General features: G+C 64.1%; 56 protein-coding genes (1 of these 56 running past the window's edge). 27 read left to right on the top strand and 29 right to left on the bottom strand.

The features are described 5' to 3' along the window. The 11 genes from VGR99_RS38205 to VGR99_RS38155 form a co-directional block, all read right to left on the bottom strand. Positions 1–81: the start of a hypothetical protein gene (locus tag VGR99_RS38205; protein ID WP_326905107.1), read on the bottom strand. Its footprint begins 1,572 nt before the window's first position; only the first 81 of its 1,653 coding nucleotides appear in the window; it begins with the start codon at positions 79–81; the stop codon falls past the left edge of the window. Next, on the bottom strand, positions 78–761 hold the full coding sequence (locus VGR99_RS38200; RefSeq protein WP_326905106.1) for a hypothetical protein: 684 nt from the start codon (positions 759–761) through the stop codon (positions 78–80). The genes VGR99_RS38205 and VGR99_RS38200 overlap by 4 nt, the downstream gene beginning before the upstream one ends. After that, positions 761–1,456, bottom strand: a complete 696-nt coding sequence (locus tag VGR99_RS38195; RefSeq protein ID WP_326905105.1) for a hypothetical protein — start codon at positions 1,454–1,456, stop codon at positions 761–763. Before VGR99_RS38195 ends, VGR99_RS38200 begins: the two co-directional genes overlap by 1 nt. Before the next feature lie 63 nt (positions 1,457–1,519). Then, a complete protein-coding gene (locus VGR99_RS38190) occupies positions 1,520–2,035 on the bottom strand; it encodes a hypothetical protein (protein ID WP_326905104.1) in 516 nt (171 codons plus the stop codon). 57 nt (positions 2,036–2,092) lie between these two features. Beyond that, entirely contained in the window at positions 2,093–3,115 is a 1,023-nt protein-coding gene (locus tag VGR99_RS38185; protein ID WP_326905103.1) for a phage major capsid protein, read from the bottom strand. A 12-nt stretch (positions 3,116–3,127) separates the two neighbouring features. Further along, positions 3,128–4,285 carry a hypothetical protein gene (locus VGR99_RS38180; RefSeq protein WP_326905102.1) on the bottom strand — a complete coding sequence of 386 codons (1,158 nt, stop codon included), beginning with the start codon at positions 4,283–4,285 and terminating at the stop codon, positions 3,128–3,130. Between the two features lie 27 nt (positions 4,286–4,312). Next, positions 4,313–4,633 carry a hypothetical protein gene (locus tag VGR99_RS38175; RefSeq protein ID WP_326905101.1) on the bottom strand — a complete coding sequence of 107 codons (321 nt, stop codon included), beginning with the start codon at positions 4,631–4,633 and terminating at the stop codon, positions 4,313–4,315. Beyond that, on the bottom strand, positions 4,633–6,975 hold the full coding sequence (locus VGR99_RS38170) for a hypothetical protein (protein WP_326905100.1): 2,343 nt from the start codon (positions 6,973–6,975) through the stop codon (positions 4,633–4,635). The genes VGR99_RS38175 and VGR99_RS38170 overlap by 1 nt, the downstream gene beginning before the upstream one ends. Next, positions 6,972–8,327 carry a hypothetical protein gene (locus tag VGR99_RS38165; RefSeq protein WP_326905099.1) on the bottom strand — a complete coding sequence of 452 codons (1,356 nt, stop codon included), beginning with the start codon at positions 8,325–8,327 and terminating at the stop codon, positions 6,972–6,974. Before VGR99_RS38165 ends, VGR99_RS38170 begins: the two co-directional genes overlap by 4 nt. Then, on the bottom strand, positions 8,317–8,607 hold the full coding sequence (locus VGR99_RS38160; protein ID WP_326905098.1) for a hypothetical protein: 291 nt from the start codon (positions 8,605–8,607) through the stop codon (positions 8,317–8,319). The genes VGR99_RS38165 and VGR99_RS38160 overlap by 11 nt, the downstream gene beginning before the upstream one ends. Before the next feature lie 33 nt (positions 8,608–8,640). Next, complete coding sequence (locus VGR99_RS38155) at positions 8,641–8,802, bottom strand: hypothetical protein (RefSeq protein WP_326905097.1); 162 nt, start codon at positions 8,800–8,802, stop codon at positions 8,641–8,643. Between the two features lie 1,248 nt (positions 8,803–10,050). Here VGR99_RS38155 and VGR99_RS38150 point away from each other — a divergent pair. Then, on the top strand, positions 10,051–10,344 hold the full coding sequence (locus tag VGR99_RS38150) for a hypothetical protein (protein WP_326905096.1): 294 nt from the start codon (positions 10,051–10,053) through the stop codon (positions 10,342–10,344). A 36-nt stretch (positions 10,345–10,380) separates the two neighbouring features. Continuing rightward, the gene (locus VGR99_RS38145; protein ID WP_326905095.1) at positions 10,381–11,235 is read left to right on the top strand and encodes an arylamine N-acetyltransferase; all 855 of its coding nucleotides are present in this window, start codon (positions 10,381–10,383) and stop codon (positions 11,233–11,235) included. A gap of 127 nt (positions 11,236–11,362) precedes the next feature. On the opposite strand, the gene VGR99_RS38140 is transcribed toward VGR99_RS38145, so the two are convergent. The 3 genes from VGR99_RS38140 to VGR99_RS38130 form a co-directional block, all read right to left on the bottom strand. Further along, positions 11,363–11,992 (bottom strand): CPBP family intramembrane glutamic endopeptidase, encoded by a 630-nt coding sequence (locus tag VGR99_RS38140; RefSeq protein WP_326905094.1) that lies wholly within the window; start codon positions 11,990–11,992, stop codon positions 11,363–11,365. Between the two features lie 145 nt (positions 11,993–12,137). Beyond that, positions 12,138–12,362: a hypothetical protein gene (locus VGR99_RS38135; protein ID WP_326905093.1), complete on the bottom strand. Its 225-nt coding sequence runs from the start codon at positions 12,360–12,362 to the stop codon at positions 12,138–12,140. A 50-nt stretch (positions 12,363–12,412) separates the two neighbouring features. Then, positions 12,413–12,673, bottom strand: a complete 261-nt coding sequence (locus tag VGR99_RS38130; protein ID WP_326905092.1) for a hypothetical protein — start codon at positions 12,671–12,673, stop codon at positions 12,413–12,415. Positions 12,674–12,777: 104 nt separating this feature from the next. On the opposite strand from VGR99_RS38130, the gene VGR99_RS38125 reads away from it, so the two are divergent. Next, on the top strand, positions 12,778–12,948 hold the full coding sequence (locus VGR99_RS38125; protein ID WP_326905091.1) for an RNA polymerase sigma factor region1.1 domain-containing protein: 171 nt from the start codon (positions 12,778–12,780) through the stop codon (positions 12,946–12,948). A gap of 332 nt (positions 12,949–13,280) precedes the next feature. Here the strand turns inward: VGR99_RS38125 and VGR99_RS38120 are convergent, their stop codons facing one another. After that, on the bottom strand, positions 13,281–13,958 hold the full coding sequence (locus VGR99_RS38120; protein ID WP_326905090.1) for a hypothetical protein: 678 nt from the start codon (positions 13,956–13,958) through the stop codon (positions 13,281–13,283). 146 nt (positions 13,959–14,104) lie between these two features. Then, positions 14,105–15,004: a LysR family transcriptional regulator gene (locus VGR99_RS38115; RefSeq protein ID WP_326905089.1), complete on the bottom strand. Its 900-nt coding sequence runs from the start codon at positions 15,002–15,004 to the stop codon at positions 14,105–14,107. A gap of 200 nt (positions 15,005–15,204) precedes the next feature. Between VGR99_RS38115 and VGR99_RS38110 the strand changes: the two genes are divergently transcribed. The 4 genes from VGR99_RS38110 to VGR99_RS38095 all read left to right on the top strand — a co-directional run bounded on the left by VGR99_RS38110 (position 15,205) and on the right by VGR99_RS38095 (position 18,523). Next, positions 15,205–16,410, top strand: a complete 1,206-nt coding sequence (locus VGR99_RS38110; RefSeq protein ID WP_326905088.1) for an arabinose transporter — start codon at positions 15,205–15,207, stop codon at positions 16,408–16,410. Then, on the top strand, positions 16,407–17,192 hold the full coding sequence (locus VGR99_RS38105; protein ID WP_326905087.1) for a carboxymuconolactone decarboxylase family protein: 786 nt from the start codon (positions 16,407–16,409) through the stop codon (positions 17,190–17,192). The genes VGR99_RS38110 and VGR99_RS38105 overlap by 4 nt, the downstream gene beginning before the upstream one ends. Positions 17,193–17,305: 113 nt before the next feature. Then, positions 17,306–17,701 carry a (R)-mandelonitrile lyase gene (locus tag VGR99_RS38100; protein WP_326905138.1) on the top strand — a complete coding sequence of 132 codons (396 nt, stop codon included), beginning with the start codon at positions 17,306–17,308 and terminating at the stop codon, positions 17,699–17,701. A gap of 48 nt (positions 17,702–17,749) precedes the next feature. Next, positions 17,750–18,523: an SDR family NAD(P)-dependent oxidoreductase gene (locus VGR99_RS38095; RefSeq protein ID WP_326905086.1), complete on the top strand. Its 774-nt coding sequence runs from the start codon at positions 17,750–17,752 to the stop codon at positions 18,521–18,523. 4 nt (positions 18,524–18,527) lie between these two features. Here VGR99_RS38095 and greA read toward each other — a convergent pair whose 3' ends face one another. The 3 genes from greA to VGR99_RS38080 form a co-directional block, all read right to left on the bottom strand. Continuing rightward, positions 18,528–19,010 (bottom strand): transcription elongation factor GreA, encoded by a 483-nt coding sequence (gene greA / locus VGR99_RS38090; protein ID WP_326905085.1) that lies wholly within the window; start codon positions 19,008–19,010, stop codon positions 18,528–18,530. 101 nt (positions 19,011–19,111) lie between these two features. Then, the gene (locus tag VGR99_RS38085) at positions 19,112–19,594 is read right to left on the bottom strand and encodes a hypothetical protein (protein WP_326905084.1); all 483 of its coding nucleotides are present in this window, start codon (positions 19,592–19,594) and stop codon (positions 19,112–19,114) included. 144 nt (positions 19,595–19,738) lie between these two features. Beyond that, positions 19,739–20,107: a hypothetical protein gene (locus VGR99_RS38080; protein WP_326905083.1), complete on the bottom strand. Its 369-nt coding sequence runs from the start codon at positions 20,105–20,107 to the stop codon at positions 19,739–19,741. A 288-nt stretch (positions 20,108–20,395) separates the two neighbouring features. Here VGR99_RS38080 and VGR99_RS38075 point away from each other — a divergent pair, with 288 nt between their 5' ends. Both VGR99_RS38075 and VGR99_RS38070 read left to right on the top strand, forming a co-directional pair. After that, a complete protein-coding gene (locus VGR99_RS38075) occupies positions 20,396–20,629 on the top strand; it encodes a DUF3551 domain-containing protein (protein ID WP_326905082.1) in 234 nt (77 codons plus the stop codon). Positions 20,630–20,966: 337 nt separating this feature from the next. Continuing rightward, on the top strand, positions 20,967–22,502 hold the full coding sequence (locus VGR99_RS38070) for a heme peroxidase family protein (protein WP_326905081.1): 1,536 nt from the start codon (positions 20,967–20,969) through the stop codon (positions 22,500–22,502). 53 nt (positions 22,503–22,555) lie between these two features. On the opposite strand, the gene VGR99_RS38065 is transcribed toward VGR99_RS38070, so the two are convergent. Then, the gene (locus VGR99_RS38065; RefSeq protein WP_326905080.1) at positions 22,556–23,074 is read right to left on the bottom strand and encodes a hypothetical protein; all 519 of its coding nucleotides are present in this window, start codon (positions 23,072–23,074) and stop codon (positions 22,556–22,558) included. A gap of 111 nt (positions 23,075–23,185) precedes the next feature. Further along, positions 23,186–24,733 (bottom strand): acetolactate synthase large subunit, encoded by a 1,548-nt coding sequence (locus VGR99_RS38060; protein ID WP_326905079.1) that lies wholly within the window; start codon positions 24,731–24,733, stop codon positions 23,186–23,188. A gap of 366 nt (positions 24,734–25,099) precedes the next feature. Between VGR99_RS38060 and VGR99_RS38055 the strand changes: the two genes are divergently transcribed. The 3 genes from VGR99_RS38055 (at position 25,100) to VGR99_RS38045 (ending at position 27,601) form a co-directional block, all read left to right on the top strand. Further along, entirely contained in the window at positions 25,100–25,678 is a 579-nt protein-coding gene (locus VGR99_RS38055; RefSeq protein WP_326905078.1) for a L,D-transpeptidase, read from the top strand. A gap of 255 nt (positions 25,679–25,933) precedes the next feature. Beyond that, positions 25,934–26,749: a DUF2927 domain-containing protein gene (locus VGR99_RS38050; RefSeq protein WP_326905077.1), complete on the top strand. Its 816-nt coding sequence runs from the start codon at positions 25,934–25,936 to the stop codon at positions 26,747–26,749. A 192-nt stretch (positions 26,750–26,941) separates the two neighbouring features. Further along, positions 26,942–27,601: a peroxiredoxin gene (locus tag VGR99_RS38045; RefSeq protein WP_326905076.1), complete on the top strand. Its 660-nt coding sequence runs from the start codon at positions 26,942–26,944 to the stop codon at positions 27,599–27,601. A 170-nt stretch (positions 27,602–27,771) separates the two neighbouring features. Here VGR99_RS38045 and VGR99_RS38040 read toward each other — a convergent pair whose 3' ends face one another. After that, positions 27,772–28,899 (bottom strand): threonine synthase, encoded by a 1,128-nt coding sequence (locus VGR99_RS38040; protein WP_326905075.1) that lies wholly within the window; start codon positions 28,897–28,899, stop codon positions 27,772–27,774. A gap of 312 nt (positions 28,900–29,211) precedes the next feature. On the opposite strand from VGR99_RS38040, the gene VGR99_RS38035 reads away from it, so the two are divergent. The 6 genes from VGR99_RS38035 (at position 29,212) to VGR99_RS38010 (ending at position 36,475) form a co-directional block, all read left to right on the top strand. Continuing rightward, positions 29,212–30,468, top strand: coding sequence for a GTP cyclohydrolase II (locus VGR99_RS38035; RefSeq protein WP_326905074.1), 1,257 nt, complete (start codon positions 29,212–29,214; stop codon positions 30,466–30,468). A gap of 7 nt (positions 30,469–30,475) precedes the next feature. Beyond that, positions 30,476–31,714, top strand: coding sequence for a URC4/urg3 family protein (locus tag VGR99_RS38030; protein WP_326905073.1), 1,239 nt, complete (start codon positions 30,476–30,478; stop codon positions 31,712–31,714). 167 nt (positions 31,715–31,881) lie between these two features. After that, positions 31,882–32,511, top strand: a complete 630-nt coding sequence (upp, locus tag VGR99_RS38025) for a uracil phosphoribosyltransferase (RefSeq protein WP_326905072.1) — start codon at positions 31,882–31,884, stop codon at positions 32,509–32,511. A 138-nt stretch (positions 32,512–32,649) separates the two neighbouring features. Further along, on the top strand, positions 32,650–34,503 hold the full coding sequence (locus tag VGR99_RS38020; protein WP_326905071.1) for an adenylate/guanylate cyclase domain-containing protein: 1,854 nt from the start codon (positions 32,650–32,652) through the stop codon (positions 34,501–34,503). A 41-nt stretch (positions 34,504–34,544) separates the two neighbouring features. After that, positions 34,545–35,447, top strand: coding sequence for a hypothetical protein (locus tag VGR99_RS38015; RefSeq protein WP_326905070.1), 903 nt, complete (start codon positions 34,545–34,547; stop codon positions 35,445–35,447). Between the two features lie 194 nt (positions 35,448–35,641). Beyond that, positions 35,642–36,475 (top strand): G1 family glutamic endopeptidase, encoded by an 834-nt coding sequence (locus tag VGR99_RS38010; protein ID WP_414645221.1) that lies wholly within the window; start codon positions 35,642–35,644, stop codon positions 36,473–36,475. Positions 36,476–36,538: 63 nt separating this feature from the next. Here the strand turns inward: VGR99_RS38010 and VGR99_RS38005 are convergent, their stop codons facing one another. Continuing rightward, a complete protein-coding gene (locus VGR99_RS38005) occupies positions 36,539–37,648 on the bottom strand; it encodes a M48 family metallopeptidase (protein WP_326905068.1) in 1,110 nt (369 codons plus the stop codon). A 3-nt stretch (positions 37,649–37,651) separates the two neighbouring features. Further along, the gene (locus VGR99_RS38000; RefSeq protein WP_326905067.1) at positions 37,652–38,794 is read right to left on the bottom strand and encodes a YjgN family protein; all 1,143 of its coding nucleotides are present in this window, start codon (positions 38,792–38,794) and stop codon (positions 37,652–37,654) included. Between the two features lie 364 nt (positions 38,795–39,158). Between VGR99_RS38000 and VGR99_RS37995 the strand changes: the two genes are divergently transcribed. After that, positions 39,159–40,424, top strand: a complete 1,266-nt coding sequence (locus VGR99_RS37995) for a cytochrome P450 (RefSeq protein WP_326905066.1) — start codon at positions 39,159–39,161, stop codon at positions 40,422–40,424. A gap of 83 nt (positions 40,425–40,507) precedes the next feature. Further along, positions 40,508–41,782, top strand: coding sequence for a cytochrome P450 (locus VGR99_RS37990; RefSeq protein WP_326905065.1), 1,275 nt, complete (start codon positions 40,508–40,510; stop codon positions 41,780–41,782). A 241-nt stretch (positions 41,783–42,023) separates the two neighbouring features. Here VGR99_RS37990 and VGR99_RS37985 read toward each other — a convergent pair whose 3' ends face one another. Continuing rightward, entirely contained in the window at positions 42,024–42,944 is a 921-nt protein-coding gene (locus VGR99_RS37985; RefSeq protein WP_326905064.1) for a LysR substrate-binding domain-containing protein, read from the bottom strand. A gap of 125 nt (positions 42,945–43,069) precedes the next feature. On the opposite strand from VGR99_RS37985, the gene VGR99_RS37980 reads away from it, so the two are divergent. The 4 genes from VGR99_RS37980 to mdlC all read left to right on the top strand — a co-directional run bounded on the left by VGR99_RS37980 (position 43,070) and on the right by mdlC (position 48,022). Continuing rightward, positions 43,070–44,239 carry an acyl-CoA dehydrogenase family protein gene (locus VGR99_RS37980; RefSeq protein WP_326905063.1) on the top strand — a complete coding sequence of 390 codons (1,170 nt, stop codon included), beginning with the start codon at positions 43,070–43,072 and terminating at the stop codon, positions 44,237–44,239. A gap of 10 nt (positions 44,240–44,249) precedes the next feature. Beyond that, positions 44,250–45,353 carry a CaiB/BaiF CoA-transferase family protein gene (locus VGR99_RS37975; RefSeq protein WP_326905062.1) on the top strand — a complete coding sequence of 368 codons (1,104 nt, stop codon included), beginning with the start codon at positions 44,250–44,252 and terminating at the stop codon, positions 45,351–45,353. A gap of 15 nt (positions 45,354–45,368) precedes the next feature. Continuing rightward, positions 45,369–46,220: an FAS1-like dehydratase domain-containing protein gene (locus VGR99_RS37970; RefSeq protein ID WP_326905061.1), complete on the top strand. Its 852-nt coding sequence runs from the start codon at positions 45,369–45,371 to the stop codon at positions 46,218–46,220. Between the two features lie 179 nt (positions 46,221–46,399). After that, positions 46,400–48,022 (top strand): benzoylformate decarboxylase, encoded by a 1,623-nt coding sequence (mdlC, locus tag VGR99_RS37965; protein WP_326905060.1) that lies wholly within the window; start codon positions 46,400–46,402, stop codon positions 48,020–48,022. Positions 48,023–48,109: 87 nt separating this feature from the next. On the opposite strand, the gene VGR99_RS37960 is transcribed toward mdlC, so the two are convergent. Beyond that, positions 48,110–48,886, bottom strand: coding sequence for a glucose 1-dehydrogenase (locus tag VGR99_RS37960; protein ID WP_326905059.1), 777 nt, complete (start codon positions 48,884–48,886; stop codon positions 48,110–48,112). A gap of 77 nt (positions 48,887–48,963) precedes the next feature. On the opposite strand from VGR99_RS37960, the gene VGR99_RS37955 reads away from it, so the two are divergent. After that, positions 48,964–49,425 carry a MarR family winged helix-turn-helix transcriptional regulator gene (locus tag VGR99_RS37955; RefSeq protein ID WP_326905058.1) on the top strand — a complete coding sequence of 154 codons (462 nt, stop codon included), beginning with the start codon at positions 48,964–48,966 and terminating at the stop codon, positions 49,423–49,425. Between the two features lie 122 nt (positions 49,426–49,547). Here VGR99_RS37955 and VGR99_RS37950 read toward each other — a convergent pair whose 3' ends face one another. Both VGR99_RS37950 and trhA read right to left on the bottom strand, forming a co-directional pair. Next, positions 49,548–50,342, bottom strand: coding sequence for an SDR family oxidoreductase (locus tag VGR99_RS37950; RefSeq protein ID WP_326905057.1), 795 nt, complete (start codon positions 50,340–50,342; stop codon positions 49,548–49,550). Between the two features lie 72 nt (positions 50,343–50,414). Continuing rightward, on the bottom strand, positions 50,415–51,110 hold the full coding sequence (trhA, locus tag VGR99_RS37945) for a PAQR family membrane homeostasis protein TrhA (protein ID WP_326905056.1): 696 nt from the start codon (positions 51,108–51,110) through the stop codon (positions 50,415–50,417). Between the two features lie 183 nt (positions 51,111–51,293). On the opposite strand from trhA, the gene VGR99_RS37940 reads away from it, so the two are divergent. After that, positions 51,294–52,763 carry a YcjX family protein gene (locus VGR99_RS37940; RefSeq protein WP_326905055.1) on the top strand — a complete coding sequence of 490 codons (1,470 nt, stop codon included), beginning with the start codon at positions 51,294–51,296 and terminating at the stop codon, positions 52,761–52,763. After that, positions 52,760–53,788: a TIGR01620 family protein gene (locus VGR99_RS37935; RefSeq protein ID WP_326905054.1), complete on the top strand. Its 1,029-nt coding sequence runs from the start codon at positions 52,760–52,762 to the stop codon at positions 53,786–53,788. Before VGR99_RS37940 ends, VGR99_RS37935 begins: the two co-directional genes overlap by 4 nt. Here the strand turns inward: VGR99_RS37935 and VGR99_RS37930 are convergent. Beyond that, positions 53,697–55,364, bottom strand: coding sequence for a glycosyltransferase family 39 protein (locus VGR99_RS37930; protein ID WP_326905137.1), 1,668 nt, complete (start codon positions 55,362–55,364; stop codon positions 53,697–53,699). The two genes, VGR99_RS37935 and VGR99_RS37930, sit on opposite strands and share 92 nt — an antisense overlap. Between the last annotated feature and the right edge of the window lie 303 nt (positions 55,365–55,667).

Below are 55,667 nucleotides of genomic sequence, written 5' to 3'. Positions count from 1 at the left end.
CTTGATCCAGCCCCCGACAGGCGCCGGAAAGCTCTGCATCTTGGCAATACGCGGCTTTACGCGCGCAGCGGGCTGCCTCATGGGCCGAGCGGACCTGGGTAGGAGTTCTTGACGTTGTACGGCACACGCTGGCGTCCGGCCACGAGAACGCGGCTTCCCTTATCGGTCGCCGACTCTTCGCCGAACGCGATCTCGAAATTCTGCATGTCCTCGGCGTATTCCAGACGCTTGGATGCACGCCAGCGCCAGATGATCGAGAGCGTCAGCAGCCGCTCAGGAAGGACGAAGGTGTCCGTGTCGGCCGTAAAGGCTGGTTTGTCGCCAGACACCGCGTTCTTGCTAATGTAGTAGTACGAATGAACTACACCGATGGCCGGGGCCGGCCGGACCTGCAACTGGCCGCCGAGAACGATCCAGTAGCCCGGCACTGTCGTGCTCATGTGGTTCAGGAAATAGTCCCACTGATCAAGGTCTTTGGCCTTCACCAGATCAATGTTCGAAGCGCTGCTAGCAAGGTTGGTCTTCGCGGCCATCCGGTCATAGTCGGAAGGCAGATCAAAGCTCATGTCCGAGCCATCTCCGGTGATCGTGGCCCGCTTGGTCAGGATCTGCCAGTCGTACCGCTTCATGATCGCGACGGCGGACTTGTTCGCCTGAACACGCAGTTCCTTGGCGAACCTGTCCGTCGTCGAGAAAAGCGTCGTCGGCTCCGTCTGGCTCAGTTCGATTGCTGCTTCCTGACAGGCCGAAAGAACAGTCATCAGGCCGCCTCATCCGCAAGGCCGATGGCGACTTCCTCGGCGCGCTTCACCAGCGTCGCATGCGACGGGTTCCCCTTGGGACGTTCGCCGATCTTCTCCTCAATCCAGTCTTTGATCTGGTCGGCTGACCAAGATGCGAATTGCGAGTCGGGCGAGGCCTTGTCGGCCCGTAGCTCGGCGACAGTGCGGCGCAGCTCCTCGATCTCCGCTGCCATCTTCATGACATTGGCCGAGCCAGAGGCGTTGTCGAGGTAGGCCTGCGCCTGGTTCTTCAGATCGCGGCCACCCTGCCCGAGGTTCTTGAGCGGCTGTCCGTCGAGCGCAGCGAGAGCTTCCGCCGTGTAGATGCTGAGCGCCTTCAGCTCGGAGCGCTTGGCCTGCGTCAGGAACGGCAGCTCGTCCACCGGCGTCCCCTCAGCGACCTGATGCTCCTTCGCCTTGAAGCGCTTGTATTGATCGCTCCAGCGCTCGGCATAGGTGATCTTGAGGGTATCGCCGTGCTCGTCCTGCGCTTCGCCGCAGATAGCATGCGCTGGGAAAATGCTGATCTTATTGCGGTCGCCGGCGAAGCGCACTTCCACGATCTCCATGTCGTCATAGATCGGCCGGCCGGCCTCACGGCTCTTGGCCTCGTTCTTCGTGGTGTGGATCTTGAACACGGGGATAACCAGCGGGTCGTTCTTGTCGAGAGACATTTGGCTCTTCCTGTCTGAGAGGGCGCAAAAGAAAGGCGGGGCCGAAGCCCCGCCTGTTTGTCGTTAGACGATCTGCCCCTGCAAGAAGGGCCGGTTGATCTGGATAATGCCCAGGCCAGTCGACGGAGTGCCGGTGGTGGTCGACACCTTTGCATTGACGACCTGCTCGCCGTTCACCTGCGTATCGTCCACACTGCCCGGCGTCGCCGCCAACATGAACACGTCCGCGCCCGGCGTCATCGCGTTCGGCGCCTTCACAGCCGCCGCGCCCGCGATCTGATACCAGCCGTACTGGTTGGCGACATTCGCAGACATAGCGACCGCAACAGGACCGTTGCCGCCGGTGGCCGGTGCAAGCGCCGTGGTGCCAAGCGTCTGGTCATAGGTGACCAGCGAGCCAACGACCGTGGACGCAACACCTTTGAGGAAGATGAATTCGCCGGTCCCATAGGTGGGGTCGACGGCTGAGACAATCGTGCCGAGGGGCGGAACGGCAGAGCCGCCGCCAGTCCACGGCGCCGTGGAGGTCACGGCGATTTTGGGAAGACCCATCGCCTCGTCCATGATGGTGTATGCCATGTGAGAAGTCTCCGAATTGGGGAAAGGGGAAAGAAGCGGCCCGAAGGCCGCCTCAGATCACGCCGCCGGGTTGCTGTCGTACATGCGCCAGTTGAACAGCGGGTTCGTCATGGTCAGCTCGCCCATCCACCCGATGAACTGCGCCAGAGCGTCTTGGTTGAGAGGCTTCTGGCCGTCGCCCTCGAACAGCTTGTCGAAGTTGCGGCTCGGGTTGTACCGAAGCCGAAGGCTGTCGGTATCCAGGCCGTAGGTGGTGTTCGCCGGCATGTTGGAGCCGATGCCACCATCCATGACGATCTCTGCACGCTTGCCGCCGCCGATGTACTCCAGCGCCGAGAAGCCCAGCTTGCCGAGCTCGCTCGAGGTGTTGGTCGTGCGCTGGATTGCCAGCGTCGCCGCGTCGTAGGCCTCGTAGTGTTCCGGGCTCATGATGAGCAGATCCGCATGGCGCCGGCCGCGCGAGCGGGCCGTCATGATGCGGTTGAGGAACGGCCGGATCGTGGTGGACGACACTTGCGTGCCGATGGTCGTGAACGCGGAGTTCACGTCATAGGTCGTGGTGCGCCAGATCGCATTGGCCGAACGATCGATGCCGCCGTAGGTGCCCGAGTTGGTGACAATCGGGACCGCAGCCGCAAGGCCGGTCATCTGCTTGCCGCCGTTCGCCGTACCGTCCGAGTGAATACCCTGGTCCATCGCATCTTCCAGCGACGACTCCGCGGCAGACATGTAGGACTTCAGCACCGGCTTGAGCTGATTGGCGCCCTGGTTGTTGAGGATTTCCTCCATGGTCAGGCTGATCGGGACAGCCACCATCTTGGGAGTGTAGTAGGCGTCGTTGAACAGCTCGATCGGGGGATTGTCCAGGAAGTCATAACCGGAATACCACTGGGCATCCTGCTTTGCGATCTGGAGGGTTTCACGGATACGGGGGCCGGAATAGGACTCCCACAGACCCTTGCGCCGCAGCGTGGCGAGAAGCGCGTTTCCGTTCGAAACGAGGTCCTGCCAAGCCGGCGAGCGCTCTTCAAGTGCCATCGAAAGCACCTGCTGATAAGCGGTTACCGGGTTGATAGCCATTGTCTAGTTCTCCTAGCCCACCTGCCCGAAGGCACGGTCAAGGGCTTCATCGAGGGATTTGGGAACGCGCTTCTTCGCTGCCGGGGTTGAGCCCGCGGAAGGTGCGCCGTTGATGGACTTCTGGCCCTTGTCGGGTTGAACCGGGGGCTCGGGTGCAGCGGATGAGGCTGCGAGAGGATCTTCCTTGGCTGCTGCCGCGGGTGCGGGGTTGAGCCGCTCCGCTCTGCTATAGGCCTCGGCAAGCGAATAGCCGTGCTTCAGCTCTTCGCTGATCGCGTCGGCCAGTTCTTCAAAGCGGGGATGATCCGCTGCGAATTTGTTGACTTCAGTGAGCGTCGCATCGCGGCTCTGCTGCTGGAGCGTCTGGGTGACGCCGCCGACCTGTTCCTTGATCGCGGTAAGCTCGGCGCGCAGCTCACGGATCGTCGCGTCCTGCTGGCTCGCCACCTGCTCTGGCTTCTGGCCCATCACATGAGCGGCCACATCACGCAGCGACAGCCCCATGCGCTGGCAGATCATGTCCAGGCCGCCGATCGGGTCCTGACGAAGCTTGTTCTCCATGTTGACATATTCACGGACGACGCCGGACAGCTCCTTGCCGCTGGCCTTCGCCATGTCGTGGAATTCGTTCAGAGTACCGTCACGCTCGGCCGCGCCCTTGTACTTCTGGAAGCCGTCCGTCAGCTCCTTGATCGCGCGCTCGGTCTCACGACGCACGGACTCGGGCGCGGTCGCCCATTCCTTCTTGGCATCGTCCGAGAAGCGCGAGGGCGCGTCGCTGGCCGTGAAGCTCTGCTTGGCCGGCTCAGCCACTTTCGGCGCCGGCGCGGCCTTCGGATCGACCACCGGCTCCTTGGCCGCGAACTTGCCACCCTCGCCGCGCGCCTGCGGCTCCTTTGGCTCAACCTTCGCATCGGCCTTGGCGTCGGCTTTGGGCTCGGGCGTCTTGGCGGCCGCGGCCTGCTTCTCTTGGCTCTTCGCAATGGCGCGATCAATGCTGTCGTCGAGCGATGCGGGCTTGGCCGGAACATCCGGCTTGGCCTGAGCGTCGGGCGGAATCTGCGAGCCGAGCGGCGAATTGAAGCCTGGAGCGTTCTCGTTGATGACGGCGCCCCCAGCGGGCGCGTCGGACACGGGGGCGCTATCAGCGACAATGGCTGCATCGGTCATGAAGTATCTCCGTCTGAGGGAATGCGGCTAAGCGGCCGGACGCCGGCCCTTGCTGTAGTCAGCCACGGCCTTATCGACCGCGTCGGAAATTGCCTTGTCGCTCACAGGCTGGCGCTTGCGCGGCTTGGGCCGCTCGGTGCCAACCTCAGTGAGCCCATTCGCACGAGTGACCGCGCGATAGGCCGCCTTCGACGTGTAGAACTGGCCGTCAACGTGCTCACTGGCCTGCATCTCGTCGCTGATCAGCATCGGCATGGGCAGATCAGACCGCGCAGGCTCGGGCCGCACGTCCTCTGGCCCGAATTTCTCGACAAGCTTGCCGCCTCGATAGACCCAAGTGCCGCGCATCAGGCCGGCTCCTTCGCCTTGGCTGCATCGCGCTTGATTGCAGTGCTGTCAGCCGTTGCCTGCACGCTCGCATCAGTGGAGCGGATCGAGTTGTCCGTCGCCGTGTTAGCCTGATCGACCTTGGCCTGAGTGGTCGCGACCGTCGAGGCCGTCTTGACCTTCACACCCTCGATCTCGAGCCGCAGCTTTTCGATCTCCAGAGCGCCCTTGTCCATGGCCTGGCCGTGCTCCTGTGCCTTGCGCTGTTCCTCGGCGCCGAGGTTGGCGAGCGTCGCGTCGAGCACAGCAGCCTTACCGCGCATGTCTGCGTCGTATTTCGCAATCTCGCGGTCCTGGTTCGCCTTGGCCTCGGCGTCCTTGCGCTGCTGATCTACGGCTGCGGTCTGCTGCTCGCGGTCATGCCGAGCCTGCGCGACGGCCATCTGCTGCTTGACCTGCTCGGCCTTGGCAGCCCCCTCAGCCGCAGCCGGGTCCTGCTTTGGCTGCGCTGCAACCGCCGCCATGTCGTCGGCGAATTCCTCAATGGTCTGCTCAAGCTGCCGGCCGGCGCGGAACTGGCTTGCGACGTATTTCAGGGTTTCGGCCGCGAGCTTTGCCGACTGCGGCACCTGCTGCACCATGGGGATAACCTGCCCCATGAAGCCGCCGACAGCGGTCACAAACTCGGTGGCGCGCTGCTTCTGCGCATTCTCGTCCGGCGCAATCGTCGAGTCCGTCTCGATGTCCAGTACAAACGGCCTGATCTTCTGGTCACGAAGCAGCTTCATGACCTTCTCGACCGTAGCCGTCTCGTTCAGCTTGTCGATCTGGCCTTTGAGGCCCTGCGCTTGCTGCTGGGCCTGCTGGAGCACCTGCTGAGCGGCCTGCGGGTTTTGCTGAGCCTGCGCTTGCAACTGCGGATCAGCCTTGGCCTGCTCGACTTGGGCGATAATTTGCTTGATCTGTGCCTCAAGCGGCTGGATCTGTTTCTTGATGTCCGCGTCGGTCGGGATATCGAACTGCGACATCTCCAGAAGCGTCTTGGACAAGAAGTTCTCGGCCATGATCTCCGCGGCGATCCGCACCAGATCGCGCGCGAAGCGCACCAGCTCGGCCTGCCTATCCTTGATCCGGACTGACCCATACTGGCTCTTGAGCTGCTGAGCCGTGGCCGTCTCGCTGGCCTCGGTCGCACCCCGCATGATGTCCGAGAGGCCCGTGATCTCGTACACGTCCTCGATGATCTGCCGGCGAAGCTCCACGAGTTGCACGATCGTGGTCGTGATCTGGTCGATTGGCAGCCAGACGATCATGTCCTTGACGCCGCCCTGCCCGACCATGGCCCAGTTGGAGATGGGCACCAGGACCTGGTTATTGACGGTGGACTTGATCGCCGTCTCGATGGCGTCGCCAATCTCGCCGGCGCCAGCCGGGTAGAAGCCGCGGACCTGCACTGCATCAGCCAGCGCGCCAATGCGCGCCGTCAGTTCGTTAATCTCCTCAAGCTGGTCCTTGTAGAACAGCATGTCCGGCACGGGCAGCAGCGACCGGCGCTGAACCGTGGAATATGCCGGCTTCGGACACGGGAAGAATCCCTCAAGGTCAAGGTGCGGCTTGTCCTCGTCGAGCGTGACTTCCACGCCCTCAGTGACCCAAACGACCTTGTTCTCCTCCTTGTGCCAGATCTCCCAAACGCCGGCCTTCTTCTCGCTCTCTCGGCCGTTATCGTCCTTCCGGATCTCGTATGAGGCTTTCTCGTAGGCATTGCCGGAGTGCTTCTTGAAGCGCTTCTCCATGGCGTCTTCGGTCAGCCACGACCGTTTTGAAACCCACGGCACTTCCTTCCAGGTCCGAGCCATGGGATGTAGGAAGTCCTTACGGTCTGCAAAGTCGAAGCAGACCCGCTGGCCTTTGCCGTCATCGTTGGTCTCGTAGCGAACCCAGGCGCAGCCACGGGCCACGACGGTAAGGTCATCGCGCACCGCGCGCATCAGGCCGTCGATGTCTTCCAGCTCGAAGCCGACGCTTGTCGAGCGCTCGAGCAATTCGGACGCCGCCCGCGGCACAGGCTTGCGGTCCTTGAACCGCGGGACAACGACTGGCACCGGCGGCCGGGAATACACAGACGGCCCTAGCACCTGAATATTGGCCCAGAACATCTGGAACTGACGGTCGCGGCCAGCGCTCGCGAGATCATTCAGGTTGGCATAGAGCTTGTCGATATTGTCGGCCTTGCTCTGCCAATCCCGGAACGCGTGCTCAGCGTCTTCGATCATGGAAAGCCAGCGCTTGGACTCGCCCGTCTTGGGCTCATCCTGCTCGCCAGCTTCGCTATGTCCGGCCACGCCGGCGGAATCGGTCATACACGAATCCTCTTGCCAGTGCTCACCTGCACTGGCGGGGGAATGAATTGGCCTGGCTTCGGAACCCGCTTGGACTCCTCGATCACCTCGGCCACGTTGCGCCATGACAGCGACAGGTACCGGAACGCCGCAGACAGATGCGCCGTCCAGTCGTGCACGTCAGTGGCCTTGAACGTCTTTTTCTCGTCGTCCCATTCGCGCCGGTACTGCTCCAGCGCGGCAATTCCCTTGTCCTCGCAGCGAGGATGAAAGACCGCCTTCTTCAGCGTCAGGCGGGCTGCGTTGATGCCATCCAGGAACGTCGCCATCGGCACGAGCTGAGGCTTCAATCCCAGCGCTTCCATCGTCTCGACACGGGTGCGCCCCGTGCCCCATTCCTTGACCTTGGCGTCATGCGGCACAAAGTCCGTTCCAGGCGCATACGGCTTGCCGTGAACGACCTCCGCATAGTGGTCCACGCCGGCGCCGGATGCCGTGTAGCAGTCAAAGATCAGCGGCTGGCCACCCACCACCTGAAACCACCAGATGCTGGTGTCGTCCCGCACGCCGATGTCCCAAGCCCGGTGCACGGGCTTTCCAGGAACAGGCTCAATCTCCTTGATCCTGCCATCGGCCCGGAGCGCCATCATCTCTCGGGCGAAGTAGGCGCCAAGGATCGCCGCGTTGAACGAGCAGAGATATTCCTGATCAAACTGGGCCTGACCTACGTCCTCGCCATACAGCGCGACATACTCGGCCAAGGACTCGGAAAGCTGTTCCGGGCTCAGCGCGCCCGTGTCGTGAACCGTCGAAACCTCAGCAAACCACTTGGGATTTGCCTTTGCCATGTCCAGCATGGCCTTGGCGTGGTTTCGGCCACGCGGCGTGGTGATGAACGTGGCCCAGCCATCGTTCTCCTCCACCATCGGGCGGATATAGCCCCAAGACGAGGGATTGGAGAGCGCAAACTCCGAAAACACAACGCCAGCAACGCCAGCACCAACAAGACCATCGTAACGGTCAGATCCAATAACCTGCCATGTCGATCCGTTCTTGAAGCGAATAAACATCTCGTTGTCATTGGTGCTTTGCCGCAGAGCAACCGGGAAGGCCTCGTCTATTCTGCGCTTGCCCGTATGAGGGCTGACCGCCGTCCACACCGCCTTGCGAGCTTGGGCGAACTCAGGCAGGCAGTGCCAATACGACGCGACGCGCTCATGAGCCGCGATCGCGGTACGATGCAAAGCCACATCGTCTTTGCCCCAGCGGCGATGGGCGATCTCGATAGCCCGCTTGCCACCCCGCTCCAGGTAATTCCACAACGGGCGCTGGTAATGCCGAGGCGTCCAGCCATTCGGCAGGCTAATCCGCAAAGCGCTTGATCTCGACGATCAGTGCGCCGCCGCCCTCGCCTGTCACTTGCATCGGCAGGACTCGTCCAAGGAGGCCCGCAAATGCCTTGGGCTCATTCTTCGCAAGGAACTTGCAATAGCCGGTCAGCTTGCCCTTGCCCTGCATGTCCTCACCAACAGCCTCAGCAGCCTTGATGATCGCGTCTTTGAGCAGCGCCGTCGTCTTGTTCGGGCTACCCTTTTTCCGCCCGGCTCCGGCGCGCTTCCCTCCGACGCTTGATAAAACTTGATTGTTTTTCAAATCGGCTCAGGCGGTTTGAGCGCCTGCCTCCGGTTACTTGATGATGGTGTCCCTGAGAGTGTCGATCGCGAGCTGCTGTTCAGGAGTTCGCGGCGTGTCGTCGATGATGGTGTAGGGCAGGACTACGAAGCGGTCGGGCCCCCGTGTGGCGACTGGGCCTTCCTGCGGTTGGCGCGCAACGACCTTGGCAACCATGTCAGATGCGATCGGGGCGGCCTTACCTGGCTTCCCCATCATGTGGGCCGTGCAGGCCTCAACATGAGCCTGGACGGCCTTGGCGAAAGCCTCAGGGGGGCCAGAGAGGCTGAGCGGGATCTGCATCATTCTCTTGGGTCCTTTGGCTTCAAAGCAGCGCGTCTCAAAGAGCTGGCGCTAGTTCGTTCCGGCCTGCCGGTGCGCGATTACCCACGACATCTCGCGCCGAGGTTGAGCGACGCTTCGTCTTCATTCATACTTTGGAGGCGGCGATATCCGCTGAACGTGGGCCGAGAATGGAAGGCGTCTCGTTGTCGAGTCGACTAGAGAAACGCCAAGCTGCATATCCGCCAGCTTTCCGGGGGTGCCTGCCTCGAAATCGAAACTTATTACGTTCGTTCGACGTACTATCGAGAACCGCGTCTTTGTCGTACTGCGGTACTTTCCTGCGAAAGCCCCCTGCTCGTTGAAGAGCGCAACATCGAAAAGCTTGATTTGCTCTGCGTGCGTGACCTCTTCGGTCAGAGCCGGATAAAAGAGTTGGTCGATAACCGCAGAAGGAAGGAAGCTGTCGTGTAGCGTAGGCTTGAGCAACCATGCCGGCTCCTCAAAGAGCTGCGTTTGTCGTGGTTGAGCCGCCAACCATTTATCTACCCGTGGAGCCAGGTCACTGACGTTCCCACGGGGAAAAATGGGGGAAACTGGGCCAGCTCGAAGATATCAAAGCGACATCAACGGTAGGGCTGGCCTTCACACGGGAGAGGTCCAAGGTTCGATCCCTTGTGCGCCCACCATCCATCCTCCTGAACCCCACCGGTTGCGGACGATCATCGACGGCCTGCGGCCGCCTTTCGGGGGCGGCTGAATCAAAAAAGTCGAAAACAACCCCATGCACAGTAGCCGACGTCAGCCGGATCAAGGGGTTACGTATTTTCCGAATCCAGGCTTGCGCCGTCGGGCAAAACAGGGGCATGATGGCATTGTCGGGGAATATCCCACCTGCCGTCATTGCGAACCACCGGGTCCGCGCGAAGCGCGGCCCGATGACTGGCTCCGCGAAGCAATCCAGAGTCCCTCCGCGGAAAGATTCTGGATTGCTTCGTCGCTGCTGCTCGCAATGACGGAGCGAGGGGCGAGACCGGAAATACCATCTGCGCTTCTGCGCCCCGTTCTGGCCGTTGATCCATGTCAAGGCCTTGCCGTTGAGCTAAGCCGACGCTTCCCCATCGTTTGAAGGGAGGATTTGCAATGAGCATCGCCCGCTCCTTCATTGTTGCTTGCTCACTCCCACTTGCTCTTGTGGTGGCTGGCGCGTTGACCGCCGACGGGGCTTCCGCTCAAGCTGGAGGAGAGAGCGTACAGGGCATGCTGGCCGCACAGATCCGATCGCAGGGATTTGTCTGCGACAAGCCGCTTGCCGCCAGCAAGGATGCGAAGCGCTCCAGACCCGATCACATCGTCTGGGTGCTCAAATGCAGCAACGCGACTTATCGCGTGGGCCGCGCTCCGGATATGGCGGCGACCGTCGAGCCCCTTCGATGACCAGGTAATGCATCTGCGTGTCGGCGGAGGCTGTCGATGGACGACGAGGGATTTGATCAAGAGGGATGGCTAACCCGCATTGGCCATTCCGGGCCGCGGACCCCGACACTTGAAACATTGCGAGCCCTGGTTTTTGCCCACGCGCATGCCATTTCGTATGAGAGCTTGGACATCATGCTCGGTCGCGTTCCCCAACTGGACGTGGCATCCCTTCAGAAAAAGATGATCTACAGCGGCCGCGGCGGTTACTGCTTCGAGCAGAACATGTTGTTCCGGGCCGGCCTCCGCTCGTTGGGTTACAGACTCACCAGCCTCCAAGGACGGGTGGTCCGGGGCCTCGACATCGATGCTCCCCGGCCTGCGATCCACATGCTTCTCATCGTGCATCTGCACGAAGGTGACTACCTGGCGGACGTTGGCTTTGGAAATCTCGCGCCGACCGCTCCCCTCCTCCTTAAGCCTGATGTCGAACAGGACACGCCGCACGAGACGATGCGGTTTATTGATGTCGGCGGCGAACTCACTTTGCAATCGAGGCTTGGAGATCAATGGGCCCACATCTATCGCGTGATTCCCTACCCCCGTTACGACGGTGAGTACGAGATCACGAACTGGTACACGAGCACGCATCCCAGTGCTCCATATCTAAGCAACATGATTGCCGCCCGTCCGGGGCCGGATAGAACGCGCATGACGTTGTTCAATGCCCGCGTGATCGTGCGGCACTCCGATGGCCGATCTGAAAGACGAACACTGGATGGAATAGACCAGTATAGCAGTGTGCTCCGCGAAGAGTTCGGGCTCAACGTGCCGGACGAGGACCTTGCCAAGATGCTGGAAATCGTGGAACGGCGTGGCGCGAAAGGGGCGCCGCATCCATTCTTTTCTTAGGATTGCATGCTGAGGGCGGCCCTTAACCAGGGCGTGTACCCATAAATTCGGGATGTCCGCTTATCCCCCAACAGCGGCGTAGTAGCGGACATAGCACGAGGTCCGAGAAGGGCCAAACGGCGACCTTTCAAAACGCGAAGTTCACTACGTCAGTCAGGTAGTGTCCGAGGACTGCAGGCCAAAGTGCCCCGGATCGGCGGTACAACATCATCAACAAGCCACCTGTCACCACAGCCGCTCCAATATTCCCGAAACCCGTCCACCAGTGATAGGCTCCAAACAAAAGAGACGTTGCGAGAACCAAGGCATAGCCGTCATCCAGATAGCTCTGGAGCAGATGACGCGCACAGCGCCGAAATATGATCTCCTCACTTAAGGCGACTAGCCCAAGACCAAAAAAGATATCGACGACGTGTAGCCAACCTTGCACTTCAGGATATGCCCCGAGCACTGTCGCAGGCAGGACTCCATTAATGGTTCGGCGGATCCACCCACCCAAATAGTGGTCCGCGAGGACAATGCCGACAATCCAGATGGTCACTTCCCATCGCGCTATTCGAAGTGGTTCAAATCGGAAGGCTATCGTCCGCGCAGCAGGTATGGCGCTCAGAACTGCCAAAGCCCCGAGGCGGCCTGCGTAATCCCAAACGATCCATGCCGCCGGATCGGATTGTTGCAGTCTTGCAATTTGCGACACAACCATTGGGAAAAGGGCCGCCGCGAACCAGAGAGGCGTGGGTATCGAGCGAGCCATCATGATGTATCTTTAGCGCGGCTGATTCATTCACTGCAATGCGGCCTGGCGAGCACGAGCAGGTCCGCTTCGGGTCATTTGCAGACGTGACTCGCGCCTCGCTTTATGTCGGTTACGGGCTAGAGCCGGACATCTCGGCGCTCCCTCATTAATCATCGTCTTCGGGAATATATGGCAATTCTTGGAGACGAGCGCGCACCGTAGAGTCATTGCGATCAAAGTCGAGCTCGGGGTGCTCGGCGAATATCTCTTCCGCTCGAACGATGGCTCCTACTTCATCGGCCGCGTGAAGGTTCATGACATGCAGCTTCTCGCCATCGCGTTCCCAGGTGACTTCGTACATCTTCATGCCGGACTGAAACTTGAAAGTCATGATCTTCCTCTCAAGAGTGACGCTAGGCCCCTTATCGACTTGCATTCGGCTCACTTGAGGACATGAGGGAAGTATTTCTCGTCCCACTCGTTGGTCCTAAAATAAACCTTCCCCCACTCAAGCACCCTGTCGCCTTCGCGATAGGCCTCAGTGGCGACTTCAAGTTCTCCGGTAGGGCCCAGATGAAGGTGCTCGTTCTCGATTGTTAGCGCTAGCAGCTTCTGGACGAGGAGGTCACGTCCCTCAGGATTGAGCCACATCTCAAACAGGCCATCGGCAGCCAAATTTAGTGTGATGCGGGGTGGTGCCATGAGGTTTCCTTCCAAGAGCCTGCCATTATCGCTCAAGACTCGGTTCTCTCGCGGGAAACCGACTCTCTCCCCGTATAGTGGAGGCCGCTAAAGGGGAGAGTAACATGAACGTGCCGGAAATCATTCGACAAGCCATCGAAATCGGTGAACGGAACGGCAAGATCACCTTCGACGAATTGAATCAACTGTGTGACAGTCGAGTCCTGGATCCCAAGGACATCGAACGTATTCTCAACGCGGTGAGCGAAGCTGGAATTCGGATTGAAGGAGACTGAGACTCAATTCCAATGCAACGTTGTAGGTCCGCAATGGGTCAAAATCGGAAATACTCTGATTGAGCAGAAAATTTCTGCTTAGACCCCAAAGGCTGACGTCTTCGCGTTTATGAGCACACGCCCTAGAACTGAGGTTCCCGCTTTGCTCGGCTCAGGAAGGTGGGCGCCAAGGACGTTGAGACCGGACACCGCGCCGAAGCCGATCGCGGCCATTATGGGAGTTGGCTGACCACAAGGCCGCAGCGAAGCAATCCAGAATCCCTCCGTGGCAGGATTCTGGATTGCTTCGTCGCTGCGCTCCTCGCAATGACGGCGCGAGGCGCGGGACCGCCTCAAGCAGCCCGCTGCGGCCGCAAGGCCGCGTAGAGACCGACGAGGGTGCCGATGGCGACGAGGCCTGCCGCCAGCAGCACCTGCAATTCGCCGTCGTCGGTCGCCCCGACGGACGACACGAGCCTGGTCACGATGACGAACAGAATGCCTACGGCGGCCGCGGCGCCCGCGCAGAGATAGGCGAGCTCGCGCGTCAGGTTGCGGCCGAGCAGTCCGAGGGCCGTGAAGTACATCGCGCTCGCGTTGGGATGAACGAACAGGGCGACGCGCGCATAAGGGCCGTAGGCGTCGAAGAGGGACTCGCACCGGCTCAGTGCCGCCTTCGAGGCCACCCGCTGCAGGAACGGTCTGAAGAAACGGGCCTGTCCGTAACTCAGGACGGCGCCGACGATGATGGCCAGCCATGCCACGATGAAGACAGGAGCATCCGCCGGCTTCGGATTGAGCGCGACGGACATCAGGATCAGCGCGGTGCCGGGGAAATAGCCGAAATATGGGAACACCGACTCCAGCAGCACGCAGAGGAACATGAAGGCCGGAAACCACCATGACCCGGTTGCACTCTGGACGACGGCGTTCAGGTCGAAGAGGTTCGCCTTGTACATGACGAGGTACATGCACATGGCGAGGCCTGCCAGCGCGTAGAACGGCAACGCTCCCGACAGAAATCGTCTCATCCAACCATCGATCTTTGTTGCGCGGACACGGAGACCATCGATATCAGGACAAGACAAGGGAAACGCATGGCTGATGCTTTAGGCGAATGAGACCGCTCCTGTCGATAGCGCTCTTTGCCACGCGATCCTCGAGCCAGCCGACCGTCCTACTTGCCGCGGTATCGCAGCGCTTCCACCAGCAGCGAGAACGCCGGAGACGGCTGGCGGCGGCTGGCATAGTAGAGATGGTATCCCGAGAACGGCGGACACCAATCCGAGAGCACGCGAATGAGACGGCCCTGTGACAGATAGGGCTGCACATGTCCCTCGGTGAGATAGGCGAGGCCCAGCCCCTTCAGCGCGCCCTCCAGCAGCAGCCCCGCGCTGTTGAACACAAGCTGGCCCTCCACCCGCACATTGAGCTCCCGTCCGTTCTTCTCGAATTCCCAGGCATAGAGACTGCCGCCATGCGTCGGCAGGCGCAGATTGAGGCAGTTGTGCTGGGTCAGATCCTGCGGCGTCTTCGGCCGCTTGCGTTCGGCAAAGTAGGACGGCGACCCGACGACCGCCATCCGGAGATCCGGGCTGACGCGCACCGCGATCATGTCCTTGGCGACGAGCTCGCCGGGACGGATGCCCGCATCGACCTGCTGTGCGACGATGTTGGTGAGCCCGTAGTCGATGATGATCTCGACGTTGATGTCGGGGTATTTCGGCAGGACCTTTCCGAGCGCCGGCAGCAGGATTTCACTGGCGGCATATTCCGTCGCCGTCAGCCGGACGGTTCCGGCAGGCTTTTCGCGAAACTCGCCGAGGGCAGCGAGATCGTTGTCCATCTCGGTGAATTTGGGGCCGATGCTCTGGAACAGACGCTCGCCGGCCTGTGTCGGCGTGACGCTCCGCGTCGTTCGGTTGAGCAGCCGGACACCGAGCCGCTCCTCCAGATTGCGGATGATCTGGCTCAGTGCGGACTGCGTCATGCCGAGCTTCGCGGCGGCGCGCGTGAAGTTGCGCTCCCGCGCGACGGCCAGGAAGGCAAGAAGGTCGCTCGCGTCGTCCCGGTGCATTGATTAGCCGTCCTAATAAGCGCATTCGAAATCTATCATCTAATCACGGGCCGGCGAAGGTCCTAGGTTCGGGGCAGCCATTCAAGCGCGATGAGATCAAGACGAAGCGTCATCGCGCTTTGGGTTGTTGTTTGAGCACGATCTTTCCGGAAAACCGCTACGCACGTTTCCGGATCATGCCTTGGGAGCCCTGAATCAGCATGCCGGTTACAGCCGTGCAGCCCGCCGCCTCGCTTCGCGTCTCAGCGGCGTTGCTGCCGATCATGGCGGCGGTGTTCCTCGCCTTCCTCGTCATTGGCGTCGCGATGCCGGTGTTGCCGCTCCACGTGCACGACGGATTGGGCTTCAGCACCTTCGTGGTCGGCCTCGTCGCCGGCAGCCAGTTCGCAGCCTCCCTGGTGTCGCGGCCGTGGGCCGGTCATTTCTCGGATCGACGCGGAGCGAAGCGCGCTGTCATCGCCGGCCTCGTCGCGGCCGCAGCGTCCGGGTTGCTGTACCTGCTCTCGCTCGACTTCACAGAAGCTCCGCTGGCCTCGGTGACCATTCTTCTGCTGGGCCGTGGTCTGCTCGGCGCCGCCGAGAGTTTTATCATCACGGCCGCAGTCGGCTGGGGGCTGGCACTGGTCGACAGCGGCAACACCGGCAAGGTCATCGCCTGGGTCGGCTCTGCCATGTTCGCAGCCTTCGCCATCGGTGCGCCCGCAGGCGCCGCGCTCTACGCCGCCTATGGCTTTGCGGCGATCGCGTCCGCGACGATTGCGGCGCCGCTGCTGGCGCTGCTGTTCGTTGCGCAGGTTCCCGCGGTGGCGCCGGTGCAGCAGGTGCGCCTGTCGTTCGCCAAGGTGCTCGGCGCCGTCTGGGTGCCGGGTTTCGGATCGGCCCTCGGCAGCGTCGGCTTCGGTGCGGTGACGACGTTCGTGACCTTGCTGTTCGCCAATCGGGGATGGGCCAATGGATGGCTGGCTTACACGGCCTATGCCGTCGCCTTCATTCTGGCGCGCGTGTTCTTCAGTCATCTCGCCGATACGATCGGCGGCGCCAGGGTCGCACTGCTCTGTGCCCTGATCGAAGCCGCCGGACAGACCCTGATCTGGCTCGCGACACGACCCGAGATGGCGCTGGCCGGCGCCGCACTCACCGGCTTCGGCTTCTCGCTGATCTATCCCGGCTTCGGCGTCGAGGCGGTGCGTAGGGTGCCCGCGCAGAGCCGCGGCCTCGCGATGGGCGCCTACACCGCCTTTCTCGACCTCGCCCAGGGGATCGCCAGCCCCGCGCTTGGATTGATCGCGACGGGCGCGAGGCTGAACCTGCTGTTTCTCGCGAGCGCCCTCACCGTGCTCTGCGCCGCACTGGTCGCCTGGTGGCTGCTCGCACATCCGTTCACCGTCGAAGGACATCCGCAATGAGAGCGCTCGCACCCACCTTGTTGTCGTTCTGGCTGGTCGCCGGCGGCCCCGCCGCCGCTGATACGGCAGCCATCACAGGAGCAAATCCCATGTCGACATCGGAAGACATCCGCGCCGTTGCGCCGGCGCTCGAAGCCTACGCGCAGAAATTCGTCATCGGCGATCTCTGGAAGCGACCTGGACTTTCGCCGCGAGACCGCAGCATCGTCACGGTCGCGGCGCTGATCGCGCGCAACCAGACCGTGGAGCTGCCGGACTATCTCGCCCGCGCGCTCGATAACGGTGTGAAGCCGTCGGAGATCTCGGAGATCATCACGCACCTCGCCTTCTACACCGGCTGGGCGAACGCGGTGAATGCGATCCCGGCGGCGCGGGATGTCTTCAGGAGCCGCAACATCGGGGCCGACCAGCTTCCGCCAGAATCAGCACCGCAACTGCCGCTCGACGAAGCCGCCGAGACGCAGCGGGCGACCCGCGTCGGCGAGCAGTTCGGGCAGATCACGCCGAGCCTCGTCCAGTACACCACCGACGTGCTGTTCCGCGATCTCTGGCTGAGGCCGGCGCTGGCGCCACGCGACCGGAGCCTCGTCACCGTGAGCGCGCTCATCGCGACAGGTCAGGTCGCACAGATCACCTATCATTTGAACCGCGCGATGGATAACGGGTTGACGCGGGAGGAAGCCGGCGAGGTGCTCGGCCATCTCGCCTTCTACGCCGGATGGCCCAACGCATTTTCCGCGGCGCCCGTCGTCAAGGACGTCATCGACAAGCGACCGCGCTGAGACGCGCCGTGATCAGGCGCAGGGACATCCTCATTGGCGGCAGCGCCGCCGCTGTCATCGGAATTCGCCACGTGCAGACGCGCGCGCCGGAAGCACAGGAGATTCAAATGGACATCGACATCAAGCGAAACGGATCGCGCCCGTCCCAGAAGGGATCGCAAGACTGGTTCACCGGCACGGTGCGCGTCGATCCGCTATTCCAGGCGCCCGACCCGGCGCGGGTGGGCGCGGGCCAGGTCACCTTCGAGCCGGGCGCCCGCACCGCCTGGCACACCCATCCGCTCGGGCAGACGCTGATCGTCACCGCGGGATTGGGATGGGTTCAGCGGGAAGGCGGACCGATCGAGGAGATCCGGCCCGGCGACGTCGTATGGTTTCCGCCGGGACTGAAGCACTGGCACGGCGCCTCGCCGACGACGGCGATGACTCACATTGCCATCCAGGAATCTTCCGGCGGCAGGACCGTGGACTGGATGGAGAAAGTGAGCGACGAACAGTATCGGAAGTGATGCGCGCTCGCTGTAGAATGCGTTCCGAAACATCCGGAGAAGCAGCACATGGCGATCGTATTCATCACCGGCAGCACCGACGGGCTCGGCCGGGCGGCGGCACAATCGCTCGTTGACCAGGGTCATCGCGTGGTGCTGCACGCGCGATCGGCGGGCCGCGCAAAGGAGATCGGCGAGCTTGCATCGCATGCCGCCGGGATCGTGGTCGGCGATCTCAAGAGTGCCGCGGATGTGCGGCGCATCGCGGATCAGATCAACGCGATCGGACGCATGGATGCGATCATCCACAATGCCGGCGTCTATGCGCGGCCGGACCGCGGCGCGACGCCGGAAGGACATGCCGATACGCTGGCGATCAACACGCTTGCGCCGTACATGCTGACCGCCTTGATCGAGCGGCCCGACCGGCTGGTGTATCTCAGCAGCGGATTGCACAGGGGTGGCGAAGGCTCGCTCGACGACCTCGATTGGACCAAGAGGCCTTGGGATGCATCCAAAGCCTACGCCGAGAGCAAGCTGCACGCCGTCGCACTGGCTTTCGCGCTGGCAAGACGCTGGCCCAAGGTCCTCTGCAACGCCGTCGATCCCGGCTGGGCACGCACGAAGATGGGTGGCTCCGGCGCCCCGGTCGATATCGACACCGGACAACGGACCCAGACCTGGCTCGCCGCAAGCGCGGACCCCGCCGCCCTGGTCAGCGGACGCTACTGGCATCAGCTCCAGCAGCAGCCACCGGCCCGCGAGGCCGCCGATCCGGATTTTCAGGACGAGCTCATCGAACAGTTGCGCGGGCTGACCGGCGTCGCGCTGCCGCAGGCCTAGGTCGCTATGCGATCGAGAGAATCTCGACCTCCTGCGCGCCTGAACCGACGACGTCGCCGACCGCCTTGCCCATCAGCGACCGCGCGACCGGCGCGACGAACGAGATCGAGCCGGCCTTCGGATCGGCTTCGTCCTCGCCGACGATGCGATAGGTCTGCACGCGGCCATCGGCGCGGCTGAAGGTGACGGTGCTGCCGAAGGCGACCGTATCGTTTGAGTCGGGCTTGGCAACGAGCTGCGCCGTGCGCAGCCGCTCGGTCAGATAGCGGGCGTCACGCAAGGGCACCGCCGATTGCCGGCGCTTCTCATTGACGTCCTCGATGGCCTGCGCGGCCTCATAGGCCGCGCGCGCGTCCTGAAGCTGCGACTGCAACGCCTGCAGGCCGGCTTCCGTCACGAGGTTCGGATGCGGCGAGATCGGGCGATCCGGCAACAACGTCTCGGAGGCGGTCTCGGCGCTTTCTTCTTTGGTAAAGGCGACGCTCAACTCGAAAATCCCATCGAACTGTTGGGGGGCACCAGTCGTGCCTTCAGGCCGCGATCTCCTGGCAAGGAACCGCGCGAGGGCGCCGCTGGTGATTTACAGGACTATATCTCAAGTTCGACGAAACGACGGAGCTTGAACACGAGATCCGGCAGGGCCTGGCGGAACCGGGTCGCGTTCTGGAAGCTGGTCGAGAACGGCGCGAAGGTGATCATCGCGTTCCAGTGCCGGTAACCGTAGACCGTGACCGAGGCGCCGGTGGCCGGAAAGTCCTCCATCTTGCGCAGCTCGCCGAGCACGAGATCGGCAATGGCCTCGGCCGGCAGCAGCCGCTTGCCGTCCGGTGTCGTGGCGATTTTTGCAGGCCGTTCGACCGGTGGAGCTGCCGGCACCGTGCTGGGCGCATCCACGCTCTTGAGCGGCGGCGCTTCCGGAACGGGCGGCTTGATCGGCTCAACCCCCTTCGGCGGGGCGGTCGGCGGAACCTCCGCAAGCGGCGGCGGCGTGACACTGTCCGCGCGCTTGTTGCCTCCCAGGATGCTGCTGATCATGGCCACAAGGCCAGCATCCCTCACGTCGTCGCTCATTACTCCCCCCGGGCTTCGGCCTACTCTAGCACCGCTCGCATAGACCACCACAAGGGATGTATCGCCCGATTCCACCAGGCGACGCCCCACTTTCATCGGCGCGGCAGCGCGACGCCTCGTCGCGCCGGGCCGCCGCGCGATCGCTCACTGCTTCTCGAACGGAATATATTGCTGGTACTGCTTCGGCACCGAACTGCGGTAGCGCGCCGGCACGGTGCCGGTGTCGACGGAATGGTCGATCTCCTGCTGCCGCGTCATCTTCTTCTTCGCCGGCTTCTTCGACGCGCTCTTCTTGGAGTCGGATTGCTGGCCGGAACTGTCGGTGGTTGCGGCCGGCGCAGCCGTCGTTGTTGCCGGCGCGGCTGTCGTCGTCGCCGGTGCGGCCGTGGTCGTTGCCGGCGCAGCATTTGTCGTCGCGGGCGCCGCGGCGGGCGCGCTTTGGGCCAGCGCGAGCGGTGTCTGCATGAGAAGCGCCAGCGCTGCTGTCGCAGCCAGCAAATATGACCTTTGCATCAAAACCTCCAAAATGACCTGATCCGAATGAGACGAGCCTCGATGAGACGAAGACCCGGGATCGGCGCATGCAAGTCTGCGCAAGTTAGGCTCGAACCCGGCCGCCAACTGTGGCCGAGATCACATAGTTCGCCGCAGCTTGGCTCATCATAGGCGCATGTCGAACGCCGTGCCCAGCGCGGACACCAAGACGAGCACGACAAAGTGTCGGGCAAATCCGGAACACGCAGACCGAGCTGGTGTTCCACATCCTACCCTTCTTGCATCCGTTCTCGACAGGAGACTGAAATGCGTCGCACGATCCTCACTCTCGCATCACTTGCAGCCTTGATGGCCGCAATCGCGCCGGCGGCCCAGGCCCACCCTTCAAACGACAGATATTGCCTGCAGGGCCGCATCTGGGGCTATCCCGGCAACTGCCAGTTCTCGAGCTATCAGCAATGTCAGGCAAGCGCCTCCGGCACGTCGGCCTATTGCGGCATCAATCCGCGCTACGCGTACTCGCAGCAGCGCTATTACTGACTTTCGTTGTGGCGGCGTGGGCATGACTCACGCCGCCACAATTTTTACGTGAAGACGATGCGCTTCGCCGACGGCACGGCGAACCGACACGACGCGAAGCGGCGCGCTCTCATCGATGACGAGAATGTTATCCGTCATCGCTTCGGGAAAAATTTGCAAAGCGCGGCCGCAGCTTGCTCGCAGGCGCCCTCCTCCGGAACAACAGCAATCGCGCACAGTGTGTGAAGCTGCGGCTTGTGGCGCCGGATTCCCTGATCTAGCTTCGCCTGCATATTATGTTGCGAACAACTTTAGCTTTATTCGATTTCCAGCGCGATATTTCATGGAGGTGATTTCAATGAGCAATCGACATGCTGTTACTCCGCGCGGATTGAACGTCCCGCGTTCCGCACTTTCCCAGGGCCGCTTCGGCCGCATGTTCCGCAACCTCGCGCCGGCAACATTCGGCGTGAGCCCTTCCGACAATGTCGCTAACCTTTCGGCGCTTGCCGACAAGATGGTCGCCGGGTTCGATCCGCCGAAGGACGGACCGGACGCGGAGGAGAGCGGCATTCCCGCGCTCTACACCTATCTCGGCCAGTTCGTCGATCACGACATCACCTTCGATCCCGTCAGCTCGCTGACCAAGCAGCAGGATCCCGACGGGCTCGTCGATTTCCGCACGCCGTCGTTCGACCTGGACAATCTCTACGGCCGCGGCCCGAACGACCAGCCCTACATGTATGACGGCATCAAGCTCCGCCTCGGCGACAAGCTGACGGGCCCGGGCGTGCCCGACAGCAGCGACCTGCCGCGCTTCAAGGGCCGCGCGCTGATCGGCGACCCCCGCAACGACGAGAACAGCATCGTCTCGCAGTTCCAGGGCCTGATGCTGCGCTTCCACAACCGCATGGTCGACGACAATGACAGCCTGTCGTTCGAAGAGGTGCAGCAGCGCGTCCGCTTCCACTATCAATACGTGGTGCTGAACGACTTCCTGCCGCGCATCGTCAACGCCGACGTGCTGGACGCGCTGAAGACCGCAGGTCAATACGACCGCAGCAAGCTCGCCTATTACCACTGGAAGACCTATCCGTTCATGCCGGTGGAGTTCTCGGTCGCGGCCTACCGGCTCGGGCACTCCATGATCCGCCCCGGCTACCGGCTGAACGACGACGACAAGATGCTGCTGCAGATCTTCCCCGATCCGCACAATCCCGACACGAACGCGCTGACCGGCTTCCGCGCCATGGGCCCGGGACGCGCGATGGACTGGGGCCGCTTCATCGATCTCGACACGCGCCCCTACGGTGTCGAGGACGACGACACCAATCCCGACAACAAGCGGCGACTGCAATTCGCCTATCGCATCGATGCCTCGCTGGTGGATCCGCTGCGCAAGCTGCCGCCCGAAGTCGCATCCAACCCGGCCTCGCTGGCGCTGCGCAATCTCGAGCGCAGCTGGCGGCTCGGCCTGCCCTCGGGCCAGGACGTCGCCAGAGCGATGAACGTGACGCCGCTGACCGACGATCAGATCATCATCGGCAAGGCCGTCGACGAGCCCGGCGCGGGCGATCCGCAGACCAAGATCGCGACCATCGCCAACGGCGTGTTCGCAGACAATTGCCCGCTCTGGACCTACATCCTGGCCGAGGCCGCGCAGTTCAGGGCCGACGTCCCGATCCCCGTCACCGGCGGCCCCGCCACCGTCAAGACGCCGCAGCTCGGCCCCGTCGGCGGGCGCATCGTCGCCGAGGTCTTCCTCGGCATGATGTTCGGCGACAATTCCTCCGTGCTGTCGCTCGACCCGCAATGGACCCCGGTGACCGGCTCCAACTTCGCGCTGAAGGACCTCGTCGCCAACGCGCTCGGCCAGGGCGATCCGCTGCACTGAGGGCGCGATAGCCGACGACGCAAGGCCGCCCGCGCTCCCGGGCGGCCTTTTGTTCAATGCGCGGCCACCAATCCGCTCTCCGCGAGCCGCTCCGCGAACCAGAGCGACAGCGGCTGATCGACGATGCCGCTGACATAGACCTCCGACATCGTCACATGCTGCTTGTCCAGCACCAGCAGCACGCCGATCCAGAAGGGAAACCAGACATGCACGTCGGTCAGCGCCCTCAGCTTGTGCTGGTCGTGCTCGAGCGGCGTGTGATTGCTCGCCTTGCGGATGTCCACGGCGAGCAGATTGTTCGGAATCTCGCGCTGGTGCACGACGACATCGGGATAGATCGACTTGCCGAGATGATCGTCGGTCGAGATGATGGTGCCGTGCGGCAGGTGCAGCGTGCGTTCGCCGAGCCGGTCGTAATTGCAGTCGACGGCCCAGCCCGAGAACTGCCGCTCCAGATAGACGGCGAAGCGGTGCGTGACCGCGCGCTCGCCGATGTCCTTCTCGAACAGGAATCCTTCGTGGGCGTAGAAGTCCCGGAGCGCCGCGATCACCTTGCTCAGCTCGGTCTGCATTTTGCCTCCGGGCTTCTCGGCGCTCCGTTTCACGTTCGTAAGTAGCCCGGATGGAGCGTAGCGCAATCCGGGTTACAAGAGGGCCGGAATTCGCGGCGCAGCCGGCCAGACTTACATCTGGACTTCGATCAGCCGCGGCCCCGGCTCGGCGACGGCCTCGGCCAGCGCCTTGTTGAACTCCTCGGCATTGGTGACGGCGCGGCCGGGCACGCCCATGCCCTTGGCGAGCGCGACGAAATCCAGCGTCGGGCGGTCGAGGCGGAGCATGTCGTTGGCGCGCTGGCCGGGCTCGCCGGCGCCGACATTGTCGAACTCGCCGCGCAGGATCTGGTAGATGCGGTTGGCGAACACGATGGTGACGATATTGAGGTTCTCGCGGGCCTGGGTCCACAGCGACTGGATCGTGTACATCGCGCTGCCGTCGCCGACCATGGTGATGACCTTGCGGTCGGGGCAGGCGATCGCCGCGCCGATCGAGAGCGGGGTCGAGAAGCCGATCGAGCCGCCCATGTTCTGCAGCCAGTCGTGCGGCGCCGCCGCCGCCGTCGGCGGGAAGAAGCCGCGGCCGGTGGTCAGGGACTCATCCACCATGATCGCGTTCTCGGGGATCGCACAGGCGATCGCCTGCGCGATCGAGGCGAAGGTGAGCGCGCCGGTCGGCTTGACCAGCTCCTGCAGCGCCTGAGGCTTGACGTCCCTGGCGCTCGCCTTCACGGCGCCGGCGAGCGCTTCCAGCGCGGCGACCGAGTTCTCGCCCCAGGAGGTCATGCGATGGACGTCGCAGCCCTCGGGCTTGAGCATGCTCGGCTTGTTCGGATAGGCGAAGAACGCGACGGGATCGTCGGACTCGACCAGCACGATGTGACGGAACTTCGCCAGCATCGGCAGCGCGTTCTCGATGACGTAGTGGATGCGGTCGATCGAGTAGCGGCCGCGGCCGCGCGCCATTTTCGGGCGGAAGGTCGGGCCCATCACGGTGCAGCCGGTCTTGGCGGCGATGCGCTCGGCCAGCGCCAGGCCCTGCTCGCTCAGCGCGCTGCCGGTCATCAAGAGCAGCGTGCCCTCGCCGTCGCCGTGCAGGATCCTGGCGGCCCGCTCGACCGCCTGCGGCGAATAGCTGGCGCGCTGCTGCTCGGCCGGCACCTCGGCGATGCCGTCGGCCTCGTTCCAGGCGGTGTCGGCGGGCAGGATCAGCGTCGCGATCTGCCCCGGCGCGCTCTTGGCGGCGGCGATCGCCGCGGCGCCGTCGGCCGCAACCGATTTGGAGTTCGGCGAGGTCCGGACCCAGGACGACATCGGCCGGGCCAGGCCCTCGATGTCGGAGGTCAGCGGCGCGTTGTAGTCGATGTGGTAGACGGCATGCTGGCCGACGATGTTGACGATGCCGGAATTCGCCTTCTTGGCGTTGTGCAGATTGGCAAGGCCGTTGGCGAGGCCGGGGCCGAGATGCAGCAGGGTCGAGGCCGGCGTGCCCTTCATGCGGTAATAGCCGTCGGCCGCGCCCGTCACCACGCCCTCGAACAGGCCGAGCACGCAGCGCATGCCCGGCACGCGGTCGAGCGCTGCGACAAAATGCATCTCGGAGGTGCCTGGGTTGGTGAAGCAGACGTCCACCCCGCCCTTGACCATCGTCCGCACCAGGCTTTCCGCACCGTTCATTCTGTCTGCTCCCGCAACCGGCGATTTCCAGTGATCCGTCCGATCAATCATTGTTCGCCGCCCCGGTCAAAGCAATAGCGGCCATTGCGGCCCTGCCCCGCAGGACGACACGCTGGTTTGGATAACGCCCCGTTCCGATTGGATCGGAACGGGGCGTTAGATTCCTGTTTTGACGCGTTTTCTTTATGCGAACCGGCATCCACTTCGCTCGAAAACGCTCTGATTGCTTTCCGGCAAATTGGCGCGGTTGCCGATTTGGTAACGGCAATCGTTAAGCATGGCGCCCCTCACGGGGCCGTGGCTTGCGAAAAGCCCGCGAATGTGGCCTCTGGCCGTGTTGAAAGAGATTTTTTGCTGGGGGTTACAATGATCCGGTTTTTTGCCGCACCGATTGCCGCCATCGCGCTCCTGACCGCCACGGCCGGCGGCGCCTTCGCCGAGGAGTTCGACTCCCGCGACATCATGGGCGGTGGCCCGAACTTCTTCCGCGGTGGCTCCAGCCCGATCCCCCGCACCACGGTCATGTACAACGGCAGTTACGCCCCCGGGACGATCGTGGTGAACACCTCGGAGCGTCGCTTGTATCTGGTGCTCCAGAACGGCCAGGCGCTGCGCTACGGCATCGGCGTCGGCCGCGACGGCTTCCGCTGGGGCGGGGTGCACAAGATCACCGCCAAGAAGGAATGGCCGGATTGGACGCCGCCCTCGCAGATGCTGGCCCGGCGGCCCGATTTGCCGCGCCACATGAGGGGCGGCATCGAGAATCCGCTCGGCGCGCGCGCGATGTATCTCGGCTCGACACTCTACCGCATCCACGGCTCCAACGAGCCGGAGACGATCGGCCAGGCGGTCTCGTCCGGCTGCTTCCGCATGACCAACGACGACGTCACCGACCTCTACGGCCGCGTCAGGGTCGGCACCACCGTGGTGGTGCTCAACAACTAGAGCCGCACCGACGGTGCGCTCCCTCCCCCGCGAGCGGGTCGCGACGAGCTTCGCTCGCGCTGGGAGGGTTGGGGAGAGGGTCTCGCCGCAACGGGACAATCCCCCTAGAGGAAAGAACCCTCACCCGCCGCTACGCGGCGACCTCTCCCGCAAGCGGGAGAGGTTGAGCGGACCGCGACAGATGGCAGGAACCCGCAGGGCGCGTGAATATGCGGACTTGTGTGCGCGGCGCGAATACGGCAGCGTTGCGTAACGATGAGCGCATTCAATCCGCCCTCGGCTGCCGTCCGTTTCGCCCTGCTGGCGTTCACCGCGCTCACATGTGTGCCTGACACCGCTACCATCGCCATCGCGGGCGAATTGTCCGCGATCGCCTCGCGCCAGCGTGCCGAGAAGAAGAGCTTCACCGACGGCGAAATCGTCGAGGGTTTTCTCAAGACCGCATTCGGCGCCGAATACCATCTCGCCGGCCGCGTCGACCGCATCCGCAAATTCGACGGGCCGGTGCGCGTGTTCGCCGAGAGCGACCGCGCCGACCGCAAGACCCAATTGGCAAAGGTCGTCGCCGACATCGCCGCCCGCGTGCAGCATCTCGACATCACCATGACCACGACCAGCGAAGCGGCGAACGTGCGGGTCAAGCTGGTGCGCGACCGCGACCTGTTCCGCACCATCGCGAGCTTCTACGGCGTGGACAAGGCGCGCGAGATCCGCACCTCGCTCGATCCGCAATGCCTGTCCGGCTTCCGCAAGAACGACAATTTCGAGATCGAGCATTCCGACGTCATCCTGACCGTCGACAATGGCGATTTCACCTTCCTCGACTGCGCCTATGAGGAGCTGCTGCAATCGCTCGGGCCGATCAACGACACCACGAGCGTGCCGTGGACGATGTTCAACGACAACGTCTCGATGGGCTATTTCGACGTCTACGACCAGTACATCCTCAACCTGCTCTACGACCCCCGCATCAAGCCCGGCATGACCGTGCCGGAGGTCAAGGCCGTGCTGCCCGTCGTGCTCGCGGATGTGCGGGCGTGGGTGAAGCGGGTGAACGATCTGAAGGAATAGGTCGCTCTCCCCTTGTGGGAGCAGGTGGCTCGCTTCCCCGCAACTCTTAAGAATCTTTTCAGAACGGCGCCATGACTTCCCGCCCGCGCGGGCGCAGGCTTGCGGCTATCCGGCTGCGAAAATGCGACCGCCCATTGCGGCCCGCACAGCCGTGACACCAGAAACAATCAGCCACTGACAAGGACACGTGTGATGACACTCGCACTCAACGACATCGCACCGGATTTCGAGGCGCAGACGACTGAGGGCACGATCCGCTTCCACGACTGGATCGGCGACTCCTGGGCGGTGCTGTTCTCGCATCCGAAGGACTTTACGCCGGTTTGCACCACCGAGCTCGGCTACATGGCGAAGATCAAGCCGGAGTTCGACAGGCGCGGCGTCAAGATCATCGGCCTGTCGGTCGATCCGATCGACCGTCACGCCGGCTGGGCCGCCGACATCGCGGAGACGCAAGGCACCGCGCCGAACTTTCCGATGATCGGCGACGTCGATTTCAACGTCTCGAAGCTGTACGGCATGCTGCCGGCCGCGATCTCCGGCGATCCGCTGAAGCGAACGGCGGCCGACAACCAGACCGTCCGCAACGTGTTCGTGATCGGGCCGGACAAGAAGGTGAAGCTGGTCCTGATGTATCCGATGACCACGGGCCGCAACTTCGACGAGGTGCTGCGTGTGATCGACTCGCTGCAGATGACGGCGAAGCACAAGGTGGCGACGCCGGTGAACTGGAAGAACGGCGAGGACGTCATCATCGCCGGCTCGGTGTCCGACGAGGACGCGAAGAAGCAGTATCCGGAAGGCTGGAAGTCGCCCAAGCCCTACATCCGCATCGTGCCGCAGCCGCGCTGAGGCGGCTGCCGCCAAATCCGGGCCGGCTCTCCCCGGGGCCGGCCTGGGTGGTTTTGGCGAGTCGCCGTAGGATGGGTAGAGCGAAAGCGAAACCCATCAGGCTGTATCGACGGCGACGAAGGTGATGGGTTTCGCTGCGCTCTACCCATCCTACCCGTTCATCACCCGTCCTACTGCACGAGATCGGCGACGGTGGACGCGGCCTTCAGCCCCGTGCCGGTGAGGACCGCGACCGTGGTCTCGTTGGCCTTGATGGCCCCGCTGGCCGAGAGTTTCTCGAGCGCCGCGGCCGCGCTGGCGCTGGTGGGCTCGGCGAACAGGCCTTGTCGCGCGAGGCGGCGCAGCGCGGCGACGATCTCGTCCTCGGTGAGCGCGACGGTGCCGCCGCCGCTCTCGCGCAAGGCGGCGATGATCTCGCGCAGGCGCAGCGGGGCCTTGATCGCGGTGCCCTCGGCAATGGTCTTGCTCACCTCGCGCGCGACAGGCGTGTCGACGCCGGCCTTGAAGCTGGCATCGATCGGCGAACAGTTCAGCGGCTGCGCCGCGAACAGGCGCGGCAGCTTTGCGATCTGCCCGGCCTTCAACAACTCGCGGAAGCCGAAGGCGCAACCGAGCAGGCTGCTGCCGGCGCCGACGGGAACGATGACGTTGTCGGGCGCGCGAAAACCGAGGTCTTCCCAGATTTCATAGGCGAACGATTTGGTGCCTTCGAGGAAGAACGGCTGCCAATTGTGGCTGGCATAAAACGTCTGGCTCGACTGGCGGATGGCCTCGGCCTCCGACTCCTCGCGCGGCCCCTCGACGAGCTGCACCTCGGCGCCATAGGCGCGGACCTGCGCGATCTTGGCCGGCGAGGTCGAGGCCGGCGCCAGGATCTTCACGCGCATGCCGCCGGACGCGCCAAGCCCCGCCATGGACGAGCCGCCATTGCCGGACGAGTCCTCCAGGATGGCGTTGACGCCGATCTGCCGGAGGAACGACAGCATCACCGCCGAGCCGCGGTCCTTGAAGCTGCCGGTCGGGTTGAACCATTCGAGCTTGAAGAACGGGCGCAGGTCGCCCCAACCCTGCTGCACCAGCGGCGTGCAGCCGACCCCGAGCGAAATCGGATCCTTGATCTCGACCGGCAGCGCCGCCCGGTAGCGCCAGAGTGACCGCGTCCGGCTATCGATGTCCTCGCGCGAGATCCCGGCCCCCGGTGTCACCAGCAGCGGCGTGCGCTCGTCCGAGCACCAGCGCGGCTGGTCCAGCGGATAGAGCTTTCCATTGCGGGGGTCGATGTAGCTGGCGGCAGGCATTGGGGTTCTCCGGGGTAATCCGTCCGATATGTCCGAATATGCCGGTTTTATCCAGTCGCCTGTTTCGAGGGGATAGAGGCACCCCTTCAAAAATTCAAACGATTACATAGATATAGGGCACATTCCGGCGCCGTTCGTCCATCCGGACGAGCTGGAAGGCGGTCCTGGCCGCCCCGCACGATTAACTTGTCTGTCGTGCCTCGCCGCTACAATATCTTGGATTGAGCTTGCGTCGCCGGTGCTCGGCATTGGCGGTGCAGGTGAGCCAGGCCCGTCCAAGCGGCGGGCCGTTGGCTTTTTGGGAGCCTGGACATGAGCCGCGCGAACCGTACCGACCACATCCGCCTCACCTCCCATCCGGAGCCAGGCCGGAAGGCCGCCTTCCCGATCCATTGGGGCGCCGCGGATGCCCGCGCCCGCGGACCGATCATCGGCACGGTGTCGCGCGCCGGGGATCGCAACGTGATCGGCAGCCATGGCGGCTCGTATGCAATGTACCGGGCACTCGCGGTGTCCGCCGGCGCGCTCGATCCCATCAGGCGCCCCGACCTCACCAACACGTTCCCGGCCGCGACCATCGGCCCGTTCGAGCAGTGGCGCGATCCCGCAAAGATCGTGGCGCTCGATCCCTGGGGCCATCTGGTCGCGGAGAATTTCGGCAAGGACATCGCCGAGGGCGTCGACATCCGCCCGAGCATCGCCGTGACGCGCGCGCGGCTCGATCTGCCTGAGATCCGCGAGGCGCTGGCCGCCAAGCGGCTGCGTGCCGACGGCGAGGTCGTGCATGTCAATGGCAGCGTCTCGGTGGTGAAGATCGCGATCGATCCGGTCTGGTACCTGCCCGGCCTTGCCGAGCGGTTCGGGACCAACGAGAACGAGCTGCGCCGCACGCTGTTCGAGCAGACCGCCGGCATGTTCCCCGAGCTCGTGACCCGGCCGGACCTGAAGGTGTTCCTGCCGCCGATCGGCGGCACCACCGTCTACATGTTCGGCGATGTGACAAAACTGCCGGACCATCGCACCAAGATCACCTGCCGCGTGCACGACGAGTGCAACGGGTCCGACGTGTTCGGCTCCGACATCTGCACCTGCCGGCCGTATCTGATTCACGGCATCGAGGAATCCGCGCGCGGCGCGCAGGAGGGCGGGCTCGGGCTCGTCGTCTACAACCGCAAGGAGGGCCGGGCGCTGGGCGAGGTCACCAAGTTCCTGGTCTACAACGCGCGCAAGCGCCAGGAGGATGGCGATGCCGCTGCCGCCTATTTCGAGCGCACCGAATGCGTCGCCGGCGTCCAGGACGCGCGCTTCCAGCAGCTCATGCCGGATACGATCCACTGGCTCGGCCTGAAGCGCATCGACCGCTTCCTGTCGATGAGCGACATGAAATACGACGCGCTGACCTCGCAGGGCATCGACATCGTCGAGCGCGTGCCGATCCCGCCGGAGTTGATCCCGGCCGACGCCTATGTCGAGATCGCCGCGAAGAAGGCCGCCGGCTATTACTCGACCGACATCGCGCCGGAGAAGGACGTCGACGGCGTGGTCGGGCGTTCGCTGGAAAAATACTGATCGCGCGATGTCGGATTCTTTGGAACAACAGGCCCGCTCCCTGCTCAGCGCAGGAGCGGTGCGCGCGCGCGCCGGCCAGATGCTTCAGATCGGCCTAGCCGGCGGGCTCAACCATTTCACGATCGACCTCGATCGCATGGATGGCGTTGCCGACGCCGTGCTCGCGGTGACGCGAAAGGCCTATCCGACGCTGGACGTTCCCTTCCACGCGCGGTGGCGGCACTTCGTGCTCGGCGACACCGATCGCTGGGCGCGGCTGGCGGATGCTGCATCATGGCCGGATCGCGCGGTGCGGGCGCGCGCGGAGTTCGATCTTGCCATCGTCAGCGTGCTGCTCGATGCCGGCGCGGGTGCCGCGTGGCGTTATCGCGACGCAGTGACGGGACAAGCCATCGGCCGATCCGAGGGGCTGGCGATCGCGAGCCTCGACATGTTTGCGAGCGGCCTCTTCTCCGGCGATGCCCGCGCGCCATTCAGAGTCGATGCGGATGTGCTTACAAAGCTGCCGCTCGCCGCCCTCACCTCCGCGTTTCAAGTCAACGACGCCAATCCGCTGCTCGGCCTTGAGGGACGCACCGACCTGCTGCGACGCCTCGGCAAGCAGGTTGCGGCGCGCCCCGAAATTTTCGGCCTGCACGATACGCCGCGGCCGGGCGGCCTGTTCGACCACATCGCAGCACAGGCCGTAGGCGGCGCGATTCCTGCGCCCGCCATCCTGTCCGCGGTGCTGAATCAGCTCGGACCGATCTGGCCGTCGCGACTTGAGCTTGCGGGCGTCCCGCTTGGCGATTGCTGGCGCTATCCGGCGATCAAGGCTGATGATGCGACCGCCGGCCTCGTGCCGCTGCACAAGCTGTCGCAATGGCTGAGCTACTCGCTGATCGAGCCGCTACAGCGCGCGGGCTTCGCGGTCACAGATATCGACGGCCTCACCGGGCTTGCCGAATACCGCAATGGCGGCCTGTTCGTCGATCACGACGTGCTGCGCCTGCGCGACACTGCTGATGCCGACCGCGCGCATGCGGTGGATTCGCTGCTCGTCGTCGAGTGGCGCGGGCTGACCGTCGCGCTGCTGGATCGCGTTGCCGAACGCGTTCGCGCCAAGCTCGGCCGCACACCGGAGACCTTGCCGCTCGCCAGCATCCTGGAAGGCGGCACCTGGGCCGCCGGCCGGGCCATCGCGTTTTCGCGCCGTCCGGATGGCTCGCCGCCGCTCAAGGTGATCAGCGACGGTACTGTTTTCTAAACCCTCTCCCCTTGTGGGAGAGGGTGCCTCGCGAAAGCGAGGCGGGTGAGGGGTTCTCTCCGCGGACCCATCTCTCAGTGAAGTTCGCGGAGAGAACCCCTCATCCGGCGCTTTGCGCGCCACCGTCTCCCACAAGGGGAGAAGGGAAGAAGCGAGAGCATCCGATCATGGAAGGCGTCACGATCGTCGATCATCCGCTGGTGCAGCACAAGCTGACGCTGGTGCGCGACAAGTCCATCTCGACAAAGTCGTTCCGCGAGCTGATCAAGGAGATCGGCATGCTGCTCTGCTACGAGGTGACGCGCGACTTGCCGCTCACCGACACCGTGATCGAGACGCCGCTCGCAACGATGCACTCGGCCAAGATCGCCGGCAAGAAGCTGGTGTTCGTGCCGATGCTGCGCGCGGGCACGACCTTCGTCGACGGCATGATGGATCTGGTGCCGACCGCGCGCGTCGCCCATATCGGTCTCTACCGCGAGCCCCTGAGTTTTGCCGCGGTCGAATATTTCTTCAAATCGCCGTCCGACCTCAGCGAGCGCCTGGCGATCGTGGTGACGCCTGTGGTCGCGACAGCCAACACGGCCGTCGCCGCGATCGATCGCCTGAAGGAGCGCGGCGCCAAGGACATTCGGCTGGCGTGCCTGATCGCGGCTCCGGAAGGCCTCGAGCGGCTGCGCGGCTTGCATCCTGACGTCCCGATCTGGACGGCCGCGGTCGACGAAGGCCTCGACGAGAACGGCTTCATCCTGCCGGGCCTCGGCGACGCCGGCGACCGCGCTTACGGTACGCGATAACCGGCAAGCCGCCACACCGACCCGCTCTGTCTTGGCGGCGGACAACTTGCAGATGTGTCCTGCTTGATCATGCACACGGGGCAAACCTTCGATCGCCACAATCCGCTCAGATTGTAGTGCCCTTCCTTTGCGCCTGCGATGAAGGTATCCTTCTCGAGGCCGGCAGGCATTATTCCCTATTTTTCGGACGCATTCATAGAATTACATAGAAGCATCAGTCATATGCCCCCATCCGTGCCGGGAGTTCATCGACGCCTAGCGGCAGTCCTCGCAGCCGATGTGGTTGGGTATACCCGATTGATGGAGGCGCATGAGCTGGACACTCACACGCGGCTCATGCGGTTGCGTTCGGAGGTCCTTGACCCTGGTGTCGCCGCGCTCCGCGGGAAGATCGTCAAGAATACCGGCGACGGCTTCCTGGCAACCTTCGATACCGCGCGTGATGCGACGCGTTGCGCCCTTTCGCTGCAGGAATCGGTGGCCGCGAATACCGCGGGGATGCCCGCGGACCAGCGCATCAGCTTTCGCATGGGCTTGAACGCTGCGGACATCATCGTGGAGAAAGATGACGTCTATGGCGACGGCGTCAACATCGCGGCGCGCCTTCAAACTTATGCGCAGGCCGGCGGCATCGTCGTTTCGGGCGCAATCGCGGAGCAGCTCGGCAAGGATTTCGACGTCAACGTCATAGATCTCGGCGATCTGCATCTTCGCAATATGGGGCGACCGGTCCGAGTGTATGCGCTTCACCCGCCCACGCAGCCCGCAAAGCTTGTCGGGGAAGCGCTCGCGGGTCAGGAGCCGCGCCCCTCGATTGCCGTTCTGCCGTTCCGAATGAATCTCTCCAACCCCGACGAGGGCTATTTCGCGGACGGCGTTGTTGACGACATCATCCGCGGCCTTGCCGGGCTCAAGGAGCTGTTCGTCGTATCGAGAGGGGCCAGCCTCGGCTTTGGCGGCCGCAATATCGACGTGCGTGAAATCGGCCGTCAGCTCGGCGTCCGTTACGTCCTTTATGGAGGGGTGCAACGAACAGCGACAACGATCCGCATCGGGACCGAACTCAGTGACGCCGAATCGGGAGAGATCATTCGATCGGATCTGCACGAAGGCGACGTCAGCGAACTGTTTGCCCTTCAGGATCGAATTGCCATCAGTGTCGTAAGGCAGATCGCGCCGCAGGTGCGCGAGCGGGAATTGCTGCGCGCAATGCGCAAGCACCCCCAGAATCTGACCGCTTATGAACTCGTGCTGCAGGCATTCGACCTGTTGTACCGAATGGACTACGATTCGTTTTCGAAGGCTCGGGGTCTGCTCGAGCAGGCGATATCGCACGACCCCAGTTATGCGCTGGCCTATTCCTACGCCGCTCTCTGGTACGTGTTCCGGATCGGAGAAATCGGATCGCCGGATCCGGACGGCGACGCCGTCGCCGGCGCCAAATATGCGGCGGAGGCCATCGCCCGAGGCGGCGACGACGCATTCGCGTTGGCGGTGTATGGCCACGTCCAGTCATTTTTGCTCGGTGATTTTCACAAGGCAAAGATTGCGCTGGAGCGCGCGGTTGCCGCCGGCCCGAGCTCGGCCATGGCCTGGACGATGGCAAGCGCAACGTCGGGCTTTCTGGGTGATGGCCCCACCGCCGTGCGCCAAGGTGAGCAGGGCGTACGGCTCTCCCCGCTCGACGCCCGCTCGTTCTGGCACGAGGGATTGCTGGGGCAGGCTCACTACGTGAATGGCGACTACGAGCAAGCATTGGAGTGGGTGCGCAGCGCGGTGAGCCGCAACGAGCTCATCCGTTTCAATCAGCGCCTTCTCATCGTCACGCTCGGAGCGTTGGGCCGTCAGGAAGAGGCTGCGCAGGCGGCGCATCGCTACCTGCAGATTCAACCGGATTTCTGCATATCATCCTATGCGAAACGCTGCCCATTTCGCGGCGCTGCATTGGAAACCTGGCTCGGGCACCTCCGATCCGCGGGGCTTCCCGACTGATGCCGACTGATGGCGACAACTTTCAAAGAAGGGAAGACGTCATGACAGGTAACACAGGCAATACGGGGAATACCGGAAATACGGGTAATACGGGGAACACGGGCAATACCGGTAACACAGGCAGCATCGGCGGTGTTGGCTGGTTCATTCCCGACCGGGTCGACTTGCCATTCGTCACAAGGCTTGCTCCGGACGGATTAAGCGAGCTTGGCTCCCTGCGCAGGACTCCACCAGGCCATTTCGGCGACCGGCAATGGTCGGCAAACTGGTACGCGTGGCGTGTCTTGCATCAGATGCTGATCAATGTCCCGCATTGGACGGCGACCGTCGATGGCGACCAGGAGCTCATTGACATTCGGAATGCCCTTGTCGCCGACTACAACAGCCAGATTGACAACCTTGTGCTTGCCGCTCGCGACGAACGGCCGGATGCCATGGGACTCATCCTCGCACAGGACGGCGAATTCTTCTCTGATTTCCTGGCCGTCCTGACGATCCGACCGGCAACGCATCCGCAGACCTGGCGCGTATTGAACATCGCCAGTCTGATCGGATCGTTTGTGGCATTGTATTTGAAGGGCGAGTGGGACTTGCCCAGACCAACACAGATCTGCCCCGCATTGCTGCCGCCGATCCCCGTGCCCGGCCACTCATCCTGGCCGAGCGGGCACTCAACGCAGGCGCATCTGATGAAGAACTGCATGCTCAGGATTTTTGCGGCAACGGCGTCAATGCCTGTGGCCGACCAGAACGTGTGGAGCGCCGACTTGACGGTTCTGGCAGACGAGATCGCGCGAAATCGCGAGATTGCCGGCTTGCACTACCCCGCAGATTCCGCGGGCGGGGCCAGGTTGGCGGATTTGATCAATAGCGCGATCCTGACACAAGGCGCCGTGTCAATGTTCGATGACGCCGTGACCGCAGCAGCAGGGGAATGGCAATGAGCTACAAGCAAGGGCTGCACCCCAGATTCGACCTCGGCGCCTTGAGGCAAATCGTCAAAGCTTCGGTAAAGAGCACTCCACCGCCCGCAGGATTCGACCCGTTGACTGCGTCGCAGGACGACCTGAAGAAGTTCGCGTTCCCGGTGCGGCCGGATCGGAAGCGCCAGCCGGCCGAATACGCGTTCTGGCAAAGGATGTTCGCGGAGCAATTGGCGTTCCAAGAATTCGATTTCGATCTATTTCCCCCTATCGTGACTCAGGCGCGCGGATTTTCCGGGCAATCGCCTCGGCGGCAGACCAGTCCCAATTGGTCTGGCGCCTACATCACGCCCAGAGATGGAACGGTATTTTCGGCGATTTGGGCGGAGTTCCAGGTTCCAACGCCGAACCCGCCTCCTGGCGGCGGACCCAGCGACGATGATCGCAGCTCGACATGGATCGGTTTTGACGGTCAGCGTCGATACTACATGTCGACACTTCCGCAGTTTGGCACGGCGCAAGATATCAAGCTGAACGCTGGCGTCCCGGTGAGGTCATTTTACGCGTGGTGGCAATGGTGGGTCAGAGACCTCAATGGCCAGGCGTTCCCCATCAAACTCACTGCACCGGCGATTCATGCCGGCGATCTCATCATGTGCTACATGCAGGTGGCGAGCGATCGCGCGCGGGTCTCGTTCATGATGAAGAATGTCACGACCCGCCGCTTCGTGCACTTCTTTCAGGACCCACCCCAGCCCGGCTGGGGACAGCCGTTCAAGGTTTCAGGAGCGACGGCTGAATGGGTGACGGAGAGACCGGCGATCCCGCCCAATCCCTTCCCGCAGCCGCTGCCGGACTATGGCACGGTCGACTTCCGGGACTGCGGAGCAACGGCGGTCAACATGAGGACCGGTGCGACGGTGGAACGATCCCTCTCCGGGGCCAAGCTCATCGATATGTATGTCGTGAGGCAAAATCCGGAGAGAACCGTAAAGATCTCGATCCCGATGCAGCTCGATACAACGGAATTCCTCACGGAGTTTCAATAGACGCTCGGTCGCATCCACTGATCGAGGAGACCTGCGGCGTGGCAGTCGCCTGCCTTGCTTGCATCAGATCTTGCCGCTGCCGCAGATGCCCTTCAGCGCCCGCCATTCCGTGTCCGTCAACAGCGGCGGGCCGCTGGCGGGACGATCTTCCTTCGTCATGCGCGCGAGTCGGTCCTCGGTGAGCGGATGGCTCGCCAGGATCGTGAAGCCTGATCCACCTTCCTTGCCGGTGATGCGAAACATCAGCTCGGCCGCGGGTTTTGGCGAGCGGCCAAGCTTGTGCATGATCTCGATTGCGAACGTGTCCGCAGCAGTCTCCGCCTCGCGCGAATAGGAAGCCTCGACCACGCTGCGAGAGGCGAAAATCACGGCGGATGAGCCGGTGACGTCGCCGAACAGGAGGCCGATCAGGAACGAGGTGCCACCGTTGTAGATCAGGCCCCGCATGTTGTCGTGATGCTTGAGATGGCCAAGCTCATGGGCGAGGATGCCGGCGAGTTCGTCGGGGCTTTCGGCCTTGTCGATCAGGGCGTTCAGCACGAAGACCTTGCCGCCCGGCAACGCGAACGCATTCGGCACCGAGCTCGGCAGCACGCCCGCCGTCGTGGCGTCGTCGTCGAGGCCGGCGGCATCGCGCAGGCGGTTGACGAGCTTCGTGAACGCGGCCTTGCCCGCGGGGTCTTCGCAGACGCGGCGGCCGAAGATGGTCTTGACCTGGACCTCCGACGCATCGCCGATGCGCCGCTCGATCGGTTTCGGCACCAGCGGCGCGAGACGGTCGGCCGCAAGCGGCACGCCGAACAGCACGACGCAGACGATGGAGACGGCGGCTGCGGCCGACCAGCCGACGATTTTTGCAATACCGCGGCGCGTGGTCTGGTGCTCGTCGAGACGGGTGCAGCGCGCGGTCACCTGCGCGGCCAGCGCGACGTCACGGATCTCGAGCCGCGCCAGCGGCGGCGCCGAGGTCGAGGCGAGACGCAGCACGCCGGCGGGACTGTCGGCGCGGCGGATATCGGCATAGGCCCAGCTGACGGGCGCCCCGCCCTCTTCGGCGATCACGAGCGCATCACTGAGCGTCAGCGCAACCTGCCGCCGGCGGCTCGACACGCCGTCGAAGAAGATCGTCGGCTTTGCGGCCTCTGCCGCCGCCTCGACAGATGTATCGGTCACGACCTAGAACCCTGCGACATCGAGCCCATCGGCAAAGCCTTCGCCAAGCGCGCTGGCGAGATCGCCGCGCCCCTGCACATCCGCCGCCGCACCGATATCATGCACCTGGAGCGTTTCGAGCGCCTTCACCCAGATATCGTGCTGGAGATACATGCGCATCACGACGTTCAGTGCAAGCGCCAGGGCAAGATAGCCGATCACCATCATCACCAGAAGCGGGATGCTCCGCACGATCGCGTCGGGGCCCGTGGCCGGCACGCCGGCTGCCGAGAGCAGCCCGGCCGCACCGGCGATGTAAAGCCCGAACAGAACGCTGAGCAGGATCCACCAGCCGATCACTTTCCAGTAAAGGCCGTAGAACGCGTTGTGCGGCAACTCGGAGGACACGCTGACGCCGCCGATGCGGATGCCGTTGAGCCACCAGCACCACTCGCGCGCCTTGAACTCGGCATAGAAGAACGGGGCGAGCGGGAAGATGAGCAAAGCGATCGGGCTCAGCAGCCACAGCCACCAGCCGCGCTTGAAGAACTCCCAGCCGTCACCTGCGAAGTCGCCGCGCAAATCACCGTAATGGGTGTGCTGCATCTTGTAACGTTCGAGTGAAGCCGCGCGCCACGGCAGCGCCAGGCCGAGGGTCAGGAACACGAGCAGGCCCCACGCCATCGCGCGGAACGAATAGACCCAGCCCGAGCCGTCCATCCAGAACCGCACGCCGCGCCAGACCGTGCGCGTCAGGCGATAGCGCCGCGCGCGAAAAATCGCGAACTGGCCGAAGGCGTAGAAGCTGATGAACAGCGGCGTCGAGGCAAAGCCCTGCCAGCGCTCGAACTCGATGCCGACGAGGAAGTAGGCCAGATAGATCGGCACCAGGATCGCGAGCGCGAACAGAAAGCCGATCAACAGTTCCTTGCCGCGGCCGGTATATTCGGCGGCATCGCCGTCGATGGCGGTGTTCGACCAGAGATGACGGCGGATGTCGGTGACCAGCCAGAACCGGTAGAAGCCGAACGTGACCAGCTCCAGCATGGCACCCTTGGTGACCATCTTGCGGAACACGGAGCGATCGCCGGTGAATTCGACCCGCGTCGGCGGCAGCGGCGGGGGTAAGGGTTCGGAGCCGATGGGGGCCCATTGCATGTCGTTCACGGCGGCAACCTCGGGATGCTGACCTGATCCGATCAAACTATAGATCAGAGGTTAGTCGATCCCCAAGATGAGCGGGTTCGATTCACCTCGATTTCGATCGATTTCTCGCAGGATTCCAGGTCGAACGGCGTGCGGCAGGCCACGCGGTGGTTTCGTAGCCCGGATGGAGCGCAGCGCAATCCGGGACAGCGTCCGCAGCGGCCTCAATCCCGGATTTCGCTTCGCTCCATCCGGGCTACCACGACTCACTTATCTTGTGGCAAAACTGTCGCTTGCTCCGACGCACGTAACGCGTTGTAATTGTAGTCCAATACCGCAGCGCAGAATATCAAACAAACGCGCGCGTTCGTCAGGGAGAACGGTCATGCACGGGACCATCGAGACCGCGGCCAAGCTCGACGCATTGCGCGAGCGCGCATCATCACTATCGCTGGAGCAGTTCGATCCCGGCGATCCTGAGCTGTTCAGGACCGATACGTTCTGGCCCTATTTCGATCGGTTGCGCCGCGAGGATCCCGTGCACTATTGCAAGGATTCGATGTTCGGCCCGTACTGGTCGGTGACGCGCTACAACGACATCATGGAGATCGAGACCAACCATTCGGTGTTCTCCTCGGCCTCCTCGCTCGGCGGCATCACCATCCGCGACATCGATCCGGATCTGCGCCGCGAGAGCTTCATCTCGATGGATCCGCCGCGCCACGCGGCGCAGCGCAAGACCGTCGCGCCGATGTTCACGCCGACGCATCTGGACAATCTCGCCCTCAACATCCGCAAGCGCTCGGCCGAGTGCCTGGACAATCTGCCGCGCGGCGAGGAGTTCGACTGGGTCGACCAGGTCTCGATCGAGTTGACCACGCAGATGCTGGCGGTGCTGTTCGACTTCCCCTGGGAGGACCGCCGCAAGCTGACGCGCTGGTCCGACGTCGCCACCACCATTCCCGGCCCCGGCGGCCTGGTCGCGACCGAGGACGAGCGCCAGGTCGAGCTGACCGAATGCGCGCAGTATTTCGCGCGGCTGTGGAAGGAGCGCATCGCCGAGCCGCCGAAGAGCGATCTGCTCTCGATGATGGCGCATGGCGCCGCCACCCGCGACATGGACGCCAAGAACTTCCTCGGCAATCTCATCCTTTTGATCGTCGGCGGCAACGACACCACCCGCAACACGATGTCGGGATCGCTGCTCGCGCTGAGCCAGCATCCGGAGCAATATCGCAAGCTGCGCGAAAACCCCGCGCTGCTCGACAGTTTCGTGCCGGAAGTGATCCGCTGGCAGACGCCGCTGGCGCACATGCGCCGCACCGCGCTCGCGGACTTCGAGTTCCGCGGCAAACAGATCAAGAAGGGTGACAAGGTCGTGATGTGGTACGTCTCGGGCAACCGCGACGAGGAGGCGATCGAGAAACCGTACGATTTCATCATCGACCGCGCCCGCCCGCGCACGCATCTCTCGTTCGGCTTCGGCATCCACCGCTGCGTCGGCTTGCGGCTTGCCGAACTCCAGCTCAAGATTATCTGGGAAGAGATCCTTAGGCGCTTCGACCATATCGACGTGATCGGCGAACCCAAGCGGGTCTATTCGAGTTTCGTAAAGGGTCTTGAAACCTTGCCGGTCAAGATTGCGGCGTGAAACACCTCCATCTCCCTGCGTTCCGCCTTCGCCAAGGCTTCGGCGGGACAGGGGAGAGACGACGAGACATTGGAGCCAGCACCATGAACATCCAAACGCCGCTCAAAGTGGACAAGGCCGAACGCATGCGCAGGGCCCGCGAGGAGGCCTATGCGACGCCGCTGGCGCAATTCCACCCGGGCGCGCCGCGGCTGTTCCAGGACGACACGCTGTGGCCGTGGTTCGAACGGCTGCGCAAGGAAGAGCCGGTGCATTACTGCACCAATGCGCCGATCGACCCGTACTGGTCGGTGGTGAAGTACAACGACATCATGCATGTCGACACCAATCACGGCATCTTCTCATCGGACTCGACGCTCGGCGGCATCGGCATCCGCGACGTGCCCGAGGGTTACGACTGGCCGAGCTTCATCGCGATGGACCAGCCCAAGCACTCGTCGCAGCGCAAGACGGTGTCGCCGATGTTCACGCCGACGCATCTGGACGAGCTGGCAAAGCTGATCCGGCAGCGCTCGCAGACCGTGCTCGACAATCTGCCGCGCAACGAGACCTTCAACTTCGTCGAGCGCGTCTCGATCGAGCTGACGACCCAGATGCTGGCGACCCTGTTCGACTTCCCCTGGGAGGAGCGCCGCAAGCTGACGCGCTGGTCCGACGTCGCGACCGCGCTGCCCAAGAGCGGCATCGTCGCCTCGGCGGAAGAGCGCCGCCGCGAGATGGACGAGTGCTACGCCTACATGTCCAAGCTCTGGAACGAGCGCGTCAACTCCGCGCCGCGCAACGATCTGCTGTCGCTGATGGCGCACAACGACGCCACGCGCTTCATGGACCCCGACAACCTCATGGGCAACATCATCCTGCTCATCGTCGGCGGCAACGACACCACGCGCAACACCATGACCGGCTCGGTGCTGGCGCTGAACGAGAACCCGGACCAGTACGACAGACTGCGCGCCAATCCGGAGCTTATCGATTCTATGGTGCCCGAGGTGATTCGCTGGCAGACGCCGCTGGCCCATATGCGCCGGACGGCGCTCCAGGACACCGAGATCGGCGGCAAGCACATCAGGAAGGGCGACCGCGTCGTGATGTGGTACGTCTCCGGCAACCGCGACGAGGAGATGTTCGAGAAGCCTGATGACTTCATCATCGACCGCCCACGCCCGCGCACGCATCTCTCCTTCGGCTTCGGCATCCACCGCTGCGTCGGCATGCGCCTCGCCGAGCTGCAGCTCCGGATCGTCTGGGAGGAAATGCTGAAGCGCTTCGACCGCATCGAGGTGGTCGGCGAGCCCAAGCGGATCTATTCGAGCTTCATCAAGGGATATGAGTCGCTGCCGGTGCGGATACCGGGGTAGCGGCTCCCCGCCCCTGCGGGGCGCTCAACTCCATCCCCTCACCCTGAGGAGCGCGCTTTTCGCGCGCGTCTCGAAGGGCGAGGCCACCGACCGGGCCTTCATCCTTCGAGACGCGCGAAGACGCGCTCCTCAGGATGAGGGTCGATACCTTTAGCGCGGATATAAAATTCCGGCATGACAGCTCGCACAACATGCGATGGGCCGCACGCGCCCTTCTGTCCTAAACCGCTACGACACGCATCTAACTCAATTTGATGTCCCAGACCCCTTCCTTGCGGCAGGCGGCGACTTCCTCCCGCAAAAGTGTCGTGACGGCGAGCGAGGCCGTCGAGGCCGGGCGGTCGATCGGAGAGGCGAAAATGAGCTCGCGCGTCATCGGCTTCGAGACTGCGGTGGTTTCCAGCCGCCCGTCCGCGACCTCGCCGTGGACCGACGAGGGCGGCAGCAATGCGAAGCCGAGGCCCTCCTCGACTAGGCTGGTCAGCACGCGGAACGAATCCGCTTCCAGCTGGACGTTGAGCTTGATCTTGCGCTGCGCGGCGGCGTGCTCGATCAGCGCACGGAGGCCGTGGGAGTGACTGGGCAGCACCAGCCGCTGCCGCAGCAGCCAGCCGATATCGACGTTCTTCTTGCGCGCCAACCCGCAGCCGCGCGGGCCGACCGCGACGATGTTGTCGCGGCCGAGACTCTCGACATTGAGATGCAGATCGGCCGAGCGACCGTAGAGAATGGCGAGATCCATCTCGCCGCGATGCAGCCATTCGACGATATGGCCGCTATAGCTCTCGACGATGCGCAGCGAGATACCCGGAAACTTTTCGACGCAGCGCCGCGCGAAGCGCGCCGACAGCACACAGCTCACGGTCGGAACCAGGCCGAGCACGACCTGCCCCGAGGGCGGCCCCTGCGCCGACTGGATGTCGTCGCGGATCTGGTCGATTTGCCGCACGATGCCGGAGGTGCGCGCCAGCAGCAGCCGGCCCGCCTCGGTCAGCACCATGCCGCGGCCGTTGCGGGTGAACAGCTCGGTGCGCAGCTCGTGTTCCAAGAGCTTGATCTGCCTGGAGAGCGCCGGCTGCGCCACGCGCAACGTGTCGGAGGCCTTGGACAGGCTGCCGAGCTCCGCCACGCAACTGAAGGTCCTGAGCTGCCGGAAATCCATGCTTGCCAATCCTGGAAGGCTACTTCATACGCTATAGCAAATGAGCATAGGGGGCTGGCGATGTTTTCACAACGCCAGAGGATCGGCCGGCGTTATCTTAACTGCCGCTAGATACGGGAAACGCCATGAGTGAAGAACACCACACCGAAGATCACGCCGACATCCGCGAAGCCGTCGCAAAGCTCTGCGCGCAGTTTCCCGGCGAATATTGGCGCAAGCTCGATCGCGAGATGGCCTATCCAAAAGCCTTCGTCGACGCGCTGACGCAGGCCGGCTATCTCTCGGTGCTGATCCCGGAAGAGTATGGCGGCGCGGGGCTGAAGCTCTCCGCCGCCGCGGCGATCCTCGAAGAGATCCAGCGCGCGGGGTGCAACGGCGGTGGCTGTCACGCCCAGATGTACACGATGGGCACCGTGCTGCGGCACGGCAATGACGAGCAGAAGGCAAAATACCTGCCGAAGATCGCGAGCGGCGAATTGCGCCTGCAGGCGTTCGGCGTCACCGAGCCGACCAGCGGCACCGACACGTCCTCGCTGAAGACCTTCGCGCGCAAGGAAGGCAACAACAGCTACGTCGTCAACGGCCAGAAGATCTGGACCAGCCGTGCCGAGCATTCCGATCTGATGGTGCTGCTGGCGCGCACCACGCCGAAGGAGCAGGTCAAGAAGCGCACCGATGGTCTGTCAGTGTTCATCGTCGACATGCGCGAGGCCAAGAACAACGGCCTCGAGATCCGCCCGATCCGCACCATGATGAACCACGCCACCACCGAAGTGTTCTTTACCGACATGAAGGTGCCGGCGGAGAATTTGATCGGCGAGGAAGGCAAGGGTTTCCGCTACATCCTCTCCGGCATGAATGCCGAGCGCATTTTGATCGCCGCCGAATGCGTCGGCGACGCGAAGTGGTTCATTGCCAAGGCCACCAACTACGCCAAGGAGCGCGCGGTGTTCGGCCGCCCCATCGGCCAGAACCAGGGCATCCAGTTCCCGATCGCCAAGGCTTACGCCTCGATGCGCGCGGCCGAATTGATGGTGAAGGAAGCCACGCGCAAATACGAGGCCGGGCTCGACTGCGGCGCGGAGGCCAACATGGCCAAGATGCTGGCGGCCGATGCGTCCTGGGAAGCGGCGAATGCCTGCATCCAGACCCATGGCGGCTTCGGCTTCGCCGAGGAATACGACGTCGAGCGCAAATTCCGCGAAACGCGGCTCTATCAGGTCGCGCCGATCTCGACCAACCTCGTGCTGTCCTTCGTCGCCGAGCACGTGCTCGGCATGCCCCGCTCGTACTGAGGCCGCCATCATGGGAGCACTTGACGGGATCAGGGTGATTGCGGTCGAGCAGGCGGTGGCGGCCCCGTTCTGCTCCTCGCGCCTGGCGGATGCCGGCGCGGAGGTGATCAAGATCGAGCGGCCCGAAGGCGACTTCGCCCGCGGCTATGACGCCGCAGCCAAGGGCCAGAGCAGCTATTTCGTGTGGCTCAACCGCGGCAAGCAATCGGCGGTGGTCGATCTCGCCACCAGGGAAGGCTGCGCCGAGCTCGAGAAGCTGATCGCCAGCGCCGACGTGCTCATTCAAAACCTCAAGCCGGGCTCGATGGACAAGCTCGGCTTTTCGCGCGAACGCTTGCTGAAGGACTATCCAAAGCTGATCTCGTGCACGATCACCGGCTATGGCGACGAAGGTCCTTACGCCCATCGCAAGGCCTATGATCTCCTGATCCAGGCCGAGAGCGGGCTCGCCTCGATCACCGGCAATCCCGATGGCGCCTCGCGCGTCGGCATGTCGATCGTCGACGTCGCGACCGGCGCCACCGCGCACGCGGCGATCCTGGAAGCGCTGATCGGGCGCGGGCGCACCGGCAAGGGCTGTGACATCCGCATCTCCATGTTCGACGTGATGGCGGACTGGTGCACCGTGCCGCTGCTCAATTCGGAAGCCGGCAATCCGCCCAAGCGCATGGGCCTGCGACATCCCTCGATCGCGCCCTATGGCGTGTTCACCTCGAGGGACGGCAAGGACATCCTGATCTCGATCCAGAGCGAGCGCGAGTGGAAGACGCTCTGCGTCAAGGTGCTCGACCAGCCGGATCTGCCGGCCGATCCCCGCGTCGCCAACATGGTCGAGCGCGTGCGCAACCGCGACTTCACCGACAAGACCGTGGCAGATGCCTTCGGCAAGATGACGCGCGATGAGCTGCTGAAGCGGCTGTCCGACGCCGACATCGCCTTTGCCGAGGTCAACACCATGGCCGACCTCACCAACCACCCGCATCTACGCCGCATCGAGGTCGATACCCCAAACGGCCGCGTAAGCTATCCCGCACCGGCGCCGATCATCGTCGGCGAGACCCGCGCCTACGGCGCGGTGCCCGCGATCGGCGAAAAGCCGCAATCCAAAAAGTAAGAAGAGCGAGGCGTCATGACCGAGAAGCTCGACATCGATCATCTCAGGCAATGGATCGGCCGCAGCACGGAAGCCACCGACATCGTCACCGCGCAGCTCGTCATGGGCCTGCGCGCGACACTGTTCCAGGAGGTCGGCGAACCCAGGACAGGCGACGCCGCGCCGTTCACGGTGCACTGGTGCCTGGCGCAGCCGGTGTTTCCGATGTCGATGCTGGGGCCCGACGGCCACCCGACCCGCGGCGGCTTCCTGCCGCCGGTACCGCTGCCGCGCCGGATGTGGGCCGGCGGCGAGATCGAGTTTTTGCAGCCGCTGCAGGTCGGCGATGAATCGACCCGGACCTCGCGCATCGCCGACGTGCAGGTGAAGACGGGATCGACCGGCACGCTGTGCTTCGTCTCGGTCGAGCACAGCATCTCCTCGCCGCGCGGCACCGCCATCCGCGAGCGGCAGGACATCGTCTATCGCGAGATGACGAGCAACGCACCGGCGACGGCCAAGGCTCCGCCTCCGCTGCCGAAGGCGCAGCATCGCGAGACCCATGTCTCCGATCCCGTGCTGCTGTTCCGCTATTCCGCGCTGACCTTCAATGGCCACCGCATCCATTACGACCGGGATTACGTAACCAAGGTCGAAGGCTATCCGGGCCTGATCTTTCACGGGCCCTTGCAGGCGGCCTTCATCATCGAGATGGCCGCAAAACTGCGCGGCGGCAAGGCGCCGAAAAAGTTTACCTATCGCGGCGTGCAGCCGCTGTTCGAGGGCTCGGAGTTCTCGATCAACGCCAACGAGACCGAGGCGGGTCTGGAGCTGTGGACCGCAAATGCGGAGGGACAGCCGACGATGAAGGGGACGGCGGTGTGGTGAGCCACCGCCGCCTGTCCGTCGTCGTTGCGAGCGAAGCGGCAATGTAGGAAGCTAGACCCTCACCCTGAGGAGCCGCGTAGCGGCGTCTCGAAGGGCGAGGCCACCAGCCGGGCCTTCATCCTTCGAGACGCTCACTTCGCAAGCTCCTCAGGATGAGGAATGAATGGGGACGGAAACCAATGTCCAAGAACGGCAAGACCGGCAGCAAGTCCGTCACCGTGAAGCAGGCGACCCTCGACCTGCTGCGCTCGTTCGGCATCGACAGGGTGTTCGGCAATCCCGGCTCGACCGAGCTGCCGTTCCTGAGCGACTGGCCCGACGACATCGACTACGTGCTGGCGCTGCAGGAGGCCTCCGCGGTCGGCATGGCCGACGGCTACGCGCAGGCGACGCGCAATGCCGGTTTCGTCAACCTGCATTCGGCGGCCGGCGTCGGCAACGCGCTCGGCAACATCTACACCGCGCATCGCAACCAGACGCCGCTGGTGATCACCGCGGGCCAGCAGGCGCGCTCGATCCTGCCGCTGCAGGCATTCCTCTATGCCGAGCGCGCCTCCGAATTCCCGCGGCCCTATGTGAAGTACAGCGTCGAGCCGGCGCGGCCCGAGGACGTGCCGGCCGCGATCGCGCGGGCCTATTACACCGCGATGCAGCCGCCGTGCGGGCCGACCTTCGTGTCGATCCCGATCGACGACTGGGCGCATGCCTGCGCACCGGTCGAGGCACGCAAGGTCAGCCGCGAGATCGGCCCCGACGCCGATGCGATGAAGGCGCTGGTGGCCGCGCTCGGTTCGGCAAAGCACCCAGCCCTCGTCGTCGGCCCTGGTGTCGACCGCGCCGGCGCAGTGGACCTGATGGTGCGCGTCGCCGAGAAGGCCAAGGCGAGTGTCTGGGTCAGCCCGTTCTCGGCGCGCTGCTCGTTCCCCGAGCGGCATCCGCAATTCGCGGGGTTCCTGCATGCGTCGCCCGCACAGCTCTCCGACGCGCTGCGTGAGCACGACCTCATCGTCGTGATCGGTGCGCCTGTCTTCACCTTCCACGTCGAAGGCCATGCCGCCATCTTCGACGGCGGCGCGACGATCTTCCAGATCACCGATGATGCGGATGCGGCCGCGGTCACACCCGTCGGCACCAGCATCATTGCGACGATGAAGCCGGCGCTGAGCCTGCTGCTCGACATGCTCCCGGAGAGTAAGCGCGCCACGCCAAAGGGCCGCACGCTGCCGCCGGCGCCGCAAGCCGCCGATCCGCTGCCGGTCGAATTCCTGCTGCACTCGCTGTCGCAGGCAATGCCGGATGGCGCCTCGCTGGTCGAGGAAGTGCCCTCGCACCGGCCGGCGATGCAGAAGTTTTTGCCGATGCGCGGCCAGGACAGTTTTTACACCATGGCGAGCGGCGGCCTCGGCTACTCGCTGCCCGCTGCAGTCGGCATGGCGCTCGGCAAGCCGAAGCAGCGCACGGTGTGCCTGATCGGCGACGGTTCGGCGATGTATTCGATCCAGGCGCTGTGGACCGCCGCGCAGCGAAAACTGCCGCTGACCATCGTCGTCATCAACAATTCCGGCTACGGCGCGATGCGCTCGTTCAGCCAGGTGATGCAGGTGCGCAACGTGCCGGGGCTGGAGCTGCCGGGGATCGATTTCGTGCGGCTCGCCGAAGGCATGGGCTGCCATGCGGTGCGGGTGAGCAAGGCGGCGGAGCTCGGTGACGCCCTGAAGCGCGGAATGGCGTATGAGGGCGCGAGCCTGATTGAGGTCGTCGTGGATTCGGCGGTGCCGGTGCTGTACGGGCAGAAGCATTGACGGCGCCGTAGCCCGGATGAGCGCAGCGATATCCGGGGTGCTGTAGCAAAGGCCCCGGATGTCGCTTCGCTCATCCGGGCTACAAGGCTACGAAGCGAGGAATCCTCCATCCGCCGCAAGGACATGCCCGACGACATAGGATGACGCGTCGGACGACAGCCACACCACGGCCTCTGCGACCTCCTCCGGACTGCCCATCCGCCGCAGCGGCAGGCCCGCGCTCACCGTTGCGATATCGCCGACGCCGGCGCGCAGCATCATGTCGGTGACGACGCGGCCGGGCGCGATGGCGTTGATGCGGATGCCGCGCGGTGCGTTCTCCATTGCCGCCGAGCGTGTCAGCGAGATCGCCGCGGCCTTCGACGCCGAGTAGAGCGAGAAGCCGGGATTCGGATTGCGCACGCCGCTGACCGAGGCGTTGACGACGATGCTGCCACGCCCCTGCGCCAGCATCGCTGGAAGCTGGTGGCGCAGGCACAGGAACAGCGCGCGGACGTTGGTATCGAACACGTTGTCGTAGGTCTCCATGCCCTGCTCTTCCAACGGAGCGCGGCGTTCCTGAAAACCGGCATTATTGAAGGCGACGTCGAGCCGGCCGCAACGTTCGACGGCCGTGCGCACCAGTCGCGCGACGTCATCTTCTTTCGTGATGTCGGTCTTGATCGGAATGGCTTCTGCGCCGAGTTTGCGGCATGCCGCGGCGGTGGCCTCGATCTCGGCCTCGCGGCGGCCCGCAACGAGAACCGCCTCGGCGCCTTCAGATGCCATCCGCAGGGCCGTGGCGCGGCCGATGCCGCTGCCGCCGCCCGTGACGAGGCAGACCTTGCCTCTCATCCGCTCGCCGGTCGGCAAGGTTCCGCTCATGGCCCACTCCAAAACGCTTGCGCGCCTCGTTGCGCGCATATAGTTGTATGGTACAACTATATGCCGGGAGTCAAGATGTGGCTGAACTCGCGCTGATCGACGACATCCGTGCCGCCTCGCGGCTGATGGTGCGCGAGCTCGGCTTCATGGATGCGACGGTGGCGGCCTCAGACTATCCGCCCTCGGCCGTGCACACGATTCTGGAGATCGGCATCCGCGGGCCGCTGAGTTCAGGCGAGCTCGGCGATTTCCTGCGGCTGGAGAAATCCAGCGTCAGCCGCATGGTGCGCAAGCTGATCGACTGCGGCGAGCTGCGCGAAACGCAAGATGAGCTCGACGCGCGCAGCAAGCTGCTCTCGCTGACGGCGAAGGGCCGCCGCACGCTGGAGGCGTTGCATGCGTTCGGCCGGCAGCAGGTGCGCGGCGCGCTGGCGGCGTTGACGGAGGCAGAGCAGCGCACGGTACGCGAGGGGATGATGCTCTATGCGCGGGCGCTCAGGCAGAGCCGGGTGGAGGATGGGGCGGAGACGGCGGCATGAGGCTGCCGTAGCCCGGATGGAGCGCAGCGCAATCCGGGGCTCTTGCCACAAGCTCAAGCGGCCCCGGATTACGCTGCGCTCCATCCGGGCTACGGGACCGAGAACGCGGCAACAACGTCCGCCTACTTCCCGAACTCTTCCCGCATCTTCGCCTGGATCTTGGCCATGCCGCCGATCCAGCGGTCGTAGTTCTCGGTCTTCTTGCGCATGTAGCCGAGGACCTGGGGGTGCGGCAGGATCAGGAATGTCTCCTGCTCGAGGCCGGCGAGCACGTCTTTCGCGACCTGCTCGGGCGTGAGATCGCCGTCGCCGGATTGCGGGCCTTTCGGGATCGAGCGCAGCATGTTGGTGTCGACGCCCTGCGGGCAGAGGATCGAGACCTTGATATTGTGCGCCTTGTGCGAGATCGCGAGGTTTTCGGCAAAGCCGACCGCGGCATGCTTGGTCGTCGAATAGGCCGGGCTGCCGACCTGCGACAGCAGGCCTGCGGCCGAGATGGTGTTGAGGAAATAGCCGCCGCCGCGCGTCTTCATGCGGGGGATGAGATGCCGCGCCGCATAGACATGGGCCATGACGTGGATCGCCCAGCTCCGCTGCCACGGCTCGTCGGAGGCGCCGCCGGCGTTGACCGACATCGGATCGAAGCCACCGCCGATGCCTGCATTGGAGCAGAACAATTCGATCGGGCCGAACTGCCGCTCGGTCTCCTCGATGACGTGAGCAATGTCCTTTTCCTGCGCGACGTCGCATTTGAAGGCCGCGCCATCCACCGTGGCCGCGACGGCGCGCGCATTGGCGGCGTCCATGTCGGCGACGACGACCTTGGCCGCACCCGCCTTGTGAAAGGCCTCGCACAGCGCCTTGCCGATGCCGTTTGCGCCGCCCGTGACGACCACGACCTTGCCGGTCACCTGCATGCGACGTCTCCTCTCTTTTATACCGCGCTTCGCGCGTATGCCGCGCAGCCTATGCCGCCGCGCGGAACCTGCTCAGCTCAACACGAGGTCAAGCACCGCGGTATAATGGCATGCCGCGCCGGCCAAGACAAAGCCGTGCCAGATCGCATTCTGGAAGCGCAACCGCCGCCAGGCGTGGAAGATCACGCCAAAGCTGTAGAACAGGCCGCCGGCAAGGATGAAGCCCAGCACCAGCGCCGGCAACGCCCTGACCACGGCGTCGTAGAGCATCACGCCGCTCCAGCCCATCGCAAGATAGATGCCGACCGCGACGCGGTCGAACCGGCCGGGGTAGAACAGCTTCAGCACGATGCCGAGGATGGCGACGCACCAGACGCCGGCGAGCAGCACCAGCGCGAACACACTGTCCTTCACCTCCAGGATGAATGGCGTGTAGGTCGCGGCGATCAGCAGGTAGATCGCGGAATGGTCGAAGCGCCGCAGCAGCCATTTGGCCGGCGAGACCGGCCAGAGATTATAGGTCGCCGACAGCACCAGCATCGAGAGCAGCCCGGCAACATAGATCGAGACGCCGACGATGTCAGTGGCATCGGCATAGATCGCGGTCAGCACCACCAGCACGGTGGCGGCGATGATGCCGGAGAGCACGCCGATGGCGTGGACCACACCGTCGGCGATCAGCTCGGCGCGGTCGTAGTGCCAGCCGACCACGTCGGCCGCGGCGTGGACGGAATGGGAGGCGAGCTGCTTCAATTGGAAGACGGTCATGGCAATCCGCAAAGGCTGAGGCAATGCCCTCTTGTATGGGTCTTTCGCGACCGGCGCGTCCTTCAAACGGCTGATTTGCCGACAAAGGCGGTGGAAGTATGAAGCTTGATTTTCCTCACGCAATTGCCACTTTTGTGAACGGCTCCACTGTTCCGCCCCGCCCCCGGGATCAATCACGTTCATATGGCATTCAGCTTTCAGGATATGGTCGAAGAGGCGCGCCTGTCGGCCCGGGCGCTGATCGACTATGGCGAGCATTTCTTCAATCCGACGGTGCGGCTTGGTGTCACCGGCCTGTCGCGCGCCGGTAAGACCGTATTCATCACCGCGTTGATCCACGGGCTGACGCGCGGCGGCCGCTTTCCGGTGTTCGAGGCCTATGCATCGGGCCGGATCGCGCGGGCGCATCTGGCGCCGCAGCCTGACGACGCCGTGCCGCGCTTTGCCTATGAGAACCATCTGCGCGCGTTGATCGAGGAGCGGCGCTGGCCGAATTCGACGGTCGACATCAGCGAGCTGCGTCTCGTCATCGACTACCAGCGCCCGAACGGCGCCGACCGCACGCTGACGCTCGACATCGTCGACTATCCCGGCGAATGGCTGCTCGACCTGCCGCTGCTGCAAAAGACTTATGAGCAATGGTCCGCAGAAAGCTTAGCGCTGTCGCGCGAAGCGCCGCGCGCGCATCTCGCCGCCGACTGGCACGCGCATCTCGCAACGCTCAAGCCCGAGGCGCGCGAGGACGAACAGGCCACGCTCACGGCCGCAAAGCTGTTCACGGACTATTTGCGCGCCTGCCGCGACGAACGGTTTGCGATGAGCCTGCTGCCGCCCGGCCGCTTCCTGATGCCCGGCAATCTCGCCGATACCCCGGCGCTGACCTTTGCGCCGCTCGACGTACCCGCAGACCGGCAGGCGCCGGAGGGGTCGCTGTGGGCGATGATGGTGCGCCGCTATGAGGCCTACAAGGACATGGTGGTGCGGCCGTTCTTCCGCGATCATTTCGCGCGGCTCGATCGCCAGATCGTGCTCGCCGATGCGCTCGCCGCATTTAACTCCGGCCCCGAGGCGTTGCACGATCTCGAAGCCGCGCTGGCCGGCATTCTCGATTGCTTCAACATCGGCCGCAGCACCTTGCTGTCCAATCTGTTCCGGCCGCGCATCGACCGCATCCTGTTCGCGGCAACCAAGGCCGACCATCTGCATCATTCCAGCCACGACCGGCTCGAGGCTGTGCTGCGCCGTGCAGTCACGCGTGCCGTTGCGCGCGCGGAAGATACCGGCGCGGCGATCGACGTCGTCGCGCTCGCCGCCGTGCGCGCCACGCGCGAGGCGCAGGTCTCGCATGGCCGCGACAGATTGCCGTCGATCCTGGGAACACCGGCCGCCGGCGAAAGCGCCAACGGCGAGTTCTTCGACGGCAACACCGAGGTTGCGACCTTTCCCGGCGACCTGCCGCTCGACCCCGAGCCGCTGTTCAACGGCACCGATGCGTTCCGCGGCCTCTCGACGCAGATTGCCGAGAAGAGCGATTTCCGCTTCCTGCGCTTCCGCCCGCCCAGGCTCGAACGCGAGGGAACGAACGAACCCGTGCTGCCACATATCCGCCTCGACCGTGCCTTGCAGTTCCTGATCGGAGACAAGCTCGCATGAACGACCGATCCCAGCCGCGGCGGCCGGCGACGTTCCGGCTCGACGATCCCGGCGTCGTCGTCACCGAAGCCGACGAGACCAGCCGGCTCAGCCGCGCCACCATCCAGATCACGCCGGAGCACGATCCTCAGGCGCTGCCGGTGCCGATCGAAGCAGCACGCGCCGCACGCCGCGGCTTTCCCTGGGGCACGCTGTTCTGGTCCGGGCTCGGCGGTCTGACGCTGCTAGGCACCGGGCTTGGCGTCGTGCGTCTGATCGAGGATCTGTTCGCACGCAGCGAAACGCTCGGCTTCGTCGGCGTTGCCTTCGCCTTCGTCACCGCACTGGCGCTGGCGGTGGTGATCGGCCGCGAGGCGTTTGGCCTCGCCCGCCTTGCGACCATCGAGAAGCTGCATGAGCGCGCGGCCGCGGTGCTTGCCAGCGACGATCGCAAGGAGAGCCGGGTCATCGTGCAGGACCTGCTCAAGATCGCGCACCAGAACCCGCAGCTCGCGCGCGCCCGCGCCACGCTGGAGAGCCACACCGGCGAGATCATCGACGGCGCCGACATGATCCGCCTCGCCGAGCGCGAGCTGATGTCGCCCCTGGATGCGGAGGCGCGCAGGCTTGTCTCGTCAGCCGCGCAAAAAGTCTCGATCGTGACGGCGGTGAGCCCGCGCGCGGCGATCGACGTGCTGTTCGTGTTCGTGGCCGCACTGCGCCTGATCCGCCAGCTCGCCTATCTCTATGGCGGCCGCCCCGGCGCGCTCGGCATGATCCGCCTGCTCCGTCACGTCATCGCCCATCTCGCCATCACCGGCGGCATGGCCGCGAGCGACAGCCTGGTGCAGCAGATGCTCGGCCACGGCATCGCGGCAAAGCTGTCGCAGCGGCTCGGCGAAGGCGTGCTGAACGGGCTGCTGACGGCGCGGCTGGGATTAGCGGCAATCGATGTCACAAGACCGCTGCCGTTCGCCGCGCTGCCGCCGCCAAAACTGTCGGACCTCGCGACGGATCTGCTGCGGAAGAAAGACGACGAGGAGTAGGCTCTTCGCCTCTCCTCGCTTGCGGGGAGAGGGAGAAGAGGGCCAGCACGCGCCACTGGAACAACGGCGAGCCCTTCGGCGGCGACAGCTCCGGGGTCCAGCCATCGAGCTTTTCGATCACATAGATATCCGTCAGCACGCCGCGCCAGCGGCGTTCGACCTGGCCGAGTTGTTCGCGCTTCGCCGGAATGCTGTCCCACAGCGATGAGCGATTGTCCGGCTCGCGGCCGACATAGATGCCGGCGTGGCCCTTGACCCTGTCCATGCCGGGATCGCGAAAATCCTGGAAGCGGCCGCGCTCGTTGATCTCGATCACGGGGACGCGGCCCCGGAACAGCCAGCGCATCATGGCGTAGGTGCGGTAGTCCGTGGTTGCGATCCAGGTCGCGCCGGTCTCGTCAAGTGCGGCCTGCGCGCGCGCGGCGACCTGCTCATAGCCGGCTTCGGCGCCGATCGGATCGATCTTGCCGAGCAGATTCCAGGGTGCGGCGACGTAGTAGAGGAACACGATGATGACGAAGGCGATGCCCGAGATAACAGCCGTCTTCAGCCAGAACAGGCTCGAGCGGATCAGCCACGCCGGCCATTTTTCGCGTGACAGCATCACGAGGTTGACTGCGGCGGCGGCGAAACCGACCGGCCACATGAACATCGGCCAGGTGTCGCCGACCCGGAGCGTCAGCGACTTGAACAGGAAATAGAGGAACGGCACCAGCACCGCGGTCGACAGCAGGATCGCGACCGGCTCGCGCGTGCGATAGCCGCGCCATGCGGTGATCACGAGGCCCGTGAGCACCACCGGCAGCATGACGAAGCCGACGAGGCCGAATTGCAGGCCGATGTAGTCGCCGATCGTGCGCAGCGAGATGCCGTAATTGGCGGTGGCGCGCACGCCCTGGAAACGGAACGAGGCCCAGTCGTGCTGCGCGTTCCAGATCAGCACCGGCGAGAACGCCGCGATGGCGACCAGCACCGCGAGATACGGATATGGGCTGCGCAACCAGCGCCAGCGCCAATCCGGCACCAGCAGGAAGGCGGCAACTGCGGGTGCGAACATGATCGCGGTGAATTTCGACAGCATCGACAGCCCGGCAAACAGGCCGGCCGCGAGCCACCAGCGGCCGTCGCCGCTCTGCGCGAGCCGCACCAGCGACCACATCATCGCCACCGCAAACGGGATCATGGCGACGTCGGGTGCGACCTTGGCCATCAGCAGGCCGTAATAGAGCGCTGCTTCCGGCATCAGCACCGCGAACACGATCGCGCGAACATCATGGGAGAGGCGGCGGACGATGTCGGCGAGCAGCACTTGCGTCACCAGCATCGCGACGATACCGCCGAAACGAACGCCGAGCGGCGTGTCACCGAAAATCGCGGTGCCGAAGCGGACGAACCAGGCGATCATGGGGGGATGGTCGAGGAAGCTCGGCGCGCCCTCCTTCGACCAGGTCCAGTAATAGGCCTCGTCGGTGCGCAGCTCGATGACCGAAGCGTAGACGATGCGCAGCAGCGTCATCGCGGCAATGACGAGCACGGCGATGACGAGGGGCCGGCGCGCGGCACCGCCGGGGGGCATGGTGATGTCAGGAGCTGTCGTCACGGCCGCGCTTTTCGCCAACCTGGGAGGGGGAGTCAATGCGGGGGGCGTTACGGTCGGTGTCTGCCGTTCCGGCAGACTCGCAGGGTGGGCAAAGGCGCTCTGGCGCCGTGCCCACCACTTCCAATGATGGGCACGCTTCGCTTTGCCCACCCTCATATGGGGATTTGTGAGTCAAGGGCATTCGATTGGCTTGAGTGAGGTTGGCGTGGTTTGAGGGCGGCGCGCGGAGCCATGCGGAGCGCAGCGCGACGACCGTGTTCCGGGGGAGGATTGGCTTCC

This window comes from Bradyrhizobium sp. (assembly GCF_035935975.1).
Lineage (GTDB): Bacteria > Pseudomonadota > Alphaproteobacteria > Rhizobiales > Xanthobacteraceae > Bradyrhizobium.
This window is presented reverse-complemented; position numbering and strand designations above follow the sequence as displayed.

What these genes read in the sequence shown, in the direction of transcription:
- VGR99_RS38070 (WP_326905081.1), top strand. Translation starts at nt 20,967, where the DNA reads ATGAGCAATCGACATGCTGTTACTCCGCGCGGATTGAACGTCCCGCGT.
- VGR99_RS38170 (WP_326905100.1), bottom strand. Translation starts at nt 6,975, where the DNA reads ATGACCGATTCCGCCGGCGTGGCCGGACATAGCGAAGCTGGCGAGCAG.
- VGR99_RS37985 (WP_326905064.1), bottom strand. Translation starts at nt 42,944, where the DNA reads ATGGATTTCCGGCAGCTCAGGACCTTCAGTTGCGTGGCGGAGCTCGGC.
- VGR99_RS38180 (WP_326905102.1), bottom strand. Translation starts at nt 4,285, where the DNA reads ATGACCGATGCAGCCATTGTCGCTGATAGCGCCCCCGTGTCCGACGCG.
- VGR99_RS37935 (WP_326905054.1), top strand. Translation starts at nt 52,760, where the DNA reads ATGAACGACCGATCCCAGCCGCGGCGGCCGGCGACGTTCCGGCTCGAC.
- VGR99_RS38065 (WP_326905080.1), bottom strand. Translation starts at nt 23,074, where the DNA reads ATGCAGACCGAGCTGAGCAAGGTGATCGCGGCGCTCCGGGACTTCTAC.
- VGR99_RS37980 (WP_326905063.1), top strand. Translation starts at nt 43,070, where the DNA reads ATGAGTGAAGAACACCACACCGAAGATCACGCCGACATCCGCGAAGCC.
- VGR99_RS38040 (WP_326905075.1), bottom strand. Translation starts at nt 28,899, where the DNA reads ATGCCTGCCGCCAGCTACATCGACCCCCGCAATGGAAAGCTCTATCCG.
- VGR99_RS38015 (WP_326905070.1), top strand. Translation starts at nt 34,545, where the DNA reads ATGACAGGTAACACAGGCAATACGGGGAATACCGGAAATACGGGTAAT.
- VGR99_RS37995 (WP_326905066.1), top strand. Translation starts at nt 39,159, where the DNA reads ATGCACGGGACCATCGAGACCGCGGCCAAGCTCGACGCATTGCGCGAG.
- VGR99_RS37970 (WP_326905061.1), top strand. Translation starts at nt 45,369, where the DNA reads ATGACCGAGAAGCTCGACATCGATCATCTCAGGCAATGGATCGGCCGC.
- VGR99_RS38085 (WP_326905084.1), bottom strand. Translation starts at nt 19,594, where the DNA reads ATGAGCGACGACGTGAGGGATGCTGGCCTTGTGGCCATGATCAGCAGC.
- VGR99_RS38130 (WP_326905092.1), bottom strand. Translation starts at nt 12,673, where the DNA reads ATGGCACCACCCCGCATCACACTAAATTTGGCTGCCGATGGCCTGTTT.
- VGR99_RS38115 (WP_326905089.1), bottom strand. Translation starts at nt 15,004, where the DNA reads ATGCACCGGGACGACGCGAGCGACCTTCTTGCCTTCCTGGCCGTCGCG.
- VGR99_RS38045 (WP_326905076.1), top strand. Translation starts at nt 26,942, where the DNA reads ATGACACTCGCACTCAACGACATCGCACCGGATTTCGAGGCGCAGACG.
- VGR99_RS38105 (WP_326905087.1), top strand. Translation starts at nt 16,407, where the DNA reads ATGAGAGCGCTCGCACCCACCTTGTTGTCGTTCTGGCTGGTCGCCGGC.
- VGR99_RS38195 (WP_326905105.1), bottom strand. Translation starts at nt 1,456, where the DNA reads ATGTCTCTCGACAAGAACGACCCGCTGGTTATCCCCGTGTTCAAGATC.
- VGR99_RS37950 (WP_326905057.1), bottom strand. Translation starts at nt 50,342, where the DNA reads ATGCAGGTGACCGGCAAGGTCGTGGTCGTCACGGGCGGCGCAAACGGC.
- VGR99_RS38140 (WP_326905094.1), bottom strand. Translation starts at nt 11,992, where the DNA reads ATGATGGCTCGCTCGATACCCACGCCTCTCTGGTTCGCGGCGGCCCTT.
- VGR99_RS37975 (WP_326905062.1), top strand. Translation starts at nt 44,250, where the DNA reads ATGGGAGCACTTGACGGGATCAGGGTGATTGCGGTCGAGCAGGCGGTG.
- VGR99_RS38200 (WP_326905106.1), bottom strand. Translation starts at nt 761, where the DNA reads ATGACTGTTCTTTCGGCCTGTCAGGAAGCAGCAATCGAACTGAGCCAG.
- mdlC (WP_326905060.1), top strand. Translation starts at nt 46,400, where the DNA reads ATGTCCAAGAACGGCAAGACCGGCAGCAAGTCCGTCACCGTGAAGCAG.
- VGR99_RS38145 (WP_326905095.1), top strand. Translation starts at nt 10,381, where the DNA reads ATGGACGACGAGGGATTTGATCAAGAGGGATGGCTAACCCGCATTGGC.
- VGR99_RS37960 (WP_326905059.1), bottom strand. Translation starts at nt 48,886, where the DNA reads ATGAGCGGAACCTTGCCGACCGGCGAGCGGATGAGAGGCAAGGTCTGC.
- VGR99_RS38030 (WP_326905073.1), top strand. Translation starts at nt 30,476, where the DNA reads ATGTCGGATTCTTTGGAACAACAGGCCCGCTCCCTGCTCAGCGCAGGA.
- VGR99_RS38150 (WP_326905096.1), top strand. Translation starts at nt 10,051, where the DNA reads ATGAGCATCGCCCGCTCCTTCATTGTTGCTTGCTCACTCCCACTTGCT.
- VGR99_RS38095 (WP_326905086.1), top strand. Translation starts at nt 17,750, where the DNA reads ATGGCGATCGTATTCATCACCGGCAGCACCGACGGGCTCGGCCGGGCG.
- VGR99_RS38110 (WP_326905088.1), top strand. Translation starts at nt 15,205, where the DNA reads ATGCCGGTTACAGCCGTGCAGCCCGCCGCCTCGCTTCGCGTCTCAGCG.
- VGR99_RS38060 (WP_326905079.1), bottom strand. Translation starts at nt 24,733, where the DNA reads ATGAACGGTGCGGAAAGCCTGGTGCGGACGATGGTCAAGGGCGGGGTG.
- VGR99_RS38035 (WP_326905074.1), top strand. Translation starts at nt 29,212, where the DNA reads ATGAGCCGCGCGAACCGTACCGACCACATCCGCCTCACCTCCCATCCG.
- VGR99_RS38125 (WP_326905091.1), top strand. Translation starts at nt 12,778, where the DNA reads ATGAACGTGCCGGAAATCATTCGACAAGCCATCGAAATCGGTGAACGG.
- VGR99_RS37990 (WP_326905065.1), top strand. Translation starts at nt 40,508, where the DNA reads ATGAACATCCAAACGCCGCTCAAAGTGGACAAGGCCGAACGCATGCGC.
- VGR99_RS38020 (WP_326905071.1), top strand. Translation starts at nt 32,650, where the DNA reads ATGAAGGTATCCTTCTCGAGGCCGGCAGGCATTATTCCCTATTTTTCG.
- VGR99_RS38190 (WP_326905104.1), bottom strand. Translation starts at nt 2,035, where the DNA reads ATGGCATACACCATCATGGACGAGGCGATGGGTCTTCCCAAAATCGCC.
- VGR99_RS38120 (WP_326905090.1), bottom strand. Translation starts at nt 13,958, where the DNA reads ATGAGACGATTTCTGTCGGGAGCGTTGCCGTTCTACGCGCTGGCAGGC.
- VGR99_RS38155 (WP_326905097.1), bottom strand. Translation starts at nt 8,802, where the DNA reads ATGGTTGCCAAGGTCGTTGCGCGCCAACCGCAGGAAGGCCCAGTCGCC.
- VGR99_RS38075 (WP_326905082.1), top strand. Translation starts at nt 20,396, where the DNA reads ATGCGTCGCACGATCCTCACTCTCGCATCACTTGCAGCCTTGATGGCC.
- trhA (WP_326905056.1), bottom strand. Translation starts at nt 51,110, where the DNA reads ATGACCGTCTTCCAATTGAAGCAGCTCGCCTCCCATTCCGTCCACGCC.
- VGR99_RS38050 (WP_326905077.1), top strand. Translation starts at nt 25,934, where the DNA reads ATGAGCGCATTCAATCCGCCCTCGGCTGCCGTCCGTTTCGCCCTGCTG.
- VGR99_RS37940 (WP_326905055.1), top strand. Translation starts at nt 51,294, where the DNA reads ATGGCATTCAGCTTTCAGGATATGGTCGAAGAGGCGCGCCTGTCGGCC.
- VGR99_RS37930 (WP_326905137.1), bottom strand. Translation starts at nt 55,364, where the DNA reads ATGCCCCCCGGCGGTGCCGCGCGCCGGCCCCTCGTCATCGCCGTGCTC.
- VGR99_RS38010 (WP_414645221.1), top strand. Translation starts at nt 35,642, where the DNA reads ATGTTCGCGGAGCAATTGGCGTTCCAAGAATTCGATTTCGATCTATTT.
- VGR99_RS38080 (WP_326905083.1), bottom strand. Translation starts at nt 20,107, where the DNA reads ATGCAAAGGTCATATTTGCTGGCTGCGACAGCAGCGCTGGCGCTTCTC.
- VGR99_RS38185 (WP_326905103.1), bottom strand. Translation starts at nt 3,115, where the DNA reads ATGGCTATCAACCCGGTAACCGCTTATCAGCAGGTGCTTTCGATGGCA.
- VGR99_RS38055 (WP_326905078.1), top strand. Translation starts at nt 25,100, where the DNA reads ATGATCCGGTTTTTTGCCGCACCGATTGCCGCCATCGCGCTCCTGACC.
- upp (WP_326905072.1), top strand. Translation starts at nt 31,882, where the DNA reads ATGGAAGGCGTCACGATCGTCGATCATCCGCTGGTGCAGCACAAGCTG.
- VGR99_RS38175 (WP_326905101.1), bottom strand. Translation starts at nt 4,633, where the DNA reads ATGCGCGGCACTTGGGTCTATCGAGGCGGCAAGCTTGTCGAGAAATTC.
- VGR99_RS38135 (WP_326905093.1), bottom strand. Translation starts at nt 12,362, where the DNA reads ATGACTTTCAAGTTTCAGTCCGGCATGAAGATGTACGAAGTCACCTGG.